This window comes from Kitasatospora sp. NPDC034035, assembly GCF_055575755.1.
Map to the genome: position 1 here is coordinate 1 of NZ_JBVISA010000004.1, position 56181 is coordinate 56181.

50 protein-coding genes (1 of these 50 only partly in view) are annotated in these 56181 nt (G+C 73.8%); 25 read left to right on the plus strand and 25 right to left on the minus strand.

What is annotated here, in order from left to right; all coding sequences use genetic code 11:
• Positions 1-91 precede the first annotated feature (91 nt).
• The gene (locus ACZ52J_RS06790; RefSeq protein WP_465616385.1) at positions 92-724 is read right to left on the minus strand and encodes an HD domain-containing protein; all 633 of its coding nucleotides are present in this window, start codon (positions 722-724) and stop codon (positions 92-94) included.
• Positions 725-788: 64 nt separating this feature from the next.
• Between ACZ52J_RS06790 and ACZ52J_RS06795 the strand changes: the two genes are divergently transcribed.
• From ACZ52J_RS06795 to ACZ52J_RS06805, 3 genes are all read left to right on the plus strand, one after another.
• On the plus strand, positions 789-1172 hold the full coding sequence (locus ACZ52J_RS06795; RefSeq protein WP_465616387.1) for a PadR family transcriptional regulator: 384 nt from the start codon (positions 789-791) through the stop codon (positions 1170-1172).
• Entirely contained in the window at positions 1169-2128 is a 960-nt protein-coding gene (locus tag ACZ52J_RS06800; RefSeq protein ID WP_465616389.1) for a hypothetical protein, read from the plus strand. Before ACZ52J_RS06795 ends, ACZ52J_RS06800 begins: the two co-directional genes overlap by 4 nt.
• Positions 2129-2207: 79 nt before the next feature.
• A complete protein-coding gene (locus ACZ52J_RS06805; RefSeq protein WP_465616391.1) occupies positions 2208-2894 on the plus strand; it encodes a copper homeostasis protein CutC in 687 nt (228 codons plus the stop codon).
• Between the two features lie 43 nt (positions 2895-2937).
• Here ACZ52J_RS06805 and ACZ52J_RS06810 read toward each other — a convergent pair whose 3' ends face one another.
• A complete protein-coding gene (locus ACZ52J_RS06810) occupies positions 2938-4989 on the minus strand; it encodes a HelD family protein (RefSeq protein ID WP_465616393.1) in 2052 nt (683 codons plus the stop codon).
• A 291-nt stretch (positions 4990-5280) separates the two neighbouring features.
• On the opposite strand from ACZ52J_RS06810, the gene ACZ52J_RS06815 reads away from it, so the two are divergent.
• Positions 5281-5442 carry a hypothetical protein gene (locus tag ACZ52J_RS06815; RefSeq protein ID WP_360494753.1) on the plus strand — a complete coding sequence of 54 codons (162 nt, stop codon included), beginning with the start codon at positions 5281-5283 and terminating at the stop codon, positions 5440-5442.
• 12 nt (positions 5443-5454) lie between these two features.
• On the opposite strand, the gene ACZ52J_RS06820 is transcribed toward ACZ52J_RS06815, so the two are convergent.
• Positions 5455-7092: a DNA repair helicase XPB gene (locus ACZ52J_RS06820; RefSeq protein WP_465616395.1), complete on the minus strand. Its 1638-nt coding sequence runs from the start codon at positions 7090-7092 to the stop codon at positions 5455-5457.
• A gap of 177 nt (positions 7093-7269) precedes the next feature.
• On the minus strand, positions 7270-7674 hold the full coding sequence (locus ACZ52J_RS06825; protein WP_360494747.1) for a hypothetical protein: 405 nt from the start codon (positions 7672-7674) through the stop codon (positions 7270-7272).
• 110 nt (positions 7675-7784) lie between these two features.
• On the opposite strand from ACZ52J_RS06825, the gene ACZ52J_RS06830 reads away from it, so the two are divergent.
• Positions 7785-8036 carry a hypothetical protein gene (locus tag ACZ52J_RS06830; protein WP_465616397.1) on the plus strand — a complete coding sequence of 84 codons (252 nt, stop codon included), beginning with the start codon at positions 7785-7787 and terminating at the stop codon, positions 8034-8036.
• A 16-nt stretch (positions 8037-8052) separates the two neighbouring features.
• Here the strand turns inward: ACZ52J_RS06830 and ACZ52J_RS06835 are convergent, their stop codons facing one another.
• Positions 8053-10554, minus strand: a complete 2502-nt coding sequence (locus tag ACZ52J_RS06835; RefSeq protein ID WP_465616399.1) for a helicase-associated domain-containing protein — start codon at positions 10552-10554, stop codon at positions 8053-8055.
• 352 nt (positions 10555-10906) lie between these two features.
• Between ACZ52J_RS06835 and ACZ52J_RS06840 the strand changes: the two genes are divergently transcribed.
• Together ACZ52J_RS06840 and ACZ52J_RS06845 are read left to right on the plus strand one after the other, a co-directional pair.
• Positions 10907-11665, plus strand: a complete 759-nt coding sequence (locus ACZ52J_RS06840) for a hypothetical protein (RefSeq protein ID WP_465616401.1) — start codon at positions 10907-10909, stop codon at positions 11663-11665.
• 208 nt (positions 11666-11873) lie between these two features.
• Positions 11874-12950, plus strand: coding sequence for a fatty acid desaturase family protein (locus ACZ52J_RS06845; RefSeq protein WP_465616402.1), 1077 nt, complete (start codon positions 11874-11876; stop codon positions 12948-12950).
• 147 nt (positions 12951-13097) lie between these two features.
• Here ACZ52J_RS06845 and ACZ52J_RS06850 read toward each other — a convergent pair whose 3' ends face one another.
• Positions 13098-13466, minus strand: coding sequence for a nuclear transport factor 2 family protein (locus tag ACZ52J_RS06850; protein ID WP_360494735.1), 369 nt, complete (start codon positions 13464-13466; stop codon positions 13098-13100).
• Between the two features lie 70 nt (positions 13467-13536).
• On the opposite strand from ACZ52J_RS06850, the gene ACZ52J_RS06855 reads away from it, so the two are divergent.
• Positions 13537-14412 (plus strand): LysR family transcriptional regulator, encoded by an 876-nt coding sequence (locus tag ACZ52J_RS06855; RefSeq protein ID WP_465616404.1) that lies wholly within the window; start codon positions 13537-13539, stop codon positions 14410-14412.
• Between the two features lie 231 nt (positions 14413-14643).
• On the opposite strand, the gene ACZ52J_RS06860 is transcribed toward ACZ52J_RS06855, so the two are convergent.
• Positions 14644-15231: a TIGR03086 family metal-binding protein gene (locus tag ACZ52J_RS06860; RefSeq protein WP_465616406.1), complete on the minus strand. Its 588-nt coding sequence runs from the start codon at positions 15229-15231 to the stop codon at positions 14644-14646.
• Positions 15232-15296: 65 nt separating this feature from the next.
• Between ACZ52J_RS06860 and ACZ52J_RS06865 the strand changes: the two genes are divergently transcribed.
• On the plus strand, positions 15297-16097 hold the full coding sequence (locus ACZ52J_RS06865) for an AraC family transcriptional regulator (protein WP_465616408.1): 801 nt from the start codon (positions 15297-15299) through the stop codon (positions 16095-16097).
• On the opposite strand, the gene ACZ52J_RS06870 is transcribed toward ACZ52J_RS06865, so the two are convergent.
• The 5 genes from ACZ52J_RS06870 to ACZ52J_RS06890 all read right to left on the minus strand — a co-directional run bounded on the left by ACZ52J_RS06870 (position 16079) and on the right by ACZ52J_RS06890 (position 20966).
• Positions 16079-16780, minus strand: a complete 702-nt coding sequence (locus ACZ52J_RS06870) for a VC0807 family protein (protein ID WP_465616410.1) — start codon at positions 16778-16780, stop codon at positions 16079-16081. The two genes, ACZ52J_RS06865 and ACZ52J_RS06870, sit on opposite strands and share 19 nt — an antisense overlap.
• 133 nt (positions 16781-16913) lie before the next feature.
• A complete protein-coding gene (locus tag ACZ52J_RS06875) occupies positions 16914-17900 on the minus strand; it encodes an ABC transporter substrate-binding protein (RefSeq protein WP_465616415.1) in 987 nt (328 codons plus the stop codon).
• An 83-nt stretch (positions 17901-17983) separates the two neighbouring features.
• Entirely contained in the window at positions 17984-18820 is an 837-nt protein-coding gene (locus ACZ52J_RS06880; protein ID WP_465616417.1) for an ABC transporter ATP-binding protein, read from the minus strand.
• Positions 18820-19887, minus strand: a complete 1068-nt coding sequence (locus ACZ52J_RS06885) for a FecCD family ABC transporter permease (RefSeq protein WP_465616419.1) — start codon at positions 19885-19887, stop codon at positions 18820-18822. Before ACZ52J_RS06885 ends, ACZ52J_RS06880 begins: the two co-directional genes overlap by 1 nt.
• Positions 19884-20966, minus strand: a complete 1083-nt coding sequence (locus ACZ52J_RS06890; protein ID WP_465616421.1) for a FecCD family ABC transporter permease — start codon at positions 20964-20966, stop codon at positions 19884-19886. Before ACZ52J_RS06890 ends, ACZ52J_RS06885 begins: the two co-directional genes overlap by 4 nt.
• A gap of 99 nt (positions 20967-21065) precedes the next feature.
• On the opposite strand from ACZ52J_RS06890, the gene ACZ52J_RS06895 reads away from it, so the two are divergent.
• Positions 21066-21692, plus strand: coding sequence for an HAD family hydrolase (locus ACZ52J_RS06895; RefSeq protein ID WP_465616423.1), 627 nt, complete (start codon positions 21066-21068; stop codon positions 21690-21692).
• Positions 21693-21752: 60 nt separating this feature from the next.
• Here ACZ52J_RS06895 and ACZ52J_RS06900 read toward each other — a convergent pair whose 3' ends face one another.
• A complete protein-coding gene (locus tag ACZ52J_RS06900; protein WP_360494711.1) occupies positions 21753-21983 on the minus strand; it encodes a hypothetical protein in 231 nt (76 codons plus the stop codon).
• A 474-nt stretch (positions 21984-22457) separates the two neighbouring features.
• Here ACZ52J_RS06900 and ACZ52J_RS06905 point away from each other — a divergent pair, with 474 nt between their 5' ends.
• Positions 22458-22841, plus strand: coding sequence for a cold-shock protein (locus tag ACZ52J_RS06905; RefSeq protein WP_360494708.1), 384 nt, complete (start codon positions 22458-22460; stop codon positions 22839-22841).
• Between the two features lie 17 nt (positions 22842-22858).
• Here the strand turns inward: ACZ52J_RS06905 and ACZ52J_RS06910 are convergent, their stop codons facing one another.
• The 4 genes from ACZ52J_RS06910 to ACZ52J_RS06925 form a co-directional block, all read right to left on the minus strand.
• Entirely contained in the window at positions 22859-23713 is an 855-nt protein-coding gene (locus tag ACZ52J_RS06910; protein WP_465616426.1) for a 1,4-dihydroxy-6-naphthoate synthase, read from the minus strand.
• Positions 23706-24500: a futalosine hydrolase gene (locus ACZ52J_RS06915; RefSeq protein WP_465616428.1), complete on the minus strand. Its 795-nt coding sequence runs from the start codon at positions 24498-24500 to the stop codon at positions 23706-23708. The genes ACZ52J_RS06910 and ACZ52J_RS06915 overlap by 8 nt, the downstream gene beginning before the upstream one ends.
• A gap of 10 nt (positions 24501-24510) precedes the next feature.
• Complete coding sequence (locus tag ACZ52J_RS06920) at positions 24511-25041, minus strand: hypothetical protein (RefSeq protein WP_360494699.1); 531 nt, start codon at positions 25039-25041, stop codon at positions 24511-24513.
• 73 nt (positions 25042-25114) lie between these two features.
• The gene (locus tag ACZ52J_RS06925; RefSeq protein ID WP_465616883.1) at positions 25115-26467 is read right to left on the minus strand and encodes an MFS transporter; all 1353 of its coding nucleotides are present in this window, start codon (positions 26465-26467) and stop codon (positions 25115-25117) included.
• 653 nt (positions 26468-27120) lie between these two features.
• Here ACZ52J_RS06925 and ACZ52J_RS06930 point away from each other — a divergent pair.
• Positions 27121-28002: a DUF3027 domain-containing protein gene (locus ACZ52J_RS06930; protein WP_465616885.1), complete on the plus strand. Its 882-nt coding sequence runs from the start codon at positions 27121-27123 to the stop codon at positions 28000-28002.
• 180 nt (positions 28003-28182) lie between these two features.
• On the plus strand, positions 28183-31479 hold the full coding sequence (locus ACZ52J_RS06935) for a sacsin N-terminal ATP-binding-like domain-containing protein (protein WP_465616430.1): 3297 nt from the start codon (positions 28183-28185) through the stop codon (positions 31477-31479).
• Between the two features lie 82 nt (positions 31480-31561).
• Here ACZ52J_RS06935 and ACZ52J_RS06940 read toward each other — a convergent pair whose 3' ends face one another.
• Both ACZ52J_RS06940 and ACZ52J_RS06945 read right to left on the minus strand, forming a co-directional pair.
• On the minus strand, positions 31562-34048 hold the full coding sequence (locus ACZ52J_RS06940) for an HAD-IC family P-type ATPase (protein WP_465616432.1): 2487 nt from the start codon (positions 34046-34048) through the stop codon (positions 31562-31564).
• Positions 34049-34100: 52 nt separating this feature from the next.
• A complete protein-coding gene (locus ACZ52J_RS06945) occupies positions 34101-34403 on the minus strand; it encodes a DUF2530 domain-containing protein (RefSeq protein WP_360494690.1) in 303 nt (100 codons plus the stop codon).
• A gap of 210 nt (positions 34404-34613) precedes the next feature.
• On the opposite strand from ACZ52J_RS06945, the gene ACZ52J_RS06950 reads away from it, so the two are divergent.
• Positions 34614-36074: an NCS2 family permease gene (locus ACZ52J_RS06950; protein WP_465616434.1), complete on the plus strand. Its 1461-nt coding sequence runs from the start codon at positions 34614-34616 to the stop codon at positions 36072-36074.
• A gap of 136 nt (positions 36075-36210) precedes the next feature.
• On the opposite strand, the gene ACZ52J_RS06955 is transcribed toward ACZ52J_RS06950, so the two are convergent.
• Entirely contained in the window at positions 36211-36660 is a 450-nt protein-coding gene (locus tag ACZ52J_RS06955; RefSeq protein WP_360494685.1) for a VOC family protein, read from the minus strand.
• A 131-nt stretch (positions 36661-36791) separates the two neighbouring features.
• Here ACZ52J_RS06955 and ACZ52J_RS06960 point away from each other — a divergent pair, with 131 nt between their 5' ends.
• Positions 36792-37715, plus strand: a complete 924-nt coding sequence (locus tag ACZ52J_RS06960) for a DUF4231 domain-containing protein (RefSeq protein ID WP_360494682.1) — start codon at positions 36792-36794, stop codon at positions 37713-37715.
• Between the two features lie 232 nt (positions 37716-37947).
• Entirely contained in the window at positions 37948-39660 is a 1713-nt protein-coding gene (locus ACZ52J_RS06965; protein WP_465616437.1) for a hydrogenase maturation protein, read from the plus strand.
• Positions 39661-39751: 91 nt separating this feature from the next.
• Here ACZ52J_RS06965 and ACZ52J_RS06970 read toward each other — a convergent pair whose 3' ends face one another.
• Positions 39752-40591 carry an MHYT domain-containing protein gene (locus ACZ52J_RS06970; protein ID WP_465616439.1) on the minus strand — a complete coding sequence of 280 codons (840 nt, stop codon included), beginning with the start codon at positions 40589-40591 and terminating at the stop codon, positions 39752-39754.
• A gap of 289 nt (positions 40592-40880) precedes the next feature.
• Positions 40881-41297 (minus strand): VOC family protein, encoded by a 417-nt coding sequence (locus ACZ52J_RS06975; protein ID WP_465616441.1) that lies wholly within the window; start codon positions 41295-41297, stop codon positions 40881-40883.
• 122 nt (positions 41298-41419) lie between these two features.
• Here ACZ52J_RS06975 and ACZ52J_RS06980 point away from each other — a divergent pair, with 122 nt between their 5' ends.
• Both ACZ52J_RS06980 and ACZ52J_RS06985 read left to right on the plus strand, forming a co-directional pair.
• A complete protein-coding gene (locus ACZ52J_RS06980; RefSeq protein WP_030057117.1) occupies positions 41420-41854 on the plus strand; it encodes a MarR family winged helix-turn-helix transcriptional regulator in 435 nt (144 codons plus the stop codon).
• Positions 41800-43500, plus strand: coding sequence for an MFS transporter (locus ACZ52J_RS06985; RefSeq protein ID WP_465616443.1), 1701 nt, complete (start codon positions 41800-41802; stop codon positions 43498-43500). Before ACZ52J_RS06980 ends, ACZ52J_RS06985 begins: the two co-directional genes overlap by 55 nt.
• Before the next feature lie 55 nt (positions 43501-43555).
• On the opposite strand, the gene ACZ52J_RS06990 is transcribed toward ACZ52J_RS06985, so the two are convergent.
• Complete coding sequence (locus ACZ52J_RS06990) at positions 43556-44074, minus strand: GNAT family N-acetyltransferase (protein WP_465616445.1); 519 nt, start codon at positions 44072-44074, stop codon at positions 43556-43558.
• A gap of 46 nt (positions 44075-44120) precedes the next feature.
• On the opposite strand from ACZ52J_RS06990, the gene thpR reads away from it, so the two are divergent.
• Positions 44121-44711, plus strand: coding sequence for an RNA 2',3'-cyclic phosphodiesterase (gene thpR, locus ACZ52J_RS06995; protein ID WP_465616447.1), 591 nt, complete (start codon positions 44121-44123; stop codon positions 44709-44711).
• Positions 44712-44960: 249 nt separating this feature from the next.
• On the opposite strand, the gene serC is transcribed toward thpR, so the two are convergent.
• Together serC and ACZ52J_RS07005 are read right to left on the minus strand one after the other, a co-directional pair.
• Positions 44961-46079 carry a phosphoserine transaminase gene (gene serC, locus ACZ52J_RS07000; protein WP_360494663.1) on the minus strand — a complete coding sequence of 373 codons (1119 nt, stop codon included), beginning with the start codon at positions 46077-46079 and terminating at the stop codon, positions 44961-44963.
• A gap of 150 nt (positions 46080-46229) precedes the next feature.
• Positions 46230-47330 carry a citrate synthase 2 gene (locus ACZ52J_RS07005; protein WP_360494660.1) on the minus strand — a complete coding sequence of 367 codons (1101 nt, stop codon included), beginning with the start codon at positions 47328-47330 and terminating at the stop codon, positions 46230-46232.
• Between the two features lie 417 nt (positions 47331-47747).
• Here ACZ52J_RS07005 and pdxH point away from each other — a divergent pair, with 417 nt between their 5' ends.
• The 6 genes from pdxH to ACZ52J_RS07035 form a co-directional block, all read left to right on the plus strand.
• Complete coding sequence (pdxH, locus tag ACZ52J_RS07010; RefSeq protein WP_360494838.1) at positions 47748-48380, plus strand: pyridoxamine 5'-phosphate oxidase; 633 nt, start codon at positions 47748-47750, stop codon at positions 48378-48380.
• Positions 48381-48603: 223 nt separating this feature from the next.
• A complete protein-coding gene (gene fxsA / locus ACZ52J_RS07015; RefSeq protein ID WP_360494658.1) occupies positions 48604-48801 on the plus strand; it encodes an FxSxx-COOH cyclophane-containing RiPP peptide in 198 nt (65 codons plus the stop codon).
• Between the two features lie 229 nt (positions 48802-49030).
• Positions 49031-50425 carry a TIR-like protein FxsC gene (locus ACZ52J_RS07020; RefSeq protein WP_465616450.1) on the plus strand — a complete coding sequence of 465 codons (1395 nt, stop codon included), beginning with the start codon at positions 49031-49033 and terminating at the stop codon, positions 50423-50425.
• The gene (gene fxsT, locus ACZ52J_RS07025) at positions 50415-54428 is read left to right on the plus strand and encodes an FxSxx-COOH system tetratricopeptide repeat protein (protein ID WP_360494652.1); all 4014 of its coding nucleotides are present in this window, start codon (positions 50415-50417) and stop codon (positions 54426-54428) included. The genes ACZ52J_RS07020 and fxsT overlap by 11 nt, the downstream gene beginning before the upstream one ends.
• 58 nt (positions 54429-54486) lie before the next feature.
• The gene (locus ACZ52J_RS07030) at positions 54487-55716 is read left to right on the plus strand and encodes an FxsB family cyclophane-forming radical SAM/SPASM peptide maturase (RefSeq protein WP_465616452.1); all 1230 of its coding nucleotides are present in this window, start codon (positions 54487-54489) and stop codon (positions 55714-55716) included.
• A 331-nt stretch (positions 55717-56047) separates the two neighbouring features.
• A protein-coding gene (locus tag ACZ52J_RS07035; RefSeq protein WP_465616454.1) for an aKG-HExxH-type peptide beta-hydroxylase crosses the window boundary here: on the plus strand, positions 56048-56181 show its 5' end (the start). It continues 979 nt past the right edge of the window; only the first 134 of its 1113 coding nucleotides appear in the window; it begins with the start codon at positions 56048-56050; its stop codon lies off the right edge, out of view.

Consider the following 56181-nt stretch of genomic DNA (forward strand, 5'->3'; position numbering starts at 1 on the left):
AACGGGCCGAACACCGCGACTGGCCACCACCCGCTCCGGCCATCGTCACGATCGCCGGACCGGGCAGGACCTTAAATCACCGGCATTGGGCCTAGCCCTCCAGCTGCCGGAGTTCTGCGGTGAGGTTGCTGCGGGCGGCGGTGCCGAGGCGCCCGCGGGCGGCGGGGGTGCGGTAGAGGGCCGGGAGCGCCAGGAGCCGGCGCAGGACGGCGGCCCGGCCGGTGCGGAAGTCCGGCTCGGGGACGAAGGCGTACTCCTCCCGAACGGCGGCCGCGTAGGCGGCGTAGGCCTCGGGGGTGCCGCCGAGGACGGCGAGGTCCGCGTCGCAGAGCACCTCGCCGTCGCGGTCGCCGGGGGCCGGGTCGTGGCCGATGGTGAGCAGGACCAGACGTTCGACCTCGGTGACGCGCGCGGCGGGCAGGCCGGCGGCGGTCAGCGCGCGGACGGCGAGGGCGGCGCTGCGCTCCTCGTTCTCGGTGCGGTCGGGCCGGTAGACGGCGTCGTGGAACCAGGCGGCGAGCCGGACGGCGTCGGGGTCGGCGGCGTGCCCGGCGAGCTCGTCGACGTGGTGCAGGACCGCGCGCAGGTGTTCGGTGGAGTGGTAGCGGCGGCGCGGGTCCGACCAGCGGCGCAGCAGTTCCCGGCCGTACGGTTCGGGGTCGTCGGTGGTGCCGCAGCGGTGCAGCAGGGCGGTCCAGGCGGTGAGCAGGTCCTCGGTCGGCATGGGGCACATTGTGTCGGGCCGTTCCGGTGGACGGGATGTGCCGGTTGACGATATATGTAGACGTATGACAGAACGCTCCATGCAGGAGCCGACGCTGCTTCTGCTCACCGCGCTGGCCGACGCCCCGAGGCACGGCTACGCGCTCATCCAGGAGATCGCCGCGATCTCGGACGGCCGGGTCAAGATGCGCACCGGCACGCTCTACGGCGCACTCGACCGGCTGCTGGGCCAGGGCCTCATCGAGGTCGCCGCCGAGGAGGTGGTGGACGGCCGCGCCCGGCGCAGCTACGCGCTGACCGACGCCGGCCGGGGTGCCCTCGCCGCCGAGGCCGGGCGCCTGCGAGCGGTCGCCACCGAGGCTGAACGCCGGCTGACGAAGATCCGGTCGATGCTGCCGGGGAAGGCCGGGCCGCAGGGGCGGCCCGCCGCGGGGGGAGGACTCTCATGACCATGCCGGTGATCGGTCCCGCGCCCTCGGCGGCGCTGCGGGCCGCGCTGCAGCTCTACCCGGCGCAGTACCGCCGTGACCGCGGTGAGGAACTGGCCGAGGTGTTCGCCGACACGGCGGCCGCGGGCGGTCGCACGGCGGTCGCCCGGGAGGTACTCGGCCTGGCGGCGTACGGGCTGCGGGTGCGGCTCGGGCTGACCGGCGGTTCGGCGGCCGGCCGGTTGCTCGCGCTGGTGGCGCCGATGATCGCCGGTGCGGTGGTCGGGGCCACCATGGTGCCCTGGTTGGCCACCCTTGAACGGACCACCAGGTGGCTGGCCTGGGACGACTCGTTCGGCAACCACGTCCGGGCCTTCGGCCCGCCGGTGGCCGCGTTGCTGCTCGGGGTGGCAGCCCTGCTGGGGCGCTGGACGGCCGTTCGGGTCACCGCGCTGCTCCTGGGCGCCGTCGGGCTGTACGACCTGGGCGACGCCGCCTGGCGGACGTCCGGGCTCGACGCCTGGTGGGTCGGCTACGTCGGGATGGCCTCGCTGCCGTTCGTGGTGGCCGCGCTGCTGCTGGTCGCCGCGCCGACCGACCTGCTGCCCCGGCCGAACCTGCGGACCGCCGCTCTGGTGCTGGCCTCGATGGCCGCGGGCGGGCTGCTGGAGGCGGTCCAGAACTGGGACGACACGACCTTCCCGCTGGACCGTCAGTGGTTCGTGGTGATGCTGATCGCCCCGGTGCTGCTGACCTTCGCCGGGTTGCGCGGGCGGATGGGGCCGGCGGCGGTGGGGCTGGCGGTGCTGGTGCTGACCGGGCCCGGCAGCCTGTTCAACATCTGGCGGGGGTCCGGCGGGATGTCGCACCTGCTGCCGGTGGCGGTGCCGGTGGTGGCCCTGCTGGTGTTGGTGGCGGTGGCGGGCCACCGTTTCGGCCGGCGGGGAGCCGACGGGATGCTGCCGGGACGGGTGTGACGGGCGCCCCCGGCCCGGCGTGACCGGAACCGGGGGCGCGGTCTCGTCGGGGGCGGGCGGGTGTGGCAGGCTGTCTGATATGTCTAGACCAATTTTCGAAGTCATCGCGCTGACGCCCCAGGACGCCCGGGCCGCCGAGTCGGGCGGCGCCGACCGGCTCGAACTGGTCACCGACATGGCCGCCGACGGACTCACCCCGTCCGTCGAGGACTTCGCCCGGATCCGGGCCGCCGTCGGCATCCCGCTGCGCGTCATGCTCCGGATCCGGGACGGCTTCGCCCCCGGCGACCTGGACGAGCTGTGCGCCCGGGCCGCCGCGCTGCGGGCCGAGGGCGCCGAGGAGTTCGTCTTCGGCTTCCTCGACGCCGACGGCGCGGTCGACCCGGACGCCACCGCGACCGTCGCCCAGGCGGTGGCCGGCTGCCGCTGGACCTTCCACCGGGCGATCGACCACAGCGCCGACCGCGCCGCCCTGCGCGCCGCCGTCGGCGCGCTGCCCGGGCTGGACACCTTCCTCACCTCCGGCGCGGCCGCCGGGGTGGACGCCGGCCGCGAGGCGCTCTCGGCCGAGCTGGCCCGCGCCGGCGAGCCCGGCTACCGGCAGCGGATCCTGGTCGGCGGCGGCCTGCGGGCCGAGCACCTGAAGGGGCTGCGGGCGGAGGGCTTCGACGCCTTCCACGTCGGCGGCGCGGTGCGGGCCGACGGCTGGCGGACGCCGGTGGACGCGGCCAAGGTCGCCGAGTGGCGGGCGCTGATCGACGCCTGAGTGCACGCGAGAGGGCCGCCCCGCGGGCCGGCCCTCTTGCGCGCTACCGCAGCTGCTCGGGCAGCGGCTCGCCGTGCAGCACGGTCAGGCCGGAGACGGCGCGGGTCAGCGCCACGTACAGCCGCCGCAGGCCGGTCCGCTCGTCCGGCTCGCCGGCGATCACCGCGGCCGGCTCGTCCAGCACCACGTAGTCGTACTCCAGACCCTTGGCCAGCGAGGCCGGGACGAGGGTCAGCCGGGCCTCGGCGCTGGTCTCGGTGCCGGGGGAGAGGTACGGCAGCCCGGCCGCGGTCAGCGCCTCGGCGAACAGCGGGATCCGGGCGTCGGCGGCGATCAGGCCGGTCGAGCCCTCGTGCTCCAGCGCCTCCCGGCAGGCGGCGACCACCGCCTCGACCCCTTCCCCCTCGGTGACCTGGCGGATCGTCAGCGAGCCGGCGGTGTCACGGACCGAGGTGGCCGGGGCCAGGCCAGGGGCGATCGCCGGGAGCAGCCGGGAGGCGTACGCGATGACCTCCTCCGGCACCCGGAAGCCCTTGGTCAGCTCCTCGATGTGCGCGTCCGGCTTGCCCAGGTGGCGCAGCGCGTCCGGCCAGCTCGCCGTCGCCCACGGGGTGGTGCCCTGGGCGAGGTCGCCGAGGACGGTCGCCGAGCCGGTGGTGCAGCGGCGGCCGACCGCGCGGTACTGCATCGGGGAGAGGTCCTGCGCCTCGTCCAGCACCACGTGGCCGAGCGAGGGCGTGCGCTGCACCAGGTCCGTCGTCTCGTCCACCAGGACGGCGTCGGCCGGCGTCCAGCGGGCGGTCTTCACCGAGCGGCCTGGCTTGGGCCACAGCACCGCCTGCTGCTCCTCGGGCGTCAGCACGCCTTCGGCGCACTCGGCCAGGAACTCCGGGTCGGAGAGCAGCCGCAGCACCAGCTTCGCCGGGTCGACGGCCGGCCAGCACTCCTTGGCCACCGCCTTGACGGCGCTGTTGCGGGCCACCGCGTCCTGCACCCGGTCGTCGGGGGCCTCGCCGCCCTGCTCCATCTTCAGCAGCACGGCGTGCGCGATGCGCTGCGGCAGGGCGTCCCTGGCGGCGCCGTAGCGCACCTCGCGGCCCTTCAACTCCTCGATGATCTCGACGAGTTCGTACACCGGGACGCGCCAGCGGCGGGAGCCGCGGACCACCACGCAGGGCTCGGTGGGCAGCCTGATGCCGGCCCGCACCGCCCGGCGCAGCACCTCGGCCATCCGGGCGTCGCCCTTCAGCCGGGCCGACTCCGGGCTGTCCTCGCCCCGGACCTCGACGTGCCCGACCAGCTGCTGCACGGTGGCCTGGGCGACGTCCAGCTCGCCGAGGGCCGGGAGCACCTGCTCGATGTAGGAGAGGAAGGCGTTGTTCGGCCCGATCACCAGGGTGCCGGTACGGGCCAGGCGCTCGCGGTGCGCGTACAGCAGGAACGCGACGCGGTGCAGGCCGACGGCGGTCTTCCCGGTGCCCGGCGCCCCCTGGACGCAGATGGTGCCCGTCACGTCGGAGCGGACGATCTCGTCCTGCTCGGGCTGGATGGTGGCCACGATGTCGCGCATCGGCCCGACGCGGGGCTTCTCGATCTCGGCGGCGAGCAGGGCGGAGGTGCCCTCCGTCTCCGTGGGGTCGGTGAGGTGCTCGTCCTCGTAGGCGGTGAGCTCGCCGCCGGTGTAGCCGAAGCGGCGGCGGCGCTCGACGTCCAGCGGCTCGGTGCGGCTGGCCCGGTAGAACGGCTGGGAGACCGGCGCGCGCCAGTCGATCACCATCGGGTCGCCGTCGGCGTCGTGGACGTGGCGGCGGCCGATGTAGAAGTTCTCCCCTCCCCCGCCCTCGCTCAGTTCCTCGCTGATCGCGTGCAGGTAGTCGAGGCGGCCGAAGAAGAGCGGGGTGTGGGAGAGGTCGGCCAGGGCGGCGATCCGGGCCTCGATCTGGTTGTGGAGGACGGCGGCGGACACCCAGGTGCCGGTCACGTCGCGCAGGTCGAGCGACTCGACGTCCTCGCGCATCGCTCGCAGCGCGGACCGGGACGCGGCCAGGTGCTCGCGTTCGCGCTGGAGGGGGTCGGTGGTGGGGGTGGCAGGCACAGCGAACCTTCCCGGCTGCCCCGGTGGCGGGCGCAGCGGATCGATGGAGCTCACGGTGGGGTACAGCCGACCGGTTGCCGTGCGGTCGGCGCCTCCCCCGGCTGCCTGCGGGACTTCAGCAGGTACCACGGTTCGGGAGGGGGCAGACGGACGATCTTAGACCCGTCCGTCTCGGGGTTCCAGCCCCGCAGGTCTCAGGGGGCGCCGTACACCCGGAGGACGAGGGCCGCCGAGGCGGATACGGCCTTTGGAGTGATGCCCGCAGCCGTCCGGGTGCCTACCGTTGAAGACATGAGCACCGAAACCCACACCCCCCGTACGGGCCCGGCCGGCGCGACCGCCGTCCAGGGCCGCCACCGCAACCCGCTGAGCACCGCCGTCCGCAACGTCGGCATCGCCCTGGACACCGCCGCGCGCGTGATCTTCCTCGGGCGCGACGGTGTCCGCTACTGAGCGTTCCCGCCGTTACAGCACGTCGTCCGCGTCCATGATCCGGTACGCGTAGCCCTGCTCGGCGAGGAAGCGCTGCCGGTGGGCGGCGAAGTCCTGGTCCACGGTGTCCCGGGCGACCACCGAGTAGAAGTGGGCCGCATGGCCGTCCGCCTTGGGACGCAGCACGCGGCCGAGGCGCTGGGCCTCCTCCTGGCGGGAGCCGAAGGTCCCGGAGACCTGGATGGCCACCGTCGCCTCGGGCAGGTCGATCGAGAAGTTCGCGACCTTGGAGACCACCAGGACGCCGATCTCCTTGTTCCGGAAGGCGTCGAAGAGCTTCTCGCGCTGGGCGTTGCTGGTCTCGCCCTTGATCACCGGGGCGTCCAGGGTCTCACCGAGCTCGTCCAGCTGGTCGATGTACTGGCCGATGATCAGCGTCTGGTCCTTCTCGTGCTTCTTGACCAGCGCCTCCACCACCCGCCGCTTGGTCGCCGTGGTGGCGCAGAAGCGGTAGCGCTCCTCCGGTTCGGCGGTCGCGTAGGCGAGCCGCTCGGAGTCGGTCAGGGTGACCCTGACCTCGCAGCAGTCGGCGGGCGCGATGTAGCCCTGCGCCTCGATCTCCTTCCACGGCGCGTCGAAGCGCTTGGGACCGATCAGGCTGAACACGTCGCCCTCGCGGCCGTCCTCGCGCACCAGCGTCGCGGTCAGGCCGAGTCGGCGGCGGGCCTGCAGGTCGGCCGTGAACTTGAACACCGGGGCGGGCAGCAGGTGCACCTCGTCGTAGACCACCAGGCCCCAGTTGCGGGCGTCGAAGAGCTCCAGGTGCGCGTAGACGCCCTTCCGCTTGGTGGTCATCACCTGGTAGGTGGCGATGGTGACCGGACGGATCTCCTTGCGCGTGCCGCTGTACTCGCCGATCTCGTCCTCGGTGAGCGAGGTGCGCTTGACCAGCTCGTGCTTCCACTGGCGGGCCGACACGGTGTTGGTGACCAGGATCAGCGTGGTCGACTTGGCGTGCGCCATCGCGGCCGCGCCGACCAGCGTCTTGCCGGCCCCGCAGGGCAGCACGACGACGCCGGAGCCGCCGTGCCAGAAGCCCTCGACGGCCTGCGACTGGTAGGGGCGCAGCTGCCAGCCGTCCTCGTCGAGTTCGATCGGGTGCGCCTCGCCGTCCACGTACCCGGCGAAGTCCTCGGCGGGCCAGCCGAGCTTGAGCAGCACCTGCTTGATCTGCCCGCGCTCGGAGGGGTGCACCACCACGGTGTCCGGGTCGACCCGGTCGCCGACCAGCGGGGCGATCTTCTTGGAGCGCAGCACCTCCTCCAGCACCGGCCGGTCGGTGGTGCTGAGCACCAGCCCGTGCGTCGGGTGCTTGACCAGCTGGAGCCGGCCGTACCGGCCCATGGTGTCGGCCACGTCCACCAGCAGTGCGTGCGGCACCGGGTAGCGCGAGTACGTCACCAGGGCGTCCACCACCTGCTCGGCGTCGTGGCCGGCCGCCCGCGCGTTCCACAGCCCGAGCGGGGTCACCCGGTACGTGTGCACGTGCTCGGGTGCCCGCTCCAACTCGGCGAACGGCGCGATGGCGCGACGGCAGTCGGCGGCCTTGGGGTGGTCGATCTCCAGGAGGAGAGTTTTGTCGCTCTGGACGATGAGCGGTCCGTCATTCACGCGGGGAAGCCCTCCACTGGCTGACAGGGTGGATTGACGCAGACCCTCCAGTGTCGCGCATTCCGCCGCCGACGTGGACCCGCTCTGTGGACCCGCTCCGTGGACCGGCTCTGTGGACGGGCAGGTGGAACGGGTGCCTCCGGGAGCTACGGCCCGGGGGTCACTTCCACCCGGGGGTCACTTCCATTCGTAGATCCGGCCGGTGATCTTGCCGCCGGCGTCGGTGTCGAACTCGAAGAGGCCGACGACAGCGTTGAGGCGTTCGAGTTGTGGTGCGACGGTGGAGAAGAAGATCGCGCCCCGGAACTCGGTGCTGCCGGCCTCGGTGAAGTGGCCGATGCCGCTGCCGTGCCAGCTGACGCCCTGGCCGTCGGCGGTCATGTCGACGCCCTGGCCCTCGCCGAAGAGGGAGCCGTCGGCGCGCAGTTCGGACTCGTAGGTGCCGATGGTGTTGACCGCCGTGCCGTAGTAGCTGGCGGTGCCCCGGATGGACACCTCGACGATCGGGTGCCCGTCGCCGACGGAGAGGACCCGTCGACCGGTCTCCTCGCCCTGGATCTCGCCGATGAGTTCGCCGAGCATGGTGGGTGCCTCCTTTGTCGAGAACCCCCCTGTTCCCGGACTACGCCGGTGGGAGCGGGCCGTCAAACGGGCCGAGTGACCACCGTGCGTACTCGCTCGTTGAGCTGGTCATGAAGAAGTCGAAGCGCGTTCTCACCGCCCTCGCCCTGATGGGCACGGCCTTCGCCGCCACCGCCTCCTCGGCCGGGTCCGCCCACGCTCTCGCGGGCATCGGCGAGGGGCCCGGCGGCCTGCTCGCGGCGCCGGGCTTCCTGCTCGCGGACACCGTCACCGGGGGTGAGATGCCGGTCGGGCAGGGGCAGATCGGCAGCCTGGCGGACCAGGCGGTCAAGGAGAAGATGAAGGAGCCGCAGGGGCACTGACGGCCCGACCGGCGCCCTACTCCTCCAACTCCGCGACGCCGGTGATGCGGTGGAGGGCGAAGGTGCGGAGTTCGTCGGCGTGGTGGTCGAAGGCGGTGACGAAGCCGCCCTCGACCTTGACCGGGTCGATGATGCGCTGGCTGGCGATGCCCTCGGCGTTGAGGTAGCCGATCCACATCCGCTCGCCGAGGAGGACGGCCGTCTGGAGGGCGGCCAGGGTCTCGGCGGCGGCCGTGCGCGGGAGCCGGCGCGGGTCGGCGGTGGGTTCGCGGCGGGTGGCGGTGGCCGCGCGGTCGCCGGCCCGGATGGCCTTGATGGCGGCGGCGAGGAGGACGTCGTCGGGGGTGGGCGGGCCGTCGGGGACGGGGACGGGCGCGGTCCGGGGCGGGGTGCGGTGGCTGTCCGGGCGGGTGATCAGCACGTCGCCCTCGGCGGATTCGGCGGCCGGCGCGTAGCCCATGGCGCGGAGCGTCGCGAGCAGGACGTCCGGGGCGGCCTGGGAGGCCAGGACGGTGGGGGCGAGCAGTCGCAGCCGCAGGTCGGCGGAGCGGCGGTCGGCGAGCACCTCGTTCAGCAGGGCCGGGTCGTCGCAGCGCAGGTAGGAGGAGGCGGCGCCGACCCGCAGGATGCCGTGCCGGCGGGCGACGTCGTCGATCAGGTACGTGAGCGGCTGCGGGACGGGCGTACGGCTGTGCTGCTCCAGGAAGGTGCGCAGGTCGGCGGCGGTGCGCCCGGCGTCGAGGGCGCGGCGCACGGACGCCGGGGTGAAGCGGTAGACGGTGGCGCCGCCCTTGGACTCGACGTCGGCGCACAGGGCGAGGGCGTGGGCGAGCGGGGTGAGCAGCGGGCCGGGGGCGATCGCGGTGAGGTCCGGCTGGAGGATCACGTGGTCCAGCGGCTTCGGGAGCAGCGGGGCGAGCACCTCGGCCGGGTCGGCCTCGGCGGTGAGCAGGGCACGGGCGGGGGCGGCGAGGGCGCCGCGGCCGGTGACGCCGAGGAGTTCGGCCTCGTCGAGGGTCCAGGCGGTGAGTTCGTCGCGCAGGTCGCGGCCGTCCGGGCCGGTCGGGCCGCCGCGCAGCGGGCGCTGCCAGCGCAGGGCGGGGAGCAGCTCCTCGGCGGTGGCCGCGGTGCCGGGCGGGAGTTCGGCGAGCAGCGCGAGGGCGGCGCGGCGGACGGACGGGGCGAGAGTGCGGTCGAGTTCGGGGCCGAGGGCGGCGCGCGGCCTGCCCTTGCCGTCCTGGGTGCCGGTGAGGGCCGGGACGCGGGTGGCGGCGAGCCAGGCGGTGGCGAGGACGGACCAGCGCTCGGCGGTGTCCAGCTGCAGCCAGGCGTCGTACCGGGGGGTGGGGGCCCAGCGTTCGTCCACCCCGCCGTCGGGGGCCAGCAGGCCGGCGGCGTAGGAGAGTTCGAGCCAGAACGCGGTCTGCTGCTCGGTGGCCTCCAGGGCCTGGGCGGCGCGCTTGAGGTCGCGGACGCCGAGGCCGCCGGCGCGCAGGGTGAGCGGCGGGGTGAGGCCCCAGCCGTCCAGCAGCTCCTCGATCGTCTTGACGGCGGTGTGGGCCTGCCCGGCCGCGGCGCTGTCCACCACCTGGGGATCGCGCGGGGCGGCGGCGGGCGCGGGCTCGGGCTGGACCGGTTCGACGGTGCGGTGGGTGCGGCCGCCGCGCAGGTGCAGGGCGAGTTCGCGGGGCAGCACGACGCTGCCGGGGCTGGTGGGCAGCAGCAGGCCGCGGGCGAGCAGCCACTCGACGGGGCTCTGCGCGTCCTCGGCGGTGACCGGGCGGACGGCGTCCGGGACGGTGCCGGTGGGCGGCCCCCAGACCAGCCGCTCCAGCAGCCGCAGCGCGGGCTCGGGGGCGGTGTCGAGCAGCGCGGCGCAGGCGTCGCGGTCGGTGAGCAGCGCGGTGAGCGCGGCGACGGCGGTGACCGGGTCCGGGGTGGCGGGCCGGCCCGCCGAGGCGAGCAGCTGCTGCAGCCGGGCCGGGGACATGCCGACGGTGGCTTCCGCGAGGGTCGGGCCGAGGCCGGTGCGGCCGGGATTGGCGGCCGTCGGGGCGAGTGCCTCGCGGACGGCGAGGACCAGTCGCAGGCCGTTGTCCGGGCCCCAGAGCAGCGCCCGGTCGCGCAGGGTGGCGATCGCGCGGGGCAGGGCGGCGGCCACGGCGGACCGGTCGGCCGGGGTGAGCGGGGTCGCGCCGGGGTGCGGCTTGACCTTGGCCGGGCCGGTCAGCAGGGAGCGGACGGTGGCCAGGGAGGTGCCGTCCGGGGCGGTGGCCAGTGCCTCGGCGGCCTGCAGGGTGAAGCGGTCCAGCCGCTCCAGGGCGCGCAGCGCGGAGGCGCGCGAGGAGAGCCGGGCGGACAGCTGGGTCAGGTCGCCGGGGACCGGGTTCAGCAGGTCGGGACGGGAGCGGAGCAGGGCGGCGAGCGCGTCGTCGGGACGGGCGCGCAGCTCCTCGGCGAGGGTGCGCGGGCCGGCGGCGGACCTGCCCCGGCGTTGGTGGCCCTGCTGTGTGGTCATTCGACCTAGGTTAGTCGGGCGGGCGGACGGCGAGGTGTCCCGCACACCGCCCGGACCGGCCGGTGCCCCGCGCCGGCCGTCGGACTCGCGTGGGTGGGGGCGGGGTGGGTAGCGTCACGCCGAGGGCGGTTCGGTGGGCGGCCGCGCTCTCCATGGGCGAGCCGGGCGAGGCGGGGTGTCGGTGATGACGGACGGCGAGTGGTGGCGCAAGAGCGGGCCGTGGAGCGAGCGTCCGGTCGGGGGTGCGGAGGACCGGGCCGCGCGAGGTGGTGCGTCGGGGGCGTCGGGCGCCGGGTCCGTGCCGCCCGCGCCGTCGGTGCCGCCGGCCGTGCCCGCTCACGATCCTGACAGCGTGTACGACCCGCCGGCGCCGAGCGCGGCCGGGATCCCGTCCGTCCCGCTGAACCCGCCGGACGTGGTGGACGCCGAGGCGCGGGCGTCCGCCATCCCGCCGCCGACGGTGAGCAGCACCGGCCCGTGGACCATGACGGTGTTCGACTTCTCGGACGGGCCGGAGCCCGCGCCGAAGCCGATCCCCGATCAGCGTGCGCCGGGCGAGCCCGCGGACCCGGCCGAGTCCGCCGCGCAGCCGGTGGAGCCCGGGGCGGACCCGAAGACGCTGCGGAAGTCGAAGAAGCTGCGGAAGGCCAGGGGCAAGGCGGCTGGGCAGGCCCCCGCCGCCGGAGCGCCCAAGGTTCCCGCAGGGGGGAAGGGCGCAGGGAAGGGCGTGGGCAAGGATGCCGGTGCCCGCAAGGTGTCCCCGCTGATCCTGCTCTCCAGCGTCCTGCTGGTCGGCGGCGCGGTCACCGGCTTCTTCCCGGTGATGCTGGCGGGCTGGGGCCTCGGCTACCTGTCCCGCCAGCTCTCTGATCTGATGCGCAAGTTCGCGATCCTCGGGATTCCGCTGATCACGATGAGCGCGACCACCCTGTACGCCATGCAGCACGCCAAGCAGGGCGGCGGCCAGGGCGGCGGGCTGCAGTCGGGCTCCCCGCTGGGGCAGATCGGCTGGTCGTCGGCCCCGAACGTGCTGCGGGTGTCGGCGGTGATCTCCGCGGTGGTCCTGCTGCTGGTCGGCATGCACCGCCGTCCGCCGCAGCAGCAGGGCTGAGGCGGGGGCGGGGGATCGCGCAGCGGGAGCGCCTTGACGCCGGAGAGCACCGGGATGAGCGGAACCGCCGAGCTGTTCCGACCGTCGGGCGCGGGGTGAAGCACCGCCGCGGCAGGGCCGGCACCCCTTCCCGTACGGGGGTTAACACCCGTACGGGAAGGGTGCTTTCCCCGTTCTTCGGGCCGCCCGGCCGCACCAGACTCGGGGCATGCCCACACAGCCCTTGACGATGACCGAGGCCCCTGCCACCACCACCGCCCCCACCATCACCACCCCGCAGGCAGGCAGCGGTGGCAGCGACTTCGCCCAGTTGAGCCGCCGGATCGCCGCCGAGGGCCTGCTCGACCGGCGCCCCGGCTACTACGCCGCCCGGATCGCCCTGGTGCTCGCCGCGTTCGTCGGCGGCTGGTACGCCCTGTTCGCGCTGGGCGACACCTGGTGGCAGCTCGGCCTGGCGGCGGCGATGTCCCTCGTCTTCGCCCAAGTCGCCCTGCTGTCGCACGATCTGGCGCATCGTCAGGTCTTCACCCGGCGCCTGCCGAGCGAGATCGGCGGCCGGATCGCCGCCAACCTGCTGATGGGCATGAGCTACGGCTGGTGGATGAACAAGCACACCCGCCACCACGCCAACCCGAACCACGAGGAACGGGACCCGGACGTCTCCCCCGACCTGGTCGTGTGGTCCAAGCGGCAGGCCCGGGAGGCCGGCGGCCTCGCCCGGTTCATCGGCCGCCGACAGGCCTACCTGTTCGTCCCGTTGCTCCTGCTGGAGGGCCTCAACCTCAGCTTCAACAGCTTCCGCGCGCTGCGCAGCCCCACGATGAAGCGGCCGCTGCTGGAGGGCGTGCTGCTGGTCGTGCACTTCGTGGCCTACTTCGGCCTGATCTTCGCCGCGCTTCCGACCGGCAAGGCGATCGCCTTCTTTGCCGTGCACCAGGCGCTGCTCGGGGTGTACCTGGGCTGCGTCTTCGCCCCGAACCACAAGGGCATGCTGATGGTGACACCCGAGATGAAGCTGGACTTCCTGCGCCGCCAGGTGCTCACCTCGCGCAATGTGCGGGGCGGCGCGGTCGTCGACTCGGTGATGGGCGGCCTCAACTACCAGGTGGAGCACCACCTGTTCCCCAGCATGCCGACTCCGGCGCTCGGCCGGGCCGCCCGGATCACCCGGGAGTTCTGCGCGGAGCAGGGCATCCCGTACTACGAGGTGGGCCTGCTCCGTTCGTACCGCGAGATCTTCGCCCACCTGCACCGGACGGGAGAGCCGATCCGCTCCGGCGAGTGAGGCAGGGGAGTGGGAGTGGGAATGGGAGTGGAGGTGGGGAGTGGGAAGTCGGTGGGGCCGACTTCCCACTCCGGCATGCCGGGCGGCGTGGTGGTCGAATTCGTCGGCTTTGACACCCCTGGAGGAGGGCCGTCACCGCCCCCCGGCTCAGCTCTTCTTCTCGAATCCGGCGAGCAGGGCGCGCGGGTCGAAGGTGACCCGGATCCGGGCGATCTTCCCGTCCTCCACGTGCATCCAGTTCACCGTCGGCGTGGGCTCCGCGATGCTGGTGTTCAGCTCGAACCAGGTGATCACCTCGTCGCCCTCGGCGACGCGCACCTTCACGTCGATCTTCTCCAGCACCCGGCCGAGCCCCTGCAGTCCGGCCAGTGCCTGCTCCACGCCGCTGGCGGTTCCCAGTGCCCCGACGAAGTCCACGTCGTCGGCCAGCAGTCCCCGGATGGTCTCGAAGTCGCCCGCCTCCCAGGCGGTGAAGTAGGTCTCGGCAAGCTCGCGTGCGTTCTTCGTCGTCGTCATGTCTCCATCGTTCTGCGCGGCGGGCAATCCGTCCAACAGATGGATCCGATGCCTTCTATCATCATGAGTTATGGAGATGCATCAGCTGCGCTACCTCGCCGCCGTGGTCGACGAGGGGACCTTCACCGCCGCCGCCCGTCGCCTGCACGTGAGCCAGTCCGGTGTCAGTACCCAGGTGGCCAAGCTGGAAAAGGAGTTGGGCCAGCAACTGCTCGACCGATCCGGCCGCCAGGTCCGCCTCACCCCGGCCGGGGAGGCCGTTCTCCCGCTGGCGAAGAGCGCCCTCGCCACTCTGGACGCCATCCGGCACACCGCCGCCGAGTTCGCCGACGCGGTGCGCGGCCGGGTCCGGCTCGGCATGATCATGGGCTGCTCGATCCCGCCGTTCCTCGACGTGGTCGCCGATCTCGGCCGTACCCACCCCGGCATCGAACTGAGCCTGCACGAGGGCCACTCCGACCTGCTCCAGGCGCAGGTCCTCTCCGGTGCCCTCGACCTGGCCCTGATCGGCTACGCGGGCGAGGCTCCGGCGGGCCTCGACGCCGGCGTCGTCGTGGACGAGCAGATCGCCGCCGTCGTCCCGACCGGGCATGCGCTCGACCGGCCCGGACTGACCCTCGCCGACCTGCGCGGCGAGAAGATCCTCTGCCTCTCCCCGGGCACCGGCATCCGCTCCGCCTACGAGCGATCCTGCGCGCAGCTCGGCCTCGACCCGCGGGTGGACATCGACGCCAGTTCCCCGGTCGCCGTCCTCCGTCTCGCCGAACGCGGAGCCGGCGTCGCGGTCCTCAGCCCCTCCTCCGTCGAGGGCCCCGGCCTGAGCACCATGGTGATCGCGGACGCTGCCGTCCGTTCCTGCCTCGCGCTCGTCAGCCGCCCCGACCAGCACTCCCCGGCCGTCCGGGTCCTGCGCGCCAAACTCCGGGCGGCGTTGGGCTCCGAGTGATCGTCGGACAACCCCCTCCCCGCCCGCCTCTTCAAGGACGCCACCAGCCCGTCCGACAACCTCACGTGGAACTCCTCGATCTTCACGGGCCGGGGCACCCGGGGGTCTGCCTCGACGCCGGCAACACCCGTGACAACATCGTCCAGCGCGGCTCCAGCAAGCTCGCGGACACCCTGTCCTGACGGACTTCCCGGGGGGCTGTGGCTTCTCGCGGCTCCCCCCGGGTGGGGGTCAGGCCTTCCAGTGCGGGTCCCGGCCCGAGGCGGCGAGCGCGCGGTCCCAGGTGGAGGCGTCGTCCGGCAGTGCCACCGCTTCGGCGAAGCCCTCGTACTGCCGGTACAGCTCGGCGTTCTCCTCGACGATCTCCAGTGCCATCGCGGCGAGTTGCTCATCGACCGAGATCTCCGCACCGACGGTCCGGGCGACGTCCCAGCCGTGCAGCACCAGCTCCAGGATCAGCATCCGGGCGATGCCCACCGCCGGCATCGGTGAGCCGCCGAGGTCGACGTCGCCCTCCCAGGCGGCCGGATCGGCCCAGGCGGCGACCGCCCGCTCCAGCTGCGCCCCGTACGCGGAGCGCCAGTCGGCCTCGGCGGTGAAGTCCCGCTCGATCAGCTCCTGGGGCAGCTCGGTGCGCCGGGCCCGGTGCTCCAGGCCGTGGGAGGTGTAGAGCACCCAGTGATTGATCAGCGCGCGGGTGTCGAAACCCGTGCAGGGCGTCGGGGCGTCCGACGCGAAGCCGGCCGGGACGGCGGTGGCGACCTCGGCCGCAGCGGTGGCGGCGCGGGCCAGGACGGGGTGCATCGGGTGGACGTTCATGTGACCGATCCTGCACCGGCCGGAAGGTCCGGGTCTTGAAGAAACGCGACGCTACCCTGGCGGCCATGGACTCCGCCGACTCTCCCGATCTCGGCCGCGGCGTGCTGCACCCGGCCCGGGCAGCCGAGCTGATCAGCGTGGAGCGCCTGGCGCCCGATCCCGCGGTGGCGCGGTTCGTCGAGTACTACTGGCTGGTGCGCTGGGACCTGCACGGCCTGCCGTCGTACGAGCAGAAGGTGCTCGCCCACCCGAACGTCCATCTGGTCTTCGAGGCCCCCCGGGCCCGGGTCTACGGGGTGGACCGCTCGCTCTTCGTCCGTCGGCTGGAGGGGACCGGGCACGTGTTGGGCGTGAAGTTCCGCCCCGGGGCCTTCCGCCCCTTCGCGGGCCGTCCGGTGAGTGCGCTGGCCGACCGGTCCGTCCCCGCCGTCGAGTTCTTCGGGCCCGCTGCCGACCGCCTCGACGCGGCCCTGCTGGGCGGCGAAGGGGCCGACCCGGCGGCCCTCGCCGACGCCTTCCTGCTGCCCCGGCTGCCCGCGCCCGACCCGGTCGCGGACGAGGTCGCCGCGATGGTGGAGCGCATCACCGGCTCGCCGGATCTCTGCCGGGTGGACGATCTGGCCGCCGAGTTCGGGCTCGGCGTCCGACGCCTCCAGCGCCTGTTCGCCGAGTACGTCGGCGCCTCCCCGAAGTGGGTGCTGCGCCGCGCCCGGCTCCACGAGGCGGCCGAACGGGCGAGCGGCGGCGGCGAGTTGGACCTGGCCGCGCTCGCCGCCGAACTGGGCTACGCCGACCAGGCCCATCTCACCCGCGACTTCACGGCCGTGGTCGGCGAGCCCCCGGCCCGTTACGCGGCGGCGGGCTGACCGGCTTCCGCCGCGGCGGCAGCAGCGGCCCGGCCCTTGGCGCTGGCCCGCTTGGCGTAGGCGATGGTGAAGTACACCAGCCCGCCGAGCACCACGTACGGAAGGATGTTGTTGACCGTCACCACCGTGCCGTGCGACAGGGTGTAGACCAGCACGATCCGCAGCGCGGCCTCCAGGATGAACGCCACGCCCCACACGATGGTCAGGTTGCGCTGGACCAGGCGGAAGCCCGGGTACTGCCACATCGAGTTCCACCAGGCGACCATCTCCGGCGTGCCGTCGGTGGCGAACTTGCGCCCGAAGTAGAACATGATCGGCTTCGGTGCGGCGAGCGAGCCCAGGTAGAACACGCCGAGCAGGCCGGAGACGAAGGAGTCCTTGGCCAGCAGCATCTTCGGGTCCTGCGGCCCGATCAGCGCGACCACCAGGGTCAGGGCGACGAACACCAGGGAGACGACGGCGAACTCGTCGATCCGGCGGTGCCAGAGGAGGTAGATCACGGTGTCGACCACCGGTCCCAGGCCCGAGAGCAGGATCGCGGTGGATTCGCTGTAGCCGTGGTCGTGCAGCTGGTTGTAGATCAGGATCGGTGCGACGACGTTGAAGCCGATGCTGATCAGCCAGCCGAGGGCGGCGGCCCCGCCCTTGCGGGCAGGAGCCTGTGGAGCTGCGGTAGTTGACACGGTGTCGTCCCCGGAGAGTGAGCGGCGAGTTACCGGCTCATTCTGACGGGCCCGCAGGTCAAGCGCCTAACTCCAGAACCGAATCGTGATCGATCGTGCCCGAGCGGGCCGCTGCCTCGGCCCGCCCGTGCGCTCACGCCCCGAGGAAGCGCTGCAGTTCGTCCAGCAGGTAGTTGGCCCCGGTGTAGCCGATCCCCTGGAACCACAGCTGGTCGTCCACCGGGAACGCCCGGTGCGCCCGGACCGCCCCCAGCGCCTGCCAACCCGGGCTCGCCAGCGTCGCGTTGAGGCCCGCCGGCTCCGGGTCGCCGTACGTCGCGTACAGCAGCAGGTCGCCGTCGGCCTTCCCGATCTGGTCCGGGGGGACCTCGAAGTCCGACTGGTCGACGTTCTGCGGGTCCGGCCGTCCCACCTGGGCATCGGCGAGCACGCTGCCGGGGAAGCTCTGCCGGCCGTACAGCCGGATCCCGCCGCCCTCCACGAACCGCACCAGGCTCACCTTGCGCCCGGACAGTTTCGCCGCGGACAGGGCCTGCGCGACCTGGCCGGCGTGCTTCTGGTACGCGCCGACGAAGGCCGCGCCGGCGGCCTCCCGGCTCAGTGCCTGGGCGTGCAGCTGGAAGTTGGCCTTCCAGGGGGCGCCGGTGGTCTGGGTGAGCACGGTGGGGGCGAGTTCGCGCAGTTGGTCGTACCGGTCGCCGTCGCGGGTCTGGTTGGAGAGGATCAGGTCCGGTCGCAGGGCCCGCACGGTCGGCAGGTCGGGTGATCCGGCGGGGCCGACGAGCCGGATCCCGGCGGTCCGGAGGGTCGGCCAGTAGTCGGGGTACCGGGTGTCGTGGGCGGGGAGCGCGGCGCCGATCGGGGTGATGCCGAGGGTCAGCGCGGAGTCGAGCACGTCGGTGTCCAGGACGACCACCCGCATCGGCTTGCCCGGCACCAGGACCGGCCCGGTGGCGGTGTTCACGGTCACCGGGGGCAGCTGGGTGGCGGTCGGCGAGGCGGTCGCGTCGAGGCTGTCGGCGGTGGCCGGGGCCGGGGGCCGGGTGGTGCCGCCCGTGCAGGCCGCGAGCGCGGCCCCGCCGAGGCCGGTGAGCAGGGTGCGGCGGGCGATCCGGGGCATCGGCGGTCCTCAGGGGGCGCGGCGGAGTCGGGGTGCCGTCGATTATGTCCGAAATGGCACCTGAAGTGCCGTTAAGCGTGCCGTCAGGCGTCCACCGCCGCCGTCGCCGTGGTTGAGGCCCACGGAGCGCCCGGAACGACCAGCGGTGTGCCCGTCACCGGATCCGGCACCACCACCGAGTCCAGCCCGAACACCTCCCGCACCAGCTCCGCCGTCACCACCTCCCCGGGCGCGCCCTGCGCCACCACCCGGCCGTCCCGCATCGCCACCAGGTGATCGGCGTACCGGGCGGCCTGGTTGAGGTCGTGCAGCACGGCGACGACCGTCCGCCCGCGCTCGACGTTCAGCCGACGGACCAGGTCCAGTACCTCCACCTGGTGCGCGATGTCCAGGTAGGTGGTCGGCTCGTCCAGCAGCAGGATGTCGGTGCCCTGGGCGAGCGCCATCGCGATCCAGGCGCGCTGGCGCTGGCCGCCCGACAGCTCGTCCATGCTGCGCTCGGCGAGTTCCGCGGTGGAGGTGCGCTCCAGCGCCTCCGAGACCGCCGCCTCGTCCTCCGGCGACCACTGCTGCCACCAGCTCTGGTGCGGCTGGCGGCCGCGCGAGACCAGGTCCGCCACCGAGATGCCCTCCGGGGCGGTCGGCGACTGCGGCAGCAGGCCGAGCCGCTGGGCGATCCGCTTGGTCGGGATCCGCGCCAGTTCCTCGCCGTCCAGCAGCACCGCGCCCCGGACCGGCTTCAGCAGCCGCCCGAGGGCCCGCAGCAGGGTCGACTTGCCGCAGGCGTTCGGGCCGACGATCACCGTCACCCGCCCGTCGGGGACGCGGATGTCCAGGCCCTCGACGACCGTGCGCGCCTCGTAGGCCAGGGTGAGGCCCCGGGCCTCCAGACGGTGAGCGGACGGCTGGTGGGCGGACATCAGGAACCTCCACGGCGGGATCGGATCAGCAGCCACATCAGGTACGGCGCGCCGACCATGCCGGTCACCACGCCCACCGGCAGCTCGGTCGGCGCCAGCAGCCGCCGGGCGATCAGGTCGGCGAGGACGACCACCAGCGCGCCGGTCAGCGCCGAGCAGAACAGCGGGACCTGCGCCGAGCGGGCCAGTCGCAGCGCGATCTGCGGTGCCATCAGCGCGACGAAGTCCACCGGCCCGGCGGCCCCGGCCGCGCAGGAGGCCAGCACGATGCCCAACAGCGCCATGCCCAGCCGGATCCGGTCCAGCCGCAGGCCCAGGCCCACGGCGGTCGCGTCGTCGAAGGAGATCGACCGCTGGGCGCGGGCCGCCCACAGCGCGACCGGGACGGCGGCGAGCAGCACCCAGGCGAGCCGGCCGGCCTGCTCGTAGCCGGAGCCGTTCAGGCTGCCCGTCATCCAGACCTTCGCGGCCTGCGCCTGGAAGCCGTCGCCCTTGGTGAGGAAGACGGAGGTGAGCGAGGACAGGGCGACGCTGATCCCGATGCCGATCAGCACGAAGCGCTGCGCGTGCAGCCCGCGCCGCCAGGCCAGCGCGTACACCAGCAGCCCGGCGACCAGCCCGCCGGCCACCGCCGCGTACGGCGCCTCGCCGGTCGAGCCCACCACCCCGTACGCCATCAGGCCGACCACGGTCGAGGTCGCGCCCCAGGTCACGCCCACCACGTCGGGGCTGGCCAGCGGATTGCGGGCGACGGTCTGGATCAGCGCCCCGGCCACGCCGAGCGCCGTGCCGACCAGCAGTCCGACCACCACCCGGGGCAGCCGGAACTCGCCGACCACCAGTTCGTCCGGGCTCGGCTGCCCGAGCACCACCTTCACCACCTCGGCCGGCGACACGGTGGACTCGCCGAGGCACAGCGAGGCCACCACCGTCCCGGCGAGGGCCACCAGCAGCCCGGTCGCGACGAACGCCGAGCGCCGGTGCAGCAGGAGGGAAGCCCGCCCGGCCCGCACCACGGAGTAGCCGCGCAGCGAAAGGCCGCTCCCGCCGGAGGAGAGGGTGTTCACGCGGCGACCACCTTCCGGCGGCGGACCAGGGCCACCAGCACCGGGACGCCGACCAGGGCCGTCATCACGCCCGCCGGGACCTCGGACGGCGGGAACAGGACCCGGCCGAGGGTGTCGGCGAGCAGCAGGAGGGCCGGGCCGAGGACCGCGGAGAAGGCGAGGATCCAGCGGTGGTCGGCACCGGCGACGGCGCGGGCCGCGTGCGGGACGGCGAGGCCGACGAAGGCGATCGGGCCGGCCGCCGCGACCGCCGAACCGGTCAGGACGGTCGCGCCGAGGGCGCCGACCGCCCGGGCCAGGCCGGTCTTCGCGCCCAGCCCCTTCGCCGTGTCGTCGCCGAGCGCCAGCGCGTCCAGTCCGCGCGCCACCGCGACGACCAGGACGGTGCCGACCGCCAGGAACGGCAGCAACTGCCAGGCCACGTCCGAGGTCCGTCCGGAGAGCGAGCCGACGTGCCAGAAGCGGAACCGGTCCATGGTGGCCGCGTCCGTGGTCAGCACCAGGGCGATGAGCGAGGCGATGAAGGCGGACATCGCCGAGCCGGCCAGCGCCAGCTTGATCGGCGTCGCCCCGCCCCGGCCGCGTCCGGCGAGGCCGTAGACCAGCACGGTGGCGATCACCGCGCCCGCGAAGCCGAACCAGACGTACCCGGTGAGGGTGGAGATGCCGAAGCCGGAGATGGCGACCACCACGCCGGCCGCCGCGCCCTGGGAGACGCCGAGGATCCCGGGGTCGGCGATCGGGTTGCGGGTCAGGCCCTGCATGACGGCCCCGGCCAGGCCGAGCGCGGCGCCGACGGCCAGGCCGACCACCGTGCGCGGCACCCGCAGCTCGCGGATCACCACGGCGTCGGCGGTGCTGCCGCCGTGCAGCAGGGCGTCGAGGGTCTCGCCGAACGGGACGGTGCGGCTGCCGACCGCGAGGCTCAGCAGCACCGCGGCGGCCAGCACGGCCAGTGCGGCGGCGAGCCACGGTAATCGGCGCCGAGGCGCGCGGTACGGCGTGCCGGGCGTGCCGGGCGTGCCGGGCGGGCTGGGTGGGCTGGGTGGGCTGGGCGGTGCGGTGGTGTCGTCGGTCATGGGCCCTCTCCGCAGACAACTCAGGTAAACCTAAGTTCCGCCGCGAAGCCGGGGCAAATCGCCTCGTGGAGCGGGCTGCGCGTTGGATAGCCTGGCGGCATGCCCGCGACCTCACAGGCCCCGCTCACCGTCGGCTTCGACCTCGACATGACGCTGCTGGACACCCGACCGGGTATCCGCGCCACCTATCTGGCGCTCTCCGCCGAGACCGGAACCCCGATCGACGCCGACCTGGTGGTCACCCGGATCGGCCCGCCGCTGCTGGACGAGATCCGCAACTGGTTCCCGGAGGAGGAGGTGGAGCGGGCCGTGACGCGCTACCGCGAGCTCTACCGCGACCACGCCTTCGCCCCGACCGTGGCCCTGCCCGGCGCACACGCCGCCGTCGAGGCGGTCCGCGCCCACGGCGGCCGGGTCGCCGTGATCACCGGCAAGTACGAGCCGAACGCCCGCCTCCACCTGGAGCACGCCGCCATGGCGGCGGACGTGCTGATCGGCGACCTGTGGGCGGAGACCAAGGGCGAGGCGCTGCGCGAGCACGGCGCGAGCATCTACGTCGGCGACCACCTCGGCGACATCCGGGGCGCCCGGCACGCGGGCGCCGTCGCGGTCTGTGTGCCCACCGGCCCGTACGGCGCGGACGAGCTGCGCGAGGCGGGCGCGGACGTGGTGCTGGCGGACCTCACGGCGTTCCCGGACTGGCTCACCCGCCACCTGGCCGGCTAGGACCCGCCTGGGAACCGGCCAGGGCCGGTCAGGGCGCTTCCCGGGCCGGACCTGGTCCGGTCAGGGCCCGACCCGGCGGCGCTGGGCGCGCGCGTTCAGGAGCAGCCCGGTCAGCGCGGCCAGGAACCCCGCCGGCATCAGCATGCTCAGCCAGTACGCGGCCGTCGGCAGCGGCGTCAGGTGCAGGAACAGCGGGACGAAGGTGACCAGGGTGGCGAGTGCGCCGAGACCGAAGACGATCGCCCCGGCCTTGACGTACACGTCGCCGGGATCGGCGCTCTGGCTGCTCACGTCTGCTCACTCCTCGGGGCGGGGCCGGACCGACCCCAGTCTGGCAGAGCCGCCGTCGGGGGCGCCCATCGGAGCGGCTCCGTCACGTTGCGCAGTTTCCCGGCAGCTCAACGTTTTGATCCCTGCTGGGCGGGGGTATGCAGGGGGTGCCGAGGGGCGCTGCAGGTGCGCCCCGTGTCCTCAGACCCGGGGGTGTGAGCCGATGGACAGCGCCGAGACGCGACCCGGCCGTGCCAGTACCGGGTTGCCCGTGGGCCCGAGAACCCCGCGCCCCGACCGCCCCGAGCGGGCCTCGGAACGCGGATCCTTCGCGGAACGCGGATGAGGCAGTCACGGACCGTTAGTCTGCTCCTGACAGCGAGCTGACCATGAGCGCCTGCGGGCGCCGAGCCGAGGTCGCCCGCGGCTTTCCCACCACCCAGTGATCCCCGGCCAGGGCCGGGATCCCTCACACCCATTCGAGGACTGTTCGAGATGCCCACCGGCCAGGTCAAGTGGTTCAACGAGACGAAGGGCTTCGGCTTCCTGTCGCGCGACGACGGCGGCGACGTCTTCGTCCACACCAAGGCACTGCCCGCCGGTGTCACCGTGCTGAAGCCGGGTCAGCGGGTCGAGTTCGGCGTGGTCGCCGGGCACCGCGGCGATCAGGCGATGGCCGTGCAGCTGCTGGACGCGCTGCCCTCGGTGGCCGTCTCCCAGCGCCGCAGCGCGGACGACATGGCCCCGATCGTCCAGGACCTGATCACCACCCTGGACGCGGTGCTGCCGGGCCTCCAGCGCGGCCGCTACCCCGCCAAGCCCACCGGCCAGAAGCTGGCCGGCCTGCTGCGCGCGGTGGCCGACCAGTTCGACGTGTAGGACGGTGCGGGGAAGCGCTACCCGAACGCGAGCGCACCCGGGTCGAGCGGGGGCACCAGCCCCTCCGCGGCGGCCCGGGTGAGCAGTGCGCGGACGGCCGCGTAGCCCTCCTCGCCGAGGTCCTCGGTGAACTCGGTGACGTACAGCCCGATGTGCTGCTTCGCGACGTCCAGGTCCATCTCCTGGGCGTGCGCCAGCACGTACGCGCGGCTCGCCTCCGGGTCCGCCCAGGCCTGGCGGACGGAGGCGCGGATCGCCTCGGCGACCGCCCGCAGCCGCTCGGGGCCGAGCGAGCGCCTGGCGACGATCGCGCCGAGCGGGATCGGCAGGCCGGTCTCCTGCTCCCAGGCCTCGCCCATGTCGGCCAGGCTGTGCAGGCCGTACTGCCGGTAGGTGAAGCGGGCCTCGTGGATCACCAGGCCGGCGTCCACCCGGCCGTCCCGGACGGCGGGCATGATCTCGTGGAACGGCAGGACGACGATCTCGCCGAAGCCGCCCGGCACCGCCTTCGCCGCCCAGAGCCGGAACAGCAGGTACGCCGTGGAGCGCTCGGAGGGCACCGCGACGGTCTTCCCGGCGAGGTCCGCGGGGGATTCCACGCCCGGCACGGTGAGCACCAGCGGGCCGCAGCCGCGCCCCAGCGCGCCGCCGCAGGGCAGCAGGGTGTACTCGTCCAGGACCCACGGCAGGGCGCCGTAGCTGATCTTCAGGACGTCCAGCTCGCCGCGCTCGGCCAGGCCGTTGGTGATGTCGATGTCGGCGAAGGTCACCTCGGGGGCGTCCGCCCCGGGCACCAGGCCGTGCGACCAGGCGTGGAAGACGAAGGTGTCGTTCGGGCAGGGCGAGTACGCGATGCTCAGCCGTTCAGCCACGGCCGGCCTCCTCGATCGTTGTGTGGCCGGCGGCCAGTTCGTGGACGGGCAGCGCGGCGAAGGCCCGCTCCAGGGCGGCCAGCGCCTCGCCGATCCGCCACGCGGCCCGGTCGCGCGGGCCCACCGGATTGGACACGGTGCGCAGTTCGAGGGCCGGTACGCCGTACCGGGCGGCGGCCTCGGCCACGCCGAAGCCCTCCATCGCCTCGGCGGCGGCGCCCGGGTGGCGGGCGGCCAGCGCGGCGGCCCGCTCGGCGCTGCCGGTGACGGTGGAGACGGTCAGCACCGGGCCGATGACCGGGCCCGGGCCGGTGGCGGCGCCGGGGGCGGCCAGCGCGGTCGCGACGAGCGCGACGACGGCCGGGGGCGGGGTGTGCCGGACGGTGCCGAAGCCCAGCTCGGTGACGTCGGCGAAGCCCTCGGGGGTCTCGGCGCCGAGATCCGCGGCGACGATGGCGTCGGCCACCACCGTGGCGCCGACCGGGGCGTGCGGCGCGAAGCCGCCCGCGATCCCGGCCGAAACGGCCAGGGCGTACGGGTGGGCGGCCAGCGCGGCGGAGGCGGCGGCCGCGGCGGCGGCCGGGCCGACCCCGGCGGCCAGCACGTCCACCGGCGCGCCCTCGGCCCGGTGCAGGGTGCCGCCGGGCAGCGGCAGGGCGGCGGCCCCGCAGGGCAGGCCGCGCAGCACCGCCTCGGCCTCGGCGGCCACCGCGACGACGACGAGCAGCCGGGCCCGCGCGGGGCCCGACTGCTCGTGCTCGCCGTTCCCGGCGTCCTGCGCGGTCATCGCGGGACCGTCAGCTGTCCTGGGTCTTCAGCTGGAAGTACCAGACGGCGATCGGGTTGTCCGAGTTCTGGTCGCCCTCGACCACGGTGACCAGGGTCTTGCCGCTGGCGTTGAGCACCTTGTTCGCCGGCTGGGCACCCGTCCAGGTCTGGCCCTTGGCGTACGCGGACAGGCTGGTGCGCCCGCCGCTGCTGGACGAGCCGCCGTTGGAGAAGGCCCACCAGCCCGACTTGGCCACGTTCGGGGAGACACCGACGCCGACCCGGTCGCTCGCCACCACGTCCGAGGTGGGCAGGGTGCCGTCCTTCAGGGCCTTGGTGGCCTTGTCCTGGCAGTCCTGCTGGAGGTCCTCGGTGATCGCGCTGCCGCCGTTCCAGCACAGCGGGTCCGCGACGATCGAGGAGTTGCCGACCGTGAGGGTGGCACGGTGCGAGATGTGCTCGGTCTGGTTGGAGGCGACGGCGACGGAGGTGCCCACCGTGGCGGCGCCGACCACGACGACGGCGCCGAGGGCGGCGATGGCACGGGAATTGAGGCTCATGCGTCAGAATCTACCGGGCCTGGCCGATCACGCTACGCGGGGGTCGGCCACCGCGTGTTGCCGCACCGCCCGGTCAGGCCACCCGGGGCGCCGCGGGGTGCCGGCGCAGGCCCACCCGGAAGAGCGAGCGCAGCGTCCACAGCAGCGCCAGGCCGACCACCGCGGCGGCGACCGACAGGCCCAGCTCCCCGTTCAGCGGCATCAGGATGCCGACCGCGCCGCCGGCCACCCAGGACAGCTGCATCAGGGTCTCCGAACGGGCGAAGGCCGAGGTCCGCACCGCCTCCGGGACGTCCCGCTGGATCAGCGCGTCCAGCGCCAGCTTGCCCAGCGAGGCCGCCATCCCGGCGATGCCGGCGACCAGAATCACCGTCACCACGCCGTACCAGAGCGCGGCCGCCGCCGTCACACCGGTCGCCAGCAGCAGCATCGCGGTGACCGTCGCCTCCGGGCCGCGGGTGCGCAGCCAGGAGCCGAACACCGAGCCGAGCGCGTTGCCGGTCCCCGCCGCCAGGGCCACCAGGCCCAGCGCCAGCGTCGGCTGCAGGCCGCCGATCGGCTCCTCCCGCAGCAGGAAGGCCAGGAACATCACCAGGAAGCCGACCAGCCACTTCATCGCCGACATCGCCCGCAGCGCCAGGATCACCGACGGGCCGACGGTGCGCAGCGAGGCCTTGACCGGCGGCGGCCTGTGGTGGATCAGGTGCGAGCCCTCGCCGTGCACCTCGGCGTGCAGCACGGCGCGCTGCTCGCCCTTGGCCGAGTCCACGGCGTGCGGCAGGTGGAAGGCCATCAGGGTGCCGATCACGAACACCAGGAAGGCACCGCGCAGTGGCCAGCCCGGGCCGATCAGGTGCAGCAGCCCGCCCACCCCGGCCGCCACACCGGTGGCCAGCAGCCCGGCCAGGGTGACCCGGGAGTTCGCCTTCACCAGGGACAGCCGGCTCGGCAGCAGCCGGGGCACCACGACGCTGCGCACCACCCCGTAGGCCTTGGACGCCACCAGCACGCCGAGCGCCTCCGGGTAGAGCGCGAGGCCGCCGCCGGAGATCACCCCGGCCATCGTCCAGGCCAGCACCGCCCGGGCCAGCATCGCCATCGCCATGGCCGCCCGGCGGCCGTGTGGCAGACGGTCCAGCAGCGGGCCGATCACCGGGGCCAGGAGGGCGAACGGGGCCATCGTGATCAGCAGGTAGAGCGCCACCCGGCCGCGGGCCTCGCCGGTGGGCACCGAGAAGAAGATGGTGGAGGCCAGGGCGATGGTGATCAGCATGTCGCCGAACGAATTGAGCGCGTGCAGCTCGATCAGCTTGGCGAGGCCGGACTCGCCCGCGCCCTCGGCGGAGGTGGCCCGGCGGATCCGGCGGCCGGTGCCGTGCACCACCTTGCCGGTGCGGGCGCCGACGGCGGAGGCGGTGCGGATCAGGAAGGGGCGGCGGGACTCGGGGACCTCCTCCTCCGGGACCTCGTCGAGGGCGGCGAGGTGGCGGGCGCGGGCGCCGTCCGGCTCGGGGACGCCGTCGTCAGGCGCGTTGCCGGGTGCGTCAGGTGTGGCAGGCGCGTCGGGTGTGCCGACGGCGTCGGGCGGTGCGTGGTCCCCGACCGGCTTGACCAGGCTCACGGGGGCGGCGGGCGCCTCGGTTCCGCCCGCCGGCTGCGGTTCGCCCGAGCCGGGGACCGGAGGCTGCCGTCGCGGCACGGCGTCCGCCTGGTCGGGGCTGCCGGCCTGCGAGGCGCGCACTGCGTGCTGCGACGAGTTGTCGTCCGCCACAAGCCCATCCTGCCCCAGATCCGGCGCGCCGACGCGGGATTGCGCTCCGCTCGGCGCGGCCGTTCCGTGCCCGTGGAACGCACGCGTCCGCCCCGGACTGTGCCGGGGTGCCGACCGGCGGGTAGCCTGCCCAAAGTCCGCCCGCCGGGACGCCGGGGCGCCGGCAGGCCGGTCGAGCGGCGCGGTCGGTACCCGAGGGGGCCTCCGGTCGCGCAGAATGGATGAGGGACTACCAAGCCGCGACGGAATGGGCAACACGCCGTTGGCGACAGAAGAACTGGGAGAGAATCGACGCCGTGAGTGCTGCGATGCGAAGCCGTACCCCCGACCGGCTCTGTGCCGAGGCCGTCGAAATCGCCCGCCAGGCAGCCGAGGAGGCCGTCGGAGCGGCGGCCGTCGGGCCGCACCTTGACGTCCAGGCGGACGCCGAGCGCGTCGTCACCCACACCTTCGAGTGCCGGGACGCCGCGTACCGCGGCTGGCACTGGGCGGTCACGGTCGCCCGCGCCCCGCGCGCCAAGAACATCACCCTGGACGAGGTCGTGCTGCTGCCCGGCCAGGACGCCGTCCTCGCCCCCCAGTGGGTGCCGTGGAGCGAGCGGCTGCGCCCCGGTGACATGGGCCCCGGCGACCTGCTGCCGACCGGTGCCGACGACCTGCGCCTGGAGCCCGGCTGGACCGGCGAGGACGAGCCCGCGCCGAACTCCGCCGCCGCCCTCGTGGACGACGAGGACCTGGTCGTCACCGACCCGCACGTCCAGCCGGCCCCGGCCCGCGCCCGGATCAACGCCATCGCCGAGGAGCTCGGCCTGGGCCGCAGCCGGGTGCTCTCCCGGCTCGGCCTGCACCTGGCCGCCGAGCGCTGGGAGAAGACCCATGGCTCGCAGACCCCGATGGCGCAGGCCGCCCCGGCCTCGTGCGGGAGCTGCGGCTTCCTGATCCCGATCGGCGGCTCGCTCGGGCAGGCCTTCGGTGTGTGCGGCAACGAGTTCGGGCCGGCCGACGGCCAGGTCGTCTCCTTCGCGTACGGCTGCGGCGGGCACTCCGAGGCGGCCGTCATCCCGGCCCCGCCGGCGCCGTCCGAGCTGATCCTGGACGAGCTGGTGGTCGAGCCCCTGCAGCTCCACCCCGACCGCGCCTCCGGCTCCGTCGAGCCCGACGCCCCCGCCGAGGAGCTCGGCCACTCCTGAGGTCTGTGCTCCACGGCCCGCCCCGGCGACGATCCGGGGCGGGCCGTGGTGTTTCCCGAACGGGCCGCGCCGATTCGGGGCGGGTGCCGCAGGCCCCGGCCGGGCCCGTGGTCGGGAGCAGTCAGTGGGGCAGGGAAGAATGCCCTACGACGTACAGGGCGGCGGAAGGCGGCAGGTCCAGTGGAACCTCGGATCATCGGCAGCAGCACGGACGAGCACCTCGCGGACGCCTTCGGGAGCGCCGCGCTGCGGCGGCGGGTGCTGGACGCCTGGGCCGCCTCGCCGGCCCGGTTCCGGGAGGACGCCAACGCCGAGGAGGAACTCGCGCTCGGCGGCTACCGGGACCGCCTGGTGGTCGAGTTGGCGCAGAACGCGGCCGACGCGGCGGTCCGCGCCGGGCGCGGACCCGGGCGGCTGCGGCTGACCCTCGCCGACGGCGTGCTCGCCGCCGCCAACACCGGCGCCCCGCTGGACGCGGCCGCCGTCGAGTCGCTGTCCACCCTGCGCGCCTCCTCCAAGCGCGGTGAGCAGCCCGCCGTCGGCCGGTTCGGGGTCGGCTTCGCCGCCGTCCTCGCGGTCACCGACGAGCCCGCCGTGCTCGGCGCCACCGGCGGGGTGCGCTGGTCGCTCGGCGAGGCCCGGTCGCTCGCCGAGGCGCAGCCCGCGCTGACCGAGGAGCTGCGCCGCCGGGACGGCCACGTGCCGCTGCTGCGGCTGCCGTTCGCGGCCGAGGGCCCGGCGCCCGAGGGCTACGACACGGTGGTCGTGCTGCCGATGCGGGACGCCGCCGCCGAGGACCTGACCCGCCGGCTGCTGGCCGGGATCGACGACGCGCTGCTGCTCACCCTGCCCGGCCTCGCCGAGGTCGTGGTGGAGACCCCGGAGGGCACCCGGACGCTCACCCGGGCCGCCGCCGAGACCCGCCCGGACGGCGTCACCGAGGTCACCGTCACCGACGACGCGGGCGGGCGGCTGCGGCAGACGGTCTGGCAGACCGCCGGCGCCTCCGGCCGCCTGGACACCGAGCTGCTGGTCGACCGGCCCACCGAGGAGCGCGCCCGCCCGTACTGGACGGTGACCTGGGCCGTCCCGGTCGGCATGGACGGCGCCCCGCAGCAGCCCGGCATCGCGTCCGTGCTGCACGCGCCGACCCCCAGCGACGAGCCGGTCGGCCTGCCCGCGCTGCTGATCGCCTCCTACCCGCTGGACTCCACCCGCCGGCACGTCGCGCCCGGCCCGCTGGCCGACTTCCTCACCGAGCGTGCCGCCGACAGCTACGCCGACCTGCTGCGCGCCCGCGGCGCCGACCTCGGCTCGCTCGGCCTGGTGCCCGGGCCGCTCGGCAAGGGCGCGTTGGACAACGCGCTGCGCGCGGCGGTGCTGTCCCGGCTGCCCGGCACGCCGTTCCTGCCGCACCCGGCGCCGGTCGAGGAGGGCACGCCCGCGCTGCGGCCCCGGGACGCGACGCTGCTGGAGGGGGCGGACGGCTCGGTGGTCGAGGCGCTCGCGCCGATCTTCCCCGGGCTGCTGCCGGCCGGCCTGGAGCGCCGCACCGAGCTGCGGGTGCTGAACGTGCGCCGGGTGCCGCTGGCCGACGTGGTGGACCAGCTCGGCGGCCTGGACCGCGAGCCCGGCTGGTGGCGCAACCTGTACGCGGCGCTCGGCGGGGCCGACCCGGAGGCGCTCGGCGCGCTGCCCGTACCGCTCGCGGACGGCCGGACGGTGACCGGGCCGCGGCGCGTCCTGCTGCCCTCGGAGGACGCCGACTGGGCGGCCTTCCCGGGCTACCCCGAATCGCTGGCCGGCGCGCTCGCCGCGCTCGACCTGCGTCTGGCCCACCCCGAGGCCGCCCACCCGCTGCTGGCCAAGCTCGGCGCGGGCACCGCGACCCCGGCCGGGGTGCTGGACACCCCCGAGGTGCGGGCCGCCGTCGCCCGCTCCTACGAGGTGGCCGAGGACGACCTGGACACCGCGCTCGAACTCGCCGACGCCGTCCTGGCGTTGGTGAAGGCCGCCGCCCCGGAGCCGGGCGACCACCCGTGGCTGGCCCGGCTGGCGCTGCTCGACGACGAGGGCGAGCCCGCCCGCGCGGGCGAACTCGTGCTGCCCGGCAGCCCGTTCGCCGCGCTGGCGCGCGAGGAGGACGCCGGCTGGGTGGACGACGACCTGCTGGAGCGCTGGGGGCCCGAGGTGCTCGCGGCCGTCGGCGTCCTGGCGGACTTCGTCCTGGTGCGCGCCGAGGACGTGGTGCTCGACCCGGACGACCTGGAGCGGCTCGACCCCACCGTCCCCGCCGACCGGGCGGCCGGCGGCCACGCCACCGGCCTGGTGGACGAGGCACCGGACGGGCTCGCCGACTGGGCCGAGGACGCCCTGGAGGCCCTGCAGGCCGACGAGGCGATCGGCGTCCCGCCGGTGGCCGCCGAGCTGCTGGCCGTACGCGACCTCGACCTGGTGGACGACGACGCCTGGCCCGAGGCGCTCGCCGCGCTGGCCCGCCCGCCGTACCGGGACGCCGTGGTCAACCCGGTGCGCACTCTGCTGCCGGACGGCTCGTACGCCGACCTGCCGCCGTACACCGCGTGGTGGCTGCGCGACCACCCGGTGCTGGCGGGCCGCGAGCCCGCCGGGCTGCGCGCCGCCGGGGCCGACCCGCTGCTGCGCGGCCTCTACGACGAGGCGCGCACCACCCTGGACGACCAGTTCCTGCACGCGCTCGGGGTGCGCACCACGCTGACCGCGCTGCTCGCCGAGCCGCACGGGCCGGACGAGGTGCTGGACCGGATGACCGATCCGGCTGTCGAGGTCGCCCACCGCCAACTGCACGGCCTGCACAGTGCGTTGGCCCGGGTGGAGCGCGAGCGGATCGAACCGCTGGACGTGGTGCGGGCGCTGCCGCCACTGGACCCGGCCACCGGGCGGCGGCCCGCCCACACCGTGGTGGTGGACGCCACCGAGGCGGTCGTCGCGGACGCCCCCGACCTGGTCCAGCTGCTGCACTCCCACCCGCTGCTGCCGGTCGCCCCGGCGCTCGCGGCCGACCTCGCCGAGCGGCTGCAGGTGTCGCTGGCCAGCGAGGTGGCCGGCGGCCGGGTGCTCTCCGAGGGCGTGCTGCACCGGGTCCCGGCCGTGGTGCGCGAGCTGCTGCCCGGCTGCCCGGTCGCGTACGAGGAGCACGAGGAGCTGCTGGTCGTCGGGCCGGACGGCGACGAGGCCGCGGTGGACTGGCGGTGGGACCCCGGGGCGGACGCCCCGGAGCCGCCGTACGACCCGGAGCTGGCCGAGGCCGAGGACGAGGACGACGAGTTCGAGGTCCCGCCGGTGCCGGGCCTGCTGCACGCCGCCACCCCGGAGGGCCTCGCGGCCGGCCTCGCCTGGTCGGTCGGACAGTGGCACCGGCGCTTCGAGGTGCTGGCCGCGCTCAGCGAGCCGGACCGTGCGTACGAGCTGTCGGCGGCCCGGGACTTCGAGGGCTGAGCCGCCGTACGGGCCGGGCCCGCCCCGACCGGCGGCTCCGGTCCGACCGGCGGGCCCGTGTCGATCGGCGGGTGCGGCGGGCTCACTCCAGGCCGCGGCGCTTCATGAAGCGCCAGACGAGCTCCAGGAGGATGCCGCAGACCACCGCGATGGCGACGCCCAGCAGCGGGTCGCGGATGCCGACCAGGGAGAGCTGGAAGAACTCCTTCAGCGGGGGGATTAGCAGCACCAGGGCGAACGCGCCGCACATCGTGCCGATCAGCAGCAGCCGCCACCAGGAGTACGGGCGGGCGACGATGGCGAGGACCCAGATGGCGATCAGGAAGAGCGTCAGGGTGGCCACGCTGGTGTCGGCCTTGAGGTCGGTCGCGTGGTCGGCGCGGGCGAGCGCGTAGGCGACGAAGGTGCCCGTCCCGGCGATGACGCCGCCGGGGATGGCGAGCCGCAGCACGCGTTTCACGAAGCCGGTGCGGGCCCGCTCGTTGTTGGGGGCGAGCGCGAGGAAGAAGGCCGGCACGCCGATGGTCAGGGAGGACAGCACGGTGGAGTGCCGGGGCAGGAACGGGTACGGCGAGTGGGTGAAGATCACCAGCAGCGCCAGCAGCACCGAGTAGACCGTCTTCACCAGGAAGAGCGACGCGACCCGCTCGATGTTGCCGATCACCCGGCGGCCCTCGGCGACCACCGACGGCAGGGTCGCGAAGGAGTCGTCGAGCAGCACGATCTGGGCGACCGCCTTGGTGGCGTCGGAGCCGGTGCCCATCGCCACGCCGATGTCGGCGTCCTTGAGCGCCAGCACGTCGTTGACGCCGTCGCCGGTCATCGCCACGGTGTGGCCGCGGGACTGCAGCGCCCCGACCAGCAGGCGCTTCTGCTGCGGGGTGACCCGGCCGAAGACGCTGGTCCGGTCGGCGGTCTCGGCGAGCTGCTCGGGGTCGGTGGGCAGGGTGCGGGCGTCCAGCGGCTGGTCGGCGCCGGGCAGGCCCAGGTGGCCGGCCACCGCGCCGACCGAGACCGCCGCGTCGCCCGAGATGACCTTGGCCCGGACCCGCTGGCCCTCGAAGTACCGCAGGGTTTCGGCGGCGTCGCCGCGCAGCCGCTGCTGCAGCACCACCAGGGCGAGCGGGGTGAGGTCGGCCGCCGGGTCGGGGGAGTCCAGCGGGACGGGCGTCCGGCCCAGCAGCAGCACCCGCAGGCCCCGCGCGCCCAGCTCGTCCACCTCGGCCAGCGCCGGGTGCCCGGCGGGCAGCAGCACGTCGGGGGCGCCGAGCAGCCAGCTGGCCTCGCCGCCCTGCGGCTCCAGCAGCTGCACGCCGCTCCACTTGCGGGCGGAGGAGAAGGGCATCGCCTCGATCACCCGCCAGCCGTCGCGGCCCGAGGATCCGCCGGAAGGACCGTCCGAGGCGTCGTCACCGCCGTCGCCGCGCCCGTACGCGTCGATGACGGCCTGCATGGACGGGTTGGGGCGGGCGTCGGCGCCGGCCATCACGGCGAGCGCGCGCCGGACGGTCTCGGCGTCGACGGCGGCGGGCTCCCCGTCGGAGAGCACCCGCAGGTCGATCACGTCCATGCCGCCCTCGGTGAGGGTGCCGGTCTTGTCCAGGCAGACGGTGTCGACCCGGGCCAGGCCCTCGATCGCCGGCAGCTCCTGGACCAGGCACTGCTTGCGGCCGAGCCGGATCACGCCGATCGCGAAGGCCACCGAGGTCAGCAGCACCAGGCCCTCGGGGACCATCGGGACGATGCCGGCCACCATCCGCCGCACGGCCTCGCGCCAGTCCCGGCCCTCGACGGCCAGCTGGCTGATGATCAGGCCGATCGCGGTGGGGAACAGCAGGTAGGTGATGAACCGCAGGATGCTGTCGATGCCGCTGCGCAGCTCCGACTTCACCAGGGTGAACTTGCTGGCCTCCTCGGCGAGCTGCGCGGCGTAGGCCTCGCGGCCGACCTTGGTGGCGGTGAACGCGCCCGCGCCGGCCACCACGAAGCTGCCGGACATCACCTGGTCGCCGGGCTGCTTGAGGACGGGGTCGGGTTCGCCGGTGAGCAGCGACTCGTCGATCTCCAGGCCGTCCGCCTCGGTGACCTCGCCGTCCACGATCACCTTGTCGCCGATGCCGAGCAGCACGGTGTCGTCGAGGACGATCTCGGAGACGCCGATCTGCTGGACGGCGCCGTCCCGGCGGACCTGCGGGCGGGCCTCGCCGATCAGGGCCAGGCTGTCCAGGGTCTTCTTGGCGCGCAGCTCCTGGATGATGCCGATCGCCGTGTTGGCGACGATGACCAGGCCGAACAGGCCGTCCTGGATCGGTCCGACGATCAGGATGATCCCGAACATCACTCCGATGATCGCGTTGAAGCGGGTGAAGACGTTGGCCCGGACGATTTCCCTGGTGGAGCGGCTGGACCGGACCGGGACGTCGTTGACCTGTCCCTGCGCGACCCGCTCGGCCACCTCGGCGACGGTCAGTCCGCCGCGCCGCCCGGGCAGCAGCCCGAGGGGGTGGGCTCCGTCGGGACGGTCCCCGTCGGTCGGCCGCTCTTCCGCTGGCTGGGCAGGCTGCGTCATGGCACCGACTCTACGGGTGCCTTATGTCCGATGCGTGCTACTAAAGGGCTATTCAGTCCGACCGGGTGGCCGGGTCCTGACCGTCGCCGTCCGTCATGCGTCCGGCCGCCTCGGCGGCGCGGCTGCGGGCGATCGCGTCGCGCCGGGCGCGGCAGTACCAGAGGCCGATCAGGCCGAGCAGGCCGCCGGAGAGGCAGATCCACGGCCAGGTGCCGTGGCCGTGCTCGGAGAGCGTGCCCTGGAAGGGGAGCAGGGCGAGGAAGGCGACGAACCACACCACCGTGCCGCCGCCGACGATGGCGACGTCGTTGGCCTCCAGCGGAGGGGGCGAGGGGTGCAGCGGCGTCTTGGGCATGGGGCCTAGCGTACGGTGCGGTGGGGGCCGGTCGTCGTCGCGCAGCCGCCGCGCACGGGCCAGGCGGGCGGCCCGTGGGCCTGCTGCGGGCTCTACGCGCGAAGATAGCGCGTGTGCGATGGGGAAACCATACTTAAAGGTCTGACACCGAGCCGCCGTCGCCTCGGGTGTCGACCCCCTCTCCTCAGCTCCCCCACAGAGGACGCACGCATGCCTGTGGTCCAGCCGACCACCGAGTCGCCCGAACCCGCCGACGCCGCACCCAAGCCCCCCACCGGCGCCGTCGACCGCTACTTCCGGATCAGCGAGCGCGGCTCCACCCTGCCGCGCGAGATCCGCGGCGGCGTCGCCACCTTCTTCACCATGGCGTACATCCTGGTGCTGAACCCGATCATCCTGGCGAGCGCCACGGACATGACCGGGGCCCACCTGGACAGCGCCCAGCTGGTCACCGCCACCGCCCTCACCGCGGGTCTCACCACCCTGCTGATGGGTGTGATCGGCAACGTCCCGATCGGCCTGGCCGCCGGCCTCGGCGTCAACACCATCGTGGCGCTCCAGCTCGCCCCGAAGATGACCTGGCCGGACGCCATGGGCATGGTCGTGCTGGCCGGCCTCGCGATCATGCTGCTGGTCGCCACCGGCCTGCGCGAGCGGGTCATGAACGCGGTCCCGCTCGGCCTGCGCAAGGCCATCGCGATCGGCATCGGCCTGTTCATCAGCCTGGTCGGCCTGGTCGACTCCGGCTTCGTCAGCCGCGTCCCGGACGCCGCGCACACCACCGTCCCGCTGCAGCTCGGTGGCAACGGGCACCTGCTCGGCTTCCCGGTGCTGGTCTTCGTCGTCGGCCTGCTGCTCACCCTGATCCTGGTCATCCGCAAGGTGCCCGGCGCGATCCTGATCAGCATCGTGGCCTCCACCGCGCTCGCCGTGGTGCTCGACAAGGTCGTCGACATCCCGGCGCTCAAGTGGGGCCTGACCGTCCCGGCCTGGCCGGGCAACCCGGTGGCCGCGCCGGACTTCGGGCTGGTCGGCAAGGTCAGCCTGTTCGGCGGCTTCGAGAAGGTCGGCGTGCTGACCGGCGTGCTGTTCGTCTTCACCGTGCTGATGTCGTGCTTCTTCGACGCGATGGGCACCATCCTCGGCGTGGCCGACGAGGCCCACCTGCTGGACGAGAAGGGCGACCTGCCCGGCATCAACAAGGTCCTGATGGTCGACGGCATCGCCACCGCGCTCGGCGGCGCCACCTCCTCCTCCGCCAACACCTGCTTCGTGGAGTCCACCGCCGGCGTCGGCGAGGGTGCCCGGACCGGCTTCGCCTCGATCGTCACCGGCCTGCTCTTCGTCGTGGCGCTCTTCCTCACCCCGCTCGCCACCATGGTCCCCGCCCAGGCCGCCACCCCGGCCCTGGTCACGGTCGGCTTCCTGATCCTGGCCAACTCGATCAAGGAGATCGACTGGGCCGACTACACGATCGCGATCCCGGCCTTCCTGACCATCGTGATGATGCCGTTCACCTACAGCATCACCAACGGCATCGGCTTCGGCTTCATCGCCTTCTGCGTCCTGCGCGTGGCCGCCGGCCGCGGCCGCGGCGTGCCGGCCCCGCTGTACGCGGTGGCGGCGGTGTTCGCCTTCTACTACCTGATGCCGGCCTTCGGCCTGCTCTGACGCCGTACGGCGCCGCCGCGGCCCCGTCCTCCCCCGTGCGGGAGGGCGGGGCCGCGGCGTTTCCGAAGTGCCACCGTGCTCCGAAGTGTCACCGGCCGTGGTCTCACCGGCCGTGGTGTCACCGGACCCCGTGGTGTCACTGGACGTCGAACTCGTTGCCCTCGGGGTCGGCCATGGTGGTCCACTCGCCGCCCGGCTCCTTGACCTCCCGCAGGACGGTGGCACCGAGGGCTTCGAGGCGGGTGACGGTGGCGGCGCGCTCGCCCGGGGCGGGATGGACGTCGAGGTGCAGTCGGTTCTTGGCCCGCTTGGGCTCGGGGACGGCCTGGAAGAGGATGCGACGGCCGAGGCCGGTGTCCGAGGCCGGGTCGAACGGGTCCTCGGGGTGGCGGACGGCGGCCAGGGTGCGCCAGGCGGGGTGGCCGTCCACCTCGGTGGTGGCGTCGGGGCCGACCGCGCCGGCCTGAAGCAGGCGGGTGACCAGCGGGCCGTGGTCCTCCCGGGTGTACTCCAGGGCGGCGGCCCAGAAGGCGGCCTGGCGGTGCGGGTCGGCGCAGTCGATGACGAGCTTCCAGTGCAGCGGCATGTAACCGTTTCTATCGGTTACCGGATGGTCGGGCAATCAGCCACTGTCGGAAGCTGTCAAAAAGGCGCCCGTGTAGGCCAGTTGACGGTGGGAATACTGGCTGGACGGAGAAGGGGGAGGGGACTCGACCGATGGTGCAACAGGATCCGCCCGGGGGCGTCGAGGCACAGCTGCTGCCGGAGCTGTTCCGGACGGCGGACAAGGCCTCGCTGGACGGCCAGCGCGAGACGCTGCGCTGGTACCGAGGCCTGATCGCGATGCTGGTGGTCGCCGCGCTGATCGGGTCGTTCCCCGGCCCGGACCACAAGGGCGACTTCGACCCCTGGCCGCTGTTCTCGGTGGCCGCCTTCCTGCTGGCCGGCTACTTCTGGTCCCGGCTGCGCCGCAGCAACCCGCAGGGCCGCTGGTACGAGGCGCGGGCGGCGGCCGAGTCGGTCAAGACACTGGCCTGGAAGTACACCGTCCGGGCCAGCCCGTTCGACGGCGAGGGGCAGTCCCCGGACGTGGACCGGGGCTACCTGCTGCAGGTCGAGGACGTGATGCGGGCCTTCGAGGACCCGGCGATCGTGCCGCCCGACACCGTCGCCGAGATCACCCCGGAGATGCGGCGGCTGCGTGCCGACAGCCTGACCGCCCGGCGCACCCTCTACCTGCGCACCCGGGTCGAGGGGCAGCGCACCTGGTACCGCTCCCGGGCGGACGCCTGCGAGTCGCAGGCGGTCTCCTGGGGGCTCGGCATCGCGGTGCTGATCATCCTCGGCGCGGCGGCCGCCATCGCCCAGGCCACCGGTGCGCTGCAGGTGCACATCTTCGGCGCCAGCTCGGCCGCGGCCGCGGCGATCATCGCCTGGACGCAGCTCAAGCAGCTCCGCCCGCTGGCCGCCGCCTACCAGCTGGCCGCACGCGAGCTGGAGAACGTCGGCAACCAGCTCTCCGACCTGGACGTCAGGGCGCCGGACGCCGAGGCGCGCTGGGCCCGGCTGGCCGCCGAGGCGGAGGACGCGGTCTCCCGCGAGCACACCACCTGGCGGGCCCGGCGGGCGTTCCCGCGGTAGGGCGGGGCGTTCCGCACTGGGCCGGGGGCGCTCCCGCAGTGGGCCGGGGGCGCTCCGCGCTAGACCAACTCTGGGAAACAGCTGGGGAGATCGGGCGAAGGGGGAGCACGCCGGGACCACAGGTGTGCGGGGTACGTGAGGGTAGAGCGCCGAGGTACGGACCGTAATCGTTACGTGTCCATGCCCTGGTTTCATCACCTCCGCGCGACCCCTGTACCGCCGGAGGCCCCCCTTGCGCATTCTCCTGATCGCCAGTGCGTTCAACAGCCTGACCCAGCGCGTCCATGCCGAGCTGCGCGAGCGCGGCCACCAGGTCGCCGTCCAGCTCGCCCTCGGGGACGAGCAGATGCGGGCGGGGGTGGCCCGGACCGACCCCGAGCTGATCATCTGCCCGATGCTGACCAAGGCCGTCCCGCAGGACATCTGGTCCAGCCGGACCGTCCTGATCGTGCACCCCGGGCCCACCGGCGACCGCGGCCCCTCCTCGCTGGACTGGGCGATCACCGAGGGCGCGGAGCGCTGGGGCGTCACGGTGCTGCAGGCCGTCGAGGAGATGGACGCCGGTGACATCTGGGCGTCCGTCGAGTTCCCCGTCCCCGACTGCGGCAAGAGCGAGCTGTACCGGGGCGAGGTCGCCGACGCCGCCGTGGAGGCCGTCCTGCTGGCCGTCCAGCGCTACGAGGGCGGCCTGTTCACCCCCGAGCCGCTGGACTACGGCCGACCCGACGTCCACGGCGAGCTGCGGCCCTTCCTGCGCCAGGAGGCGCGCCGGATCGACTGGGAGCAGGACGACACCGCCACCGTGCTGCGCAAGCTGCGCGCCGCCGACTCCCAGCCCGGCGTGCTGGACGAGCTGTACGGGCGCGAGTTCTTCCTGCACGGCGCCCACCCCGAGGACGAGCTGCGCGGCCCGGTGCCCGGCGCCGTGCTGGCCACCAGGGACGGCGCGATCTGCCGGGCCACCGTGGACGGCGCGGTGTGGATCCCGCAGCTGCGCCCGCGCCGCACCCCCGGCGGGCCGGCCACCTTCAAGCTGCCCGCCGCGACGGTCCTCGCCGACGAGCTGTACCGGGTCCGCGAGGTGCCGGTGCGCCCGGCGGCGGCCGCCCGTCGCGACACCTGGTCGGAGCTGCGCTACCGGGAGGAGGGCGACGTCGGCTACCTCGAATTCGCCTACCCGGGCGGGGCGATGAGCACCGAGCAGTGCCGTCGGCTGCTGGCCGCCTACCGGGAGGCGGCCGCCCGGCCCACCTCGGTGCTGGTGCTCGGCGCTCCCCGGGACTTCTACTCCAACGGGATCCAGCTCAACGTCATCGAGGGCGCGGCCTTCCCGGCGCTGGAGTCCTGGGAGAACATCAACGCGATGGACGACTTCGTCGAGGCCGTCCTGACCACGACGGACAAGGTCACCGTCGCGGCCCTCGCCGGGAACGCGGCGGCCGGCGGGCTGATGATGGCGCTCGCCGCCGACGAGGTGTGGTGCCGCGACTCGGCGGTGCTCAACCCGCACTACCGCCTGATGGGCCTGTACGGCTCCGAGTACTGGACGTACACCCTGCCGAACCGGGTCGGTGCCGAGCAGGCCGAGCGGCTCACCACCGAGGCGCTGCCGGTCGGGGCCGAACACGCCCGCCGGATCGGCCTGGTGGACCGGACGTCCGGCGGGGACGCGGCGGAGTTCCGCCGCTGGGTGGCCCGGGAGGCGGCCGGGATCGCCGGCTCGCCCGAGCTCACCGGGCGGCTGGTGGACAAGAAGCGCCGCCGCGCCGCCGACGAGGAGGCGAAGCCGCTGGTCGAGTACCGGGCGGAGGAACTGCGGCGGATGCACGCCAACTTCTACCGGACCGACGAGCCGTACCACGGGCTGCGGCGGGACTTCGTGCACAAGGTCTGCCCGGTGGCCACGCCGGAGCACCTGACCGGGCTGCTCGGGCGGCCCGCGTAAGGGGCCGGCGGGCCGACACACGGCGACGCCCGGCCGGGTCCCCCACCCCGGCCGGGCGTCGCTCTGTGTCTCCCGTTCTGTGTCGGCCCGCTCAGCGCCGGACGCCGGCCCCGCCCAGCCGCTGCTGCGGGACGCGGGGCGGCCGGGGCGGCCGGGGTGCCCGCGGGGGCAGCGGGGCGGCCGGTCCGGCCAGCAGGGGCTGCGAGTCGGGGCGGCTCGGGGAGACGGCGAAGGCCAGTGAACCGAAGAACACGTAGCAGCCGAGTCCGACCCCGAGCGGGAAGATGAACTGCAGCGCCATCACGCCGCCCTGGGTGGAGTGCGAGAGGTCCACCCGGACCGACAGCGCCGCCATGCCCGTGTAGTGCATCGCGCAGACCGCCACGCCCATCACCGGCGCCGCCGCCAGTACGGCGATCGTGCCCCGGATGTTCAGCGCGGCCCAGAGCGCGGCCGTGGCCGCGAAGACGGCGATGGCGACCGAGAGCGCCACCGTCGTGTGGTCGTAGCCGAGCCGGCCGGGCAGGACCATCGCGGCCATGCCCATGTAGTGCATCGCGGCGACCCCGAGGCCGGTGGTCAGCCCGCCGACCATGAGCGCCGGCGCCGGGTGCTTGCGCCAGTACCCGACGGTGAAGAGCCCGACGCCGACGAAGGCGACGGCGACCAGCAGGCTGATCACGGTCAGCCCGGGCTGGTAGGTGATCTCGACGCCGGTCACCGAGAAGCCGAGCATCGCGATGAAGTGCATGGACCAGATGCCGGCCCCGAGCGAGGTGGACGCGAAGAGCAGCCAGACGGCCCGGCTGCGGCCCTTGGAGACGAGTGCCCAGCGGGCGCCGCGCAGCGCCACGAAGGCGCCGAGGCAGGCGACGAAGTACGAGACCGCCGGCGTCACCCAGCCGTGGTCGGCATGATGGATCTCACCCAATTGAGCTCCCTGGACGAGGGGTTGAGGGCGCCAGGGCTCGGGCGGACGCGGTCGACCGGGGCGGTCGGGAAGCGTGCGGAAACGGGCACGGAAACGGAACGGGGTCCGCCGGGGGGAGCCTGGCGTGTGGTGCCCCTGACAACGGGGGAGAGTAGCCACTACCCGCCGGTCGCACAATGTTCGTGCTTTTGGTGAAATCCCAGGTCAGGATGGACCTTTACCGCTCCTGCATGATCTTGGCACCAAGCCCTGACACCGCCTGCGCACGCTCCCCGGGCCCGTTCGTGCCTTACTCCAAGGGTGCTAGCCCGAACGGGTGGCCGGCCGGGTCGATCAGCACCTTGAGCGTGCGCCCGTGCTGGTACGCGGGCTGGGTCGCGCCGAGCGCGAGGGCCTTCGCGGTGGACTCCTCCAGGTCGTCCACGTAGAAGTCGAGGTGGAAGTGCTTGCTCCCGTCCGGCTCCGTCCACGGCTCCGGCCGGTACCCCTTCACCCGCCCGAAGCCCAGCGGGCTGCCACCCTCCGGGTTGTCCAGGATCGCGAAGTGTTCGTCCACGTGCCGGGTCTCCCACCCCAGCAGTTCGCCGTAGAACGACGCCAGCGCGACCGGGTCGGCGCAGTCGATGGTGACCATGGCGAGCCTGGCGAACCCGCCGTCGTTCGGCGTGGACTGTTCGGCGGACTGCTCAGCGGCGAGGTCGGACATGTCTGGTCGGCCCTTCCGGGAGTCGGGAACGATCACCCATCACCAATATGGCACCGGGCGGATGCTCCGGCGCGGCGGGACGCCGATTTTCTTTAGCGAGAGTAATGACGTAGTCTAAAGAGATGCCCGAGATGTCCGAGCAGGACCTCGCAGCCGTCAATCAGCTGCGATCGTCCACGATGCGCCTCTCCCGACGACTCAAACACCAGCGGGTGGAGGAGTCGCTCAGTCCCACCGAGATGGGGGTGCTGGGCACCCTCGCCCGGTGCGGAAAGGCGACGCCGGGTGAGCTCGCCCGGAAGGAGCACGTGCAGCCTCCTTCGATGACCAGGATCGTCGCGATGCTGGAGGAGAAGGGGCTGGTGCGGCGGGAGCCGCACCCCGAGGACCGCCGACAGGTGGTCGTCAGCAGCACCGAGCAGGCCGAGACGATCCTCGCGGAGAGTCGTCGGCGCCGAAACGTCTGGCTCGCCGAGCTCGCCCAAGGGCTCGACGAGGAGGAATGGGCCGTCCTCCGGGAGGCCGCGCCCGTGCTCTACAAGCTCGCACACCTCTGAGGCACACCGAACCCGGCCGGCCGCCGGGAGACAAAGGAGCCCGCATCACCGCAGGACCGACCACCGACACCAGGAGCGGGAGGGGCACCGCCCCGGCCGTCGCGCTGCGAGGGGAGAGCACCGTGACACCGCCGGCCGCAGCCAGCGCCGCCGCCATCCGTACCGACGACCCGACCAACGACCCCGCCGCGGCCAACACCGCGGCCGCCGACACCCAGGCACCCGCCCCCACGGGGCTGCCGGGCAGCGGCGACGACGACCCCGACGAACGCACCGCGGCGGACGACCCCGCCGCTCCCGGCCGCAGCCACGCGGCCTCATCTCCCACAGGCGCCCGTTTCACCCGGCCCGGGGGGATGTTCTCCTCCCTGCGCGTTCGCAACTACCGCTACTACTTCGCCGGCCAGGTGGTGTCCAACACCGGTACCTGGATGCAGCGGATCGCCCAGGACTGGCTGGTACTGAGCCTCACCGGCAGCCCGCTCGCGGTCGGCATCACCACCGCCATGCAGTTCCTGCCGATGCTGCTGCTCGGCCTCTTCGGCGGCGTGCTCGCCGACCGGATGCCCAAGCGCCGGCTGCTGATCTACACCCAGGGCGCGATGGGCCTGCTGGCCGCGGGCCTCGCCGTGCTGACCATCGGCGGTGTGGTGACGCCGTACTACGTGTACGCGTTCGCGCTGCTGCTCGGCCTGGTCACCGTGGTCGACAACCCGACCCGGCAGGCCTTCGTCTCCGAGATGGTCGGACCCAAGGACCTCGCCAACGCCGTCAGCCTGAACGCCGCCAACTTCCAGACCGCCCGCCTGGTCGGCCCCGCCGTCGCGGGCCTGCTGATCGCCGCGGTCGGCAGCGGCTGGGCCTTCGCCGTCAACGCGCTGTCCTTCGCGGCCGTGATCGGCGGACTGCTGGCCATGCGGGAGAGCGAACTGCGCCCGACCGCGCGGATCGCCCGCGAGAAGGGGCAGCTGCGGGAGGGTCTGCGGTACGTGAAGGAGCGGCCCGAACTGCTCTTTCCGATGGTGCTGGCCGGATTCATCGGGACCTTCGGCTTCAACTTCCCGACCCTGCTCTCCGGCTTCGCGTACGACACCTTCAAGGTGGGCGCCGGCCAGTACGGCCTGCTGAACACCGCGATGGCGGTCGGCTCGCTGGCCGGCGCGCTGCTCGCCGCCCGCCGGGGCGCGCCGAGGCTGCGCCGACTGGTCGGCGCGGCGCTGGCCTTCGGCACGCTCGAGGTGGTCGCCGCCTTCGCGCCCGACTACTGGACCTTCGCGCTGCTGCTGATGCTGATCGGGGTGTTCGGGCTGAGCTTCAACACCTCGGTCAACTCCATGCTGCAGCTGGCCACCGACCCCGAGATGCGCGGCCGGGTGATGGGCCTGCTGGTGCTGGTCTTCACCGGCGGCACGCCGATCGGTGCCCCGATCGTCGGCTGGGTGACCGCCTCGTACGGGCCCCGGCTCGGCCTGCTGGCCTGCGGACTGGTGTCCGCGCTGGCGGCCGGTGCGGTCGGCCTGGTGCTGGCCCGCGGCGCGGACCTGCGGGTGCGCTTCGACCTGCACCCGGGCCGCGGCGGCCGGGTCGTGGCCGTCGTGCCGCGGACCACTCCGACGCGCAAGTCGGAGCTGGCCGCCGCCTGCTGACGATCCGTCAGATATGTCAGGCCCCCCGAGGGTTCGCCTCGGGGGGTTCGTGGCGTCAGAGCCGGATGGCGAGGACCTGGCCGGGCCAGACGCCGTTCGGCTGCTCGACCTCGAAGCTCTCGGTCTCGGTGAAGCCGAGCGCCCGGTACCGGCCGACCAGCTTGCGGTCGTTCCCGGCGTAGCAGTCCACCCGCAGCAGGCCGATGCCGCGCTGACGGGTCTCCTCGACCGCGTCGGCGATCAGCGCGGAGCCGATGCCCGAGCCCTTGCGGCTGCGGTCGGTGACCAGCAGCCGGACGTACAGCTCGGGCTCGTCCACGGCCGGGATCCACTTGCCGCGGTCCTCGTTGAGCACGCAGCAGCCGACCGTGCGGCCGTCCTCGTCCACGGCGAGGCGGATCAGGAAGGGCTCGGAGGCGTACGAGGTGACCTGGTCGACGCGGGCCGGGTTGGTGCTGAAGGGCTGGTCGCCCCACTGGCCGGTGCGGTCGTCGGCCGCCAGCCAGGAGACGGCGCCGTCGAGTAGGGACAGGATGTCGGGGACGTCCGCGGGCCCCCCGGTGCGGATCTTCATGAAAAACGTTTCTACACCGAAAGGCCGACCGCGGGAAGATGGGTCCATGAGGCTGTTCGTGGCGGTGCTCCCCCCGGTCGAGGCGCTGCAGGGGCTCTCCGACGCGGTCGCGCCGGTGCGCGGGCTGCCCGGGGCGGACCGGCTGCGCTGGACCACCGTCGAGGGCTGGCACCTGACCCTGGCCTTCCTCGGCGCGGTGCCGGCCGAGCGGCTGCCCGAGCTGGCGGCGGGCCTGGCGGCGGTGGCCGAGGTGCACGAGGTCCACCGGCTGCGGATCGCCGGCGCCGGGCGGTTCGGCGACCGGGTGCTCTGGGCCGGCGTCGAGGGCCAGACCTGGGCGCTGCGCCGGCTGGCCGAGGCCGTCGCCGAGGTCACCGCCGAGGCGGTCGGGGAGACGGCCGACACCTTCGTCTTCCACCCGCACCTCACCCTCGCCCGGGCCGGCTCCCACCGCGGCCACCGGCGGGCCGTCCAGCGGCTCGCGGCGGCCGAGCTGGACGGCCTGGCGGCGGCGCTGGCGGACTACCGGGGGCCGGAGTGGGAGGCCACCGAGCTGCACCTGATGAACAGCGACCCGGACGGCGGCTTGGCGCACTACGAGTCGCTGGGTTCCTGGGCCCTGGCGGACTGGAGCTAGCGTCGGGCTGAGCGGAGCTACCGGGACCTCCGCTCCGTCCGGGCGTGGGGCGGAGGTACGCTCGTTGACCGTGGATCCCAAGACTCGTATGCGTATCGTCTCCGGCACCCTGGTGCTGCTGCTGGTCGTCGTGCTGATCAGCTCACTGGCCGGCCGGTAGACCGGAAACGGCCGTGAGGGCCACCACCCGGGTGGGTGGTGGCCCTCACGCACGCCTCAGCGGGTGCTCAGGTGGTGCTCAGCGGGTGCTCAGAGCTGCTCGACCACGTAGTCGATGCACTGGGTGAGCGCCTCGACGTCCGCCGGGTCGATCGCCGGGAACATCGCGATGCGCAGCTGGTTGCGGCCCAGCTTGCGGTACGGCTCGGTGTCCACGATGCCGTTGGCACGCAGTGCCTTGGCGACCGCGGCGGCGTCCACCGACTCGTCGAAGTCGATGGTGCCGACCACCTGGGAGCGCTCGGCCGGGTTCGCCACGAAGGGGGTGGCGAAGGAGGACTTCTCGGCCCAGGCGTACAGCCGGGAGGAGGAGTCGGCGGTCCGGGCGACGGCCCAGTCCAGCCCGCCATTGCCGTTCAGCCACTCCAGCTGGTCGGCCAGCAGGAAGAGCGTGGCGATCGACGGGGTGTTGTACGTCTGGTCCTTCGACGAGTTGTCGATGGCCGTCGGCAGCGAGAAGAACGGCGGGATGTAGCGGCCGGAGGCGGCGATCTCGGCGGCGCGCTCCAGGGCGGCCGGGGAGAAGGTGGCCAGCCACAGGCCGCCCTCGGAGGCGAAGGACTTCTGCGGGGCGAAGTAGTAGACGTCCGTCTCGGTGATGTCGACAGGCAGGCCGCCGGCGCCCGAGGTGGCGTCCACCAGGACCAGCGAGCCCTCGTCCGCGCCGGCCGGGCGCTTGATCGGCATCGCGACGCCGGTCGAGGTCTCGTTGTGGGTGAGTCCGTAGACGTCCACACCGGCCTCGGCGACCGGCAGCGGGTGGGTGCCCGGGGCGGTCTTGATCACGCTCGGCTCGGCGAGCCACGGCGCGGCCTTGACCGAGGCGCCGAACTTCGAGGAGAACTCGCCGAAGTCCAGGTGCTGGGACTTCTCCCGCACCAGGCCGAAGGCGGCGATGTCCCAGAAGGCGGTGGAGCCGCCGTTGCCGAGGACGACCTGGTAGCCCTCGGGCAGCGAGAAGAGGCTGCTCACGCCCTCGCGTACGCGCTTGACCAGGTTCTTGACCGGGGCCTGGCGGTGGGAGGTGCCGAGCAGGGAGGTCTGGGTGGCGGCGAGGGCACTCAGGGCCTCGGGGCGCACCTTGGACGGTCCGCAGCCGAAACGGCCGTCTGCGGGCTTGATGTCAGCGGGGATCTGGATCTGAGCCACGCGCGCAGCCTACCGGCCGGGGGCCGGGCGGGGGTACGGTCGTCCGCCCGCTGAGACTGTGATCTTCGCTGCTCAGAGATGCCGACAGCGGGCCCGGCCGAGGCCGGACCCGCTGGTCAGGGGCACTGTGCGGACGGTCGTCCGGTGCGGTCAGCGGGCGATGGCGTCCCAGCCCTCGATCGCCTCGGGACGGCGCGGGCCGGGGCCGATGTAGCGCGCGGAGGGGCGCACGAGCCGGCCCGTGCGCTTCTGCTCCAGGATGTGCGCCGACCAGCCGGCGGTGCGGGCGCAGGTGAACATCGAGGTGAACATGTGGGCCGGAACCTCGGCGAAGTCCAGCATGATGGCGGCCCAGAACTCGACGTTGGTGGCCAGCACACGGTCGGGGCGGCGGTTGTGCAGCTCCTCCAGCGCGGCCTTCTCCAGCGCCTCGGCGACCTCGAAGCGCGGCGCGCCGAGCTCCTTGGCGGTGCGGCGCAGCACGCGGGCGCGCGGGTCCTCGGCGCGGTAGACGCGGTGGCCGAAGCCCATCAGGCGCTCGCCCTTGTCCAGGGCGTTCTTGACCCAGGCGGTGGCGTCGCCGGTGCGCTCGATCTCCTCGATCATGCCGAGCACGCGGGAGGGGGCGCCGCCGTGCAGCGGGCCCGACATTGCGCCGACCGCGCCGGAGAGGGCGGCCGCGACGTCGGCGCCGGTGGAGGCGATGACCCGGGCGGTGAAGGTGGAGGCGTTCATGCCGTGCTCGGCGGCCGAGGTCCAGTAGGCGTCGACGGCCTTGACGTGCTTCGGGTCCGGCTCGCCCCGCCAGCGGATCATGAACCGCTCGACGACCGTCTCGGCCTTGTCGATCTCGCTCTGCGGGACCATCGGCAGGCCCTGGCCGCGAGCCGACTGGGCGACGTAGGACAGCGCCATCACGGCGGCGCGGGCGAGGTCGTCGCGGGCCTGCTCGGCGGAGATGTCCAGCAGCGGCTTGAGGCCCCAGACCGGGGCGAGCATGGCGAGCGCCGACTGCACGTCGACCCGGATGTCGCCGGAGTGCACCGGGATCGGGAACGGCTCGGCGGCCGGCAGGCCGGGGTTGAACTTGCCGTCCACCAGCAGGCCCCAGACGTGCCCGAAGGAGACGTTGCCGACCAGGTCGTCGATGTCGACACCGCGGTACCGCAGGGCGCCGCCTTCCCGGTCGGGCTCGGCGATCTCGCTCTCGAACGCGACGACTCCCTCAAGCCCGGGTACGAAATCGGACATGCGACGGCTCCTTCAGTTCTGTGTTCGGCGCTCCGCCGTGGTGGGGCGGCATACCAGTGACCGAATCGTGGTTGGCACTCGGTGCCAGAGTGACAGGCACGGGGTGCATTGCGCCATACACCACCGTGGTGATGTTTGCCGTAGGCCCGCTCGATTTTCCCGTCGAGGGTCGGTCGTGCCCGGGAGAAACCCGGAACCAAACCCCCGGTTCCGGACAATTCTCCGCACGACGGGCGGCCAAGCGGTGGCGAGACACCTTATCTCCCACCGGGATTTGTCCGGAGGTAGCGGTGCCCGTTGCTTGTCGTACGGGATGATGTTGGCGTGCAGACCCCGGAACCCGCCCAGTCGACACCCCCGAGCCCCGTCACCCGGACCCTGGCCGACGAGGCCCGCCCCGGCCCGGACCTCACCGTGATGCGCAAGCACTACGTCCACGAGGGCCTGGTCGAGGAGCAGCTCGCGCCCGAGCCGATCGGCCAGTTCACCCGCTGGTTCCACGAGGCGGACGACGCCGGGGTCACGGAGCCCAACGCCATGGTGCTCTCCACCGCCGACGCCGAGGGGCGGCCCAGCTCCCGCACCGTCCTGCTCAAGGGCTACGACCTGCGCGGCTTCGTGTTCTTCACCAACTACGGCTCCCGCAAGGGCTCCGAACTAGCCGCCAACCCGTACGCCGCGCTGCTGTTCCCGTGGATCGCCCTGGCCCGCCAGGTGACCGTCCAGGGCCGGGTGGAGAAGGTCGGCCGCGACGAGACCGCCGCCTACTTCCGCACCCGCCCGCACGGCTCCCAGCTGGGCGCCTGGGCCAGCGAGCAGTCCAGCCCGGTCGGCGGGCGCGAGGTCCTCGAACAGCGCTACGCCGAACTGGAACGCCGCTACCCGGAGGGCGAGGGCGTGCCCGTCCCCCCCTTCTGGGGCGGGTACCGGGTGGTCCCGGAGAGCGTCGAATTCTGGCAGGGCCGCGAGAACCGCCTGCACGACCGGCTCCGCTACCTCGCCGACCCGGCGAGCCCGACGGGGTGGCGGGTGGAACGGCTCTGCCCGTGAGTGCGACGGGGCCCGCGGGCGTTGCGGGCGTTGCGGGCGTTGCGGGCGTTGCGGGTTCCGGGGGCCTCGCGAGCCCGGTGGGCCGACCGGGTCGGTCCGGGCGCGGCGGCGGCGTGAAGCTGATGGGCCGTCACGCCTCGGGTGTAGGATGCCCGTCGCGGACCTGGGTCGAGGCACATCCGGCCAGCAACGCGCTGTGCCGGCACGATCGAGTGAGGGACTGATGAGCGTCACCGGTGCGGAAGCCGCCGCTGGACTCGACTCTGACCTGGTCGACGTCGCCGCCCTGTCGCTCGAAGAGCTCGACGCCCTGCCCGACACCGTCCTGGGCGACCTGCTGCGCCGGGTGGTGGCGGACGCCCTGACTCCCGGCGCGGAGCCGCTCGCCGCCTTCCAGTCGTCGCTCGACGGTAGCCGGTAGCCGGTAGCGCGGCTCCGGCGCCCGCGACTCCTTCGGCGCGCCCACGCCCCCATCAGTGCGCCCCCGAGCGCCGGAGCGGCGCCCGGCTGCGGGCGTGCGCCTGATCACCGGCTAAACCACCGGGGCGGCCGAATCCGCCAACTCGCCAGCGCGGCCGGTGGAGTTCACGACATGCTGGGGTATGAAACCAGCGCCGTCGCGGCACCGTCGGGCACGGGGGGAACGGGTGATGGAGCAGGAACAGCAACGGCCGTACTTCTTCTTCAGCTACGCGCGTCGTGACTTCGAGGCCGAGGACGCCTTCGTCAACCAGTTCTTCAACGACCTGCGCGACGAACTCGGCCGGCTCGTCGGGACGGGTGTACGCGTCGAGGAACTCGCCTACCGCGACACCGAGCAGCTGCGGCTCGGCGACGACTGGGCCGAGAAGCTGGCGACGATGCTGGGCCGCAGCCGGACCATGATCGCGCTCTACTCCCCGGCCTACTTCACCAGCCTGTACTGCGGCAAGGAGTGGACCGCCTTCCGCGGCCGGGTCCGGCGCCACCACGAGGACAGCGGGGAACTCATCCCGGCCCTGATCCCGGTGCTCTGGGAGCCCGTCGTGCCCGGCGAGCTGGCCGACGAGGTGACCAAGATCCAGTGGGCCCAGCCGGACATGGGCGAGGCCTACGCCCGGTACGGCCTGCGGGCCCTGCTGCGCACCGCGCAGAGCGAGGCGTACGAACAGGTCGTCCGGGTGGTCGCCGAGCGGGTCCGGGAGGCGGCCGCGCGCCGGCTCGGCGAGCTGCCCGAGTTCGACCTCGGCACGGTGCGCGGCTACTTCCCGCCCCCGGCGGCGCCGGAGGTGGTCTCCGCCCCCGGCATGGTGCGGCTGTTCATCGCGGCCGGGCGCGCCTCGGAGGCCGCCGCCGAGGGCGGCTCGCGCGCGGGCGGCTGGTACGGCGCCAAGCCGTGGCACTGGGCGCCCTACCATCCGCCCACCAACCCGTCGCTGGTGGCGCGCGCCCAGCAGGTGATCACCGCCGCCGGGCACACCACCACGCTGGAGGAGGTCGACGGCGGCCTCGGCGGGAAGCTCGACCAGGCCCGCGAGGACAGCCAGGTCAGCATCCTGCTGGTGGACCCGTGGGTGGCCGGCGGCGAGCGCTACCGCTCCGCGCTGCGCGAGTACGACGACCAGAACCACCCCGTCACCGGCGTGATGGTGCCCACCGGCAGCGCCGACCCGGCCGACGGGCCGGAGCGCGACACCCTGTGGGCGGGCGTACGCGACGTGTTCCGGCGCAACTGGCTGCGCCGGAGCGACATGGAGCACTTGTTCCGGGTCAAAGTGAGCCGGGAGAGCTTCGACAACGACCTCACCATCATGGTGACGGTCGCTCAGAACAAGCTCATGGACGACAACCTGGATTGGGGGGACGATGGCAGCGACGCCTTCGGCTTCGGCCCCGGCGGCGGCCCGGCCATGCCAGGGCTGTCCATCCCGGCCGGCCCGCCCGGACCCCGCCAGGGCCCGCCCGCGCGCCTCGATCCGAGCCCGGGCCGCACGGACCTCCCGCACCAGAGTCGTGGCAAGGACAACGCTGTCCCGTTGAGGGGAGACCAGGACGATGACCACTGAGCCCGGCGCAGAGTCGGAGCGCGGCGGACCGGGTTCGGTCGTCACGTTCTACTCCTTCAAGGGCGGCACCGGCCGGACCATGGCCCTGGCCAACGTCGGCTGGATCCTCGCCAGCCGGGGCCTGCGCGTCCTGGTCGTCGACTGGGACCTGGAGGCCCCCGGCCTCCACCGGTACTACCACCCGCTCCTGGTCGACCCCGAACTGCACTCCACCGACGGCCTGATCGACCTGCTGCGCTCCTACGTCAAACAGGCGCTGCCCTCCGCCACCGGCCCGGTCGGCCTCTCCCCGGCCGCCTGGCTGGACGAACCCGGGCGCCTCGACGGCTACCTCTGCGGCCTCGCCCTCGACCTGCCGCCCGGCGGCCGGCTCGACTTCCTGCCCGCCGGCCGCCAGAACGCCGCCTACGCCGCCGCCGTCACCAGCTTCAACTGGCGCAGCTTCTACCACGGCCGGGACATCCGCGGCGGCGAGTTCCTGCGCGAACTGCGCGAACGCTGGGCCCGCGGGTACGACTACGTGCTCATCGACAGCCGTACCGGCGTCAGCGACACCTCCGGCATCTGCACCGTCCTGATGCCCGACACCGTCGTGGACTGCTTCACCTTCAGCGCCCAGAACATCCGCGGCGGCGTCGACGCCGCCCGGGCCATCGCCGAGGCCGAGGAACGGGCGATCCGGGTGCTCCCGGTCCCGATGCGGGTCGAGGACGCCGAGCAGGAGCGCCTGGAGGCCGGCCGCGACTACGCCCGCGAGGCCTTCGCGCCCTACCTCGGCCGCTGGCTGCCCGGCGACCGGCGGGCCGCCTACTGGGCCGACGTCGAGGTGCCGTACAAGCCGTTCTACGCCTACGAGGAGGTCCCCGCCACCGTCGCCGACCGGCCGCAGGAGGCCCGCAGCCTGCTCAACGCCTTCGAGCGGCTGGCCGGTTGGATCACCGACGGCCGGGTCCGCACCCTGCGCCCGCTCACCTCCGAGACCCGCCGCCGGCTCTACGGCGCCTACCTGCGCTCCGCCCGCGCGGTGCCGCGCCAGGTCTTCGTCAGCTACGCGCCCGAGGACCGGATGTGGGCCGAGTGGGCCGCCGGCACCCTCACCCGCTTCGGCTACCAGACCTCCCTGCACAACGCCGCCGATCCGTACACCGGCCCCCGGCCGCCGGAGGTCGCCGGACCGCTCGAAGGCCAGGGTCGGCTGCTCGCCCTGCTCTCGCCCGAGTACACCGCCCTGCCCCGTGCCGCCGAGGTCTGGCAGCTCCTGCAGGGCCGGGAACTCGTCTCCGGCTCACCGGCGTTGGTCGCCCTGCGGCTGCAGGACTCGGACGAGCCGGTGCCCCGTCCGTTCTCCGGACAGGCCGCCCCCGACCTGGTCCGCTCCGCCGCGGCGGGCGCCGAGTCCCAGCTGTACGGCGAACTCGGCCCGCCACCCGGCAGCACCCGCCAACTCGACACCGACAGCGGCGAGATCATCGCACCCGCACGCTTCCCCGGCACCGCGCCGCAGGTCCAGGAAGCGCCCTCGCGCAACGCCGCCTTCATCGGCCGCGGCCGACTCCTCGAACTGCTCCGCAACCGCTTCACCGGCGGCCCCGCCGCCGTGCTCAGCCAGGTGCTCTACGGCTTCGGCGGCGCCGGCAAGTCCCAGATCGCCGCCGAGTACGCGCACCGCTTCAAGGCCGCGTACGACGTGGTCTGGTGGGTGCCCGCCGAGGAGCCCGCCAACATCCCGCAGAAGCTCGCCGAACTCGCCCCCCGGCTCGGCGTGCCCACCAGCGACGACGTCGCGCACACCGCCGCCGCCGTCCTCGACGCGCTGCGCCGCGGCCAGCCGTACCGCCGCTGGCTGCTCGTCTTCGACAACGCCGGCACCCCCGAGGAACTCGCCCCCTGGCAGCCGGCCGGCTCCTCCGGCGGGCACGTGCTGATCACCTCCCGCAACCAGGGCTGGGCCCGGCACGCCGGCCTGGTGGAGGTCGACGTCTTCCTCCGCGAGGAGAGCGTCCGGCTGCTGCGCCGCTTCAACAGCGGCCTCTCCCCGGAGGACGCCGACCAGGTCGCGCAACGCCTCGGCGACCTGCCGCTCGCCGTCGGCCAGGCCGCCGTCTGGCTCCAGGAGACGTCGATGCCGATCGCCACCTACCTCGAACTCCTCGACGAGGAGCTCACCGAGATGCTGGAGCGCACCCGGCTGCGCACCGCCGACTACCCGCACTCGGCCGCCGCGACCTGGCGCATCTCCGTCGAGGAACTCCGCCGGATGAACGCCCCGGCCGCTCAGATCCTGGAGATCTGCGCCTTCTTCGGCCCCGACGCCATCCCGATGCGACTGCTCTACAGCCGGGCCGTCACCCGCGCCCTGCGGCTGCCCCCGCGCGCGCCCCGCGACAAGCTCGCGATCGGCGAATTCCTGCGCGCCATCAACCGGTTCGGGCTCGCCCGCACCGACCAGGGCAGCGAGACCATCACCGTGCACCGGCTGGTCCAAGCCGTCCTCCGGGACCAGGTCGAGGAGGAGCGGCGGGCCGAACTGCGCGGCGTCGTCCACGCCGCACTCGCCACCGCCAACCCCGGCGACCCGGACGTCCCCGCCAACTGGTCCGAGTACGCCGAACTCCTGCCCCACCTCTGGCCGTCCGGGGCCGTCGACAGCGCCGACGAGGACGTCCGGCAGTGGATCATCGACTCGGTCCGCTACCAGTGGAAGCGCAGCCTGCACGAGTCCGGCCGCGAACTGGCCGAACGGACCCTGGAGCACTGGCGCCAGGACGGCTACGGCGGCCCCGGCTTCGACGCCGACAACGACGCCCAGACGCTCATGCTGCGCACCCAGCTGAGCAACATCCGCCGCTCCCAGGGCGCCCTCCAGGAGGCCTACGAGATGGACCGGGACATCCTGGACCGCTTCACCGCGACCCTGGGCCCCGAGCACTCGCACACCCTCGCCGTCGCCAACAGCCTCGGCGCCGACCTGCGCTTCCTCGGCCGCTACGACGAGGCCCGGGCGCTCGACCGCCGGACCCTGGACGCCGCCCGGCGCACCCTCGGCCCCGACCACCCGCGCACCCTGATGATCACCAACAACCTCGCCGTCTCCGACTACCTGGCCGGCGACCGCCGGGCCGCCCTGGAACGGCACCGCAGCAACTACCTCCAGCAGCGCGACGCGCTCGGCGCGCACAGCCTCTACGCGCTGTCCTCCGCCTCCAACTACGCCCGCGACCTGCGCGAGACCGGGCGGCTGCGGGAGGCCCTGGACCTGCTGGAGGAGACCGTCCGGATCTACCAGCAGACCATCGGCGACGGCCACACCGACACCCTGCGCGCCCGCAAGAACCTCGCCGTGGCACTGCGCCGGGCCGGCCGCTACCACGAAGCCCTGGAGATAGACGAGGACATCTACCAGCGCTACCTGGACATCAACGGCGCCGAGCACCCCGACACCCTGGCCGCCGCCACCAACCTCGCCAGCGACCTGAGCGCCCTCGGCGACACCACCCGGGCCATCCCGCTGGCCGAACGGGCGCTCGCGCGGTACCGCGACTACCTGGGCGAGAACCACCCGGTGACGCTGGCCGGCGCCAACAACCTGTCGGTCTACCTGCGGCTGGCGGGACGCACCCAGGAGGCCCTGGAGCTGTCCGGGCGCACCCTGACGCAGTTCCGGGCCGTCCTCGGCGCCCACCACCTCTACATCCCGATCGCGATGATGAACCACGCGAACGACCTGGCGCTGTCCGGCCGGACCCAGGCCGCGCTCGACCTGGAGCTGGAGGCCGCGCCGCTGATGTCCGAAGCCCTCGGCCCGGACCACTACGACTCCATCGGCATCAAGTCCAACCTCTCGCTGTCGCTGGCCGCCTCCGGACAGGCCGAACGCGCCGCCGAGCTGCGGGCGGACTGCATCCGGCGGGCGCAGGTGACACTGGGAGAGGAGCACCCCACGACGGTGGCGGTGCGGGCGGGAGCGCGACTGGACTCGGACGTGGAGCCGCCGCACGTGTGACGGCACGTCAGGAGACGGCGGCTCGGGAGGCTTGTCGGGCGGCGCTAGGCTCACGGGCATGGTGCCGTTCCGGCAGTTCCTGCTGAAGATCCACAGTCGGTGCAACCTGGCCTGCGACTACTGCTACGTGTACGAGAGCGCGGACCAGAGCTGGCGCCGGCGGCCCCGGCGGATGGAACTCGCGACGGTCCGCCGCACCGCCCGGCGGATCGCCGAACACGCCGCCGAACACGGGCTGGACGAGATCTCCGTGGTGCTCCACGGCGGCGAGCCGCTGCTCGTCGGAACAGGCCATCTGGACGCACTGCTCGGCGAGTTGAGCGGCGCGGTGGCGGGCGGGCCGCGGGTGCGGTTCAGCCTGCAGACCAACGGGCTGCGGCTGCTGGAGGAGCCCTCACTCCTCGACGTCCTGCACCGGCACCGGGTCGCGGTCGGGGTGTCCCTCGACGGCACCCGGGCCGACCACGACCGGCACCGCCGGCTGCCCTCCGGCGCGGGCAGCTGGGCACGGACCGCCGAGGCGGTGCGGCTGCTCGGCACGGACCGGCACCGGGAACTGTTCGCCGGCCTGCTGTGCGTCGTCGACCTGGCGGCCGACCCGGTGGACACCTACGAAGCGCTCCTGGAGTTCGCGCCGCCCCGACTCGACCTGCTGCTGCCCCACGGGACCTGGCACACCCCACCACCCGGGCTGCGCGCACGGCCCGTGCCCGGCGCGCCACCGTCCGGCGCGGACCCGGCGCCGTACGGGGAGTGGCTGATCGCCGCCTTCGACCGCTGGTACGGCGCGCCGCGGCGGGAGACCGGAGTGCGGCTGTTCGAGGAGCTGGCCGTCCTGCTGCTCGGCGGCCGGGCCGCCAGCGAAGCGGTCGGCCTGACCCCGGTCGACCTGGTGGTGATCGAGGCGGACGGCACCATCGAGCAGGCGGACAGCCTCAAGGCGGCGTACGACGGCGCCCCGGGGACCGGCCTGGACGTGTGGCGGCACGGCTTCGCGGAGGCGGCCGCGCACCCCGCCTTCCGGGCCCGCCAGCGCGGCCTCGCCGGGCTCGGACCGGTCTGCGCCGGGTGTCCGCTGGCCCGGGTCTGCGGCGGCGGGCTGTACGCGCACCGGTGGGCGGGGGACGGTGCGGGCGGGGGCTTCGGGCACCCGTCGGTGTACTGCGCGGACCTGGACCGGCTGGTCCGGCACATGGGGGGGCGACTGCGGGAGGGGCTCCGGGGGTGGGGCTCCCGGGAGGGTGGGTGCGGAGCGGCTCCGGGGGTGGCCGCTCCGGGGGCTGGATGATTTTCCGACTGCCGACTCTGTGGGTGGGGTGCTGATCGCCGTAGGCAGTCTGAAAATCACCCGCAACGCCCCTCTCCGGGCCACCCCCTGCGCCGCCCCTCCCGCAGCGCGTCCCTCTCGCTGGTGGAGGGGGGGAGGGGAGGGGGAGGGGGGCGTTGGTGTTGCTGGGGGTGGGGGGTGGTGGGGGTGCAGCTGGGGTGGGGGGGTGGGGGTGTGGGTGTTGCTGGGGGTGTGGGGTCGTCCGTTTGGGTCATGCGCGGTCGTTGGCCGGATTGTTCGGTACGCCGGGGGGAGACTGCGGGGCGGATGCGGGCGGTATGGAGGAGGAGCGGTGGCGGGTACGGGCGAGGCGGTGGCGGGTACGGGCGAGGCGGTGGCGGCCGGGGTTCCCGGCGCGCGTGGGGTGGACGGGCTGCCCCGGCATGGCGTGGATCGGGCGACGTTCCGGGCGATCGCTGGCGCGCG

Excerpts from the sequence above, each read along its gene's own strand:
- ACZ52J_RS06790 (WP_465616385.1), bottom strand. The coding sequence starts at position 724 with ATGCCGACCGAGGACCTGCTCACCGCCTGGACCGCCCTGCTGCACCGC.
- ACZ52J_RS06795 (WP_465616387.1), top strand. The coding sequence starts at position 789 with ATGACAGAACGCTCCATGCAGGAGCCGACGCTGCTTCTGCTCACCGCG.
- ACZ52J_RS06800 (WP_465616389.1), top strand. The coding sequence starts at position 1,169 with ATGACCATGCCGGTGATCGGTCCCGCGCCCTCGGCGGCGCTGCGGGCC.
- ACZ52J_RS06805 (WP_465616391.1), top strand. The coding sequence starts at position 2,208 with ATGTCTAGACCAATTTTCGAAGTCATCGCGCTGACGCCCCAGGACGCC.
- ACZ52J_RS06815 (WP_360494753.1), top strand. The coding sequence starts at position 5,281 with ATGAGCACCGAAACCCACACCCCCCGTACGGGCCCGGCCGGCGCGACC.
- ACZ52J_RS06825 (WP_360494747.1), bottom strand. The coding sequence starts at position 7,674 with ATGCTCGGCGAACTCATCGGCGAGATCCAGGGCGAGGAGACCGGTCGA.
- ACZ52J_RS06830 (WP_465616397.1), top strand. The coding sequence starts at position 7,785 with ATGAAGAAGTCGAAGCGCGTTCTCACCGCCCTCGCCCTGATGGGCACG.
- ACZ52J_RS06835 (WP_465616399.1), bottom strand. The coding sequence starts at position 10,554 with ATGACCACACAGCAGGGCCACCAACGCCGGGGCAGGTCCGCCGCCGGC.
- ACZ52J_RS06845 (WP_465616402.1), top strand. The coding sequence starts at position 11,874 with ATGCCCACACAGCCCTTGACGATGACCGAGGCCCCTGCCACCACCACC.
- ACZ52J_RS06850 (WP_360494735.1), bottom strand. The coding sequence starts at position 13,466 with ATGACGACGACGAAGAACGCACGCGAGCTTGCCGAGACCTACTTCACC.
- ACZ52J_RS06855 (WP_465616404.1), top strand. The coding sequence starts at position 13,537 with ATGGAGATGCATCAGCTGCGCTACCTCGCCGCCGTGGTCGACGAGGGG.
- ACZ52J_RS06860 (WP_465616406.1), bottom strand. The coding sequence starts at position 15,231 with ATGAACGTCCACCCGATGCACCCCGTCCTGGCCCGCGCCGCCACCGCT.
- ACZ52J_RS06865 (WP_465616408.1), top strand. The coding sequence starts at position 15,297 with ATGGACTCCGCCGACTCTCCCGATCTCGGCCGCGGCGTGCTGCACCCG.
- ACZ52J_RS06875 (WP_465616415.1), bottom strand. The coding sequence starts at position 17,900 with ATGCCCCGGATCGCCCGCCGCACCCTGCTCACCGGCCTCGGCGGGGCC.
- ACZ52J_RS06880 (WP_465616417.1), bottom strand. The coding sequence starts at position 18,820 with ATGTCCGCCCACCAGCCGTCCGCTCACCGTCTGGAGGCCCGGGGCCTC.
- ACZ52J_RS06890 (WP_465616421.1), bottom strand. The coding sequence starts at position 20,966 with ATGACCGACGACACCACCGCACCGCCCAGCCCACCCAGCCCACCCAGC.
- ACZ52J_RS06895 (WP_465616423.1), top strand. The coding sequence starts at position 21,066 with ATGCCCGCGACCTCACAGGCCCCGCTCACCGTCGGCTTCGACCTCGAC.
- ACZ52J_RS06905 (WP_360494708.1), top strand. The coding sequence starts at position 22,458 with ATGCCCACCGGCCAGGTCAAGTGGTTCAACGAGACGAAGGGCTTCGGC.
- ACZ52J_RS06915 (WP_465616428.1), bottom strand. The coding sequence starts at position 24,500 with ATGACCGCGCAGGACGCCGGGAACGGCGAGCACGAGCAGTCGGGCCCC.
- ACZ52J_RS06920 (WP_360494699.1), bottom strand. The coding sequence starts at position 25,041 with ATGAGCCTCAATTCCCGTGCCATCGCCGCCCTCGGCGCCGTCGTCGTG.
- ACZ52J_RS06930 (WP_465616885.1), top strand. The coding sequence starts at position 27,121 with ATGCGAAGCCGTACCCCCGACCGGCTCTGTGCCGAGGCCGTCGAAATC.
- ACZ52J_RS06940 (WP_465616432.1), bottom strand. The coding sequence starts at position 34,048 with ATGACGCAGCCTGCCCAGCCAGCGGAAGAGCGGCCGACCGACGGGGAC.
- ACZ52J_RS06945 (WP_360494690.1), bottom strand. The coding sequence starts at position 34,403 with ATGCCCAAGACGCCGCTGCACCCCTCGCCCCCTCCGCTGGAGGCCAAC.
- ACZ52J_RS06950 (WP_465616434.1), top strand. The coding sequence starts at position 34,614 with ATGCCTGTGGTCCAGCCGACCACCGAGTCGCCCGAACCCGCCGACGCC.
- ACZ52J_RS06955 (WP_360494685.1), bottom strand. The coding sequence starts at position 36,660 with ATGCCGCTGCACTGGAAGCTCGTCATCGACTGCGCCGACCCGCACCGC.
- ACZ52J_RS06960 (WP_360494682.1), top strand. The coding sequence starts at position 36,792 with ATGGTGCAACAGGATCCGCCCGGGGGCGTCGAGGCACAGCTGCTGCCG.
- ACZ52J_RS06975 (WP_465616441.1), bottom strand. The coding sequence starts at position 41,297 with ATGTCCGACCTCGCCGCTGAGCAGTCCGCCGAACAGTCCACGCCGAAC.
- ACZ52J_RS06980 (WP_030057117.1), top strand. The coding sequence starts at position 41,420 with ATGCCCGAGATGTCCGAGCAGGACCTCGCAGCCGTCAATCAGCTGCGA.
- ACZ52J_RS06985 (WP_465616443.1), top strand. The coding sequence starts at position 41,800 with ATGGGCCGTCCTCCGGGAGGCCGCGCCCGTGCTCTACAAGCTCGCACA.
- ACZ52J_RS06990 (WP_465616445.1), bottom strand. The coding sequence starts at position 44,074 with ATGAAGATCCGCACCGGGGGGCCCGCGGACGTCCCCGACATCCTGTCC.
- thpR (WP_465616447.1), top strand. The coding sequence starts at position 44,121 with ATGAGGCTGTTCGTGGCGGTGCTCCCCCCGGTCGAGGCGCTGCAGGGG.
- ACZ52J_RS07005 (WP_360494660.1), bottom strand. The coding sequence starts at position 47,330 with ATGTCCGATTTCGTACCCGGGCTTGAGGGAGTCGTCGCGTTCGAGAGC.
- pdxH (WP_360494838.1), top strand. The coding sequence starts at position 47,748 with ATGCGCAAGCACTACGTCCACGAGGGCCTGGTCGAGGAGCAGCTCGCG.
- fxsA (WP_360494658.1), top strand. The coding sequence starts at position 48,604 with ATGAGCGTCACCGGTGCGGAAGCCGCCGCTGGACTCGACTCTGACCTG.
- ACZ52J_RS07020 (WP_465616450.1), top strand. The coding sequence starts at position 49,031 with ATGGAGCAGGAACAGCAACGGCCGTACTTCTTCTTCAGCTACGCGCGT.
- fxsT (WP_360494652.1), top strand. The coding sequence starts at position 50,415 with ATGACCACTGAGCCCGGCGCAGAGTCGGAGCGCGGCGGACCGGGTTCG.
- ACZ52J_RS07030 (WP_465616452.1), top strand. The coding sequence starts at position 54,487 with ATGGTGCCGTTCCGGCAGTTCCTGCTGAAGATCCACAGTCGGTGCAAC.